The sequence below is a fragment of the Chryseobacterium sp. YIM B08800 genome (genome assembly GCF_026163565.1).
In the GTDB taxonomy this organism is placed as follows: domain Bacteria; phylum Bacteroidota; class Bacteroidia; order Flavobacteriales; family Weeksellaceae; genus Chryseobacterium.
Genome location: NZ_JAPDKN010000006.1, coordinates 1 through 57,671 on the forward strand (window position 1 = coordinate 1; position 57,671 = coordinate 57,671).

The following is a 57,671-nucleotide window of genomic DNA, read 5'->3' on the forward strand; positions in this document are numbered from 1 at the left end:
AAAGAGTAATTACTGGTTGCTCTTTTTTGACAGAATAAAAGTAAAGAAGCTCTTTAATGGTTTGGAAACAGATTACCTCGATGGCTTTCAGTATAAGTTTACCAATGCATGGGAAGATGAATCAGGAAGCATGATAAATGATGAAATGAGATTAAGAATCATCCCTACTTCAGAAGGTTATTTTGATGCATTACGTAACAGGTATTTTTATAACTATACCGATCATCTTGGAAATGTAAGAATAAGCTACAGCGATGCAGACGGAAATGGTGAAGTTACAGGAGATATTGTGGTGAACAATTGTTATGATACTCCCGATGGACAGGTTTGTAATAATTACATCATCACAGGTGAGGCTGAAGGTGTAACGAATTATTATCCTTTTGGTTTGATGCATAATGCACAGACTCATAGTTTTGATAATGCTTATCAGTACAAGTACAACGGAAAGGAACTTCAGGAAACAGGAATGTATGATTATGGCGCAAGGATGTATATGCCGGATATTGAAAGATGGGGTGTTGTAGATCCATTGGCGGAAATTTCCAGACGTTGGAGTTCCTATACTTACGCTTACAATAATCCAATCCGTTTTATAGATCCCGATGGTATGATGAATGAAGATATTGTACGTGGTTCAGATTCAAATTCAGCGGCGAAGGTTCATGAAGACTTTAATGATGTCTTTAGTGACAAAAAGTTTGATTCTTTCCGTGCTTTATTAACTAGAGGCAGCAAAAATGATAAAGCTTCGTTTGATAAGATTGATGAAGGAAAATTTAAAAAGGCAAGTGAAAATTTAAAAGATGATGACCTAGCTTTAGCAACAAGTGTTTACGATGCTATTAATTCAGATAAAGAATTTGTTTTTGAATATGTTGATGATGTAAACGCTAAGTTATCTCCTGCGGGTCAAAAAGTATTTGCAAAATATTCTAGTGATACATTTGGTTACACAGGACCCTCTACTGATATTAAAGGCCAAAGCATTGTTGATGCAGGTAAGGAGGGTTTTGCTTATTCTACAGAAAAAGGAGCTTATGCATTTATCATGAATACTGCTGATACCAATCATTTAGAAGGCAAAAGGTCGTTAACAACTTTCCATGAAGGTTTTGGACACGGTAAGGCATTTTCTAAGGGAACTACAGGAACTATAAATCAGAATAATGCTATAAGATATGAAAACATGGTTAGGCGTGTAATGGGAATTACAACAATGCGTGACGGGACAAATCCAATACATTCAAATGGACAAAAAGTTCCTGATTTCAATAAACAACCACTAATTAAATAATATGAAAACAATTTTTTTGTCAATATTTCTATTTTTAGGTATAATCTCTTATTCTCAAAATAATTCATCAGCTTATTTCAATCCCAAAATTGATAACATAGAAAAAGCATATAAATATTATTTAGCAAACAAAATTTATATTTTTTACGGGACACAATATAAACTACATTTAATTGTAAAGAATGGTGAAAAGTATTATGATCTGAAATTTACAGCTGACAATCCCGATAATAATTATGAATTACAAGATATAACTGTATTAAAGAATAAAGAATTAAGATTATTATTTGATATAGATAGTTATGTTAATCAAAGTATTAGTTTCGATTCTGAATTTTATAAAAAGAATGCAATAAAAACGACAACAGGTTTGCCGACGTATTTCTCATATAATACTCCAGCTAAAAAGCGTTATGGAGAATATTTTTTAACAGTAGGTATCAGTCCTGTACCAATGAGAAAGGAAGTTTATAACTTTCTTGGATTATTATTGTTAGATATGATTAAAAAATAAATTAGCTATAATTATAAGTACAACGGGAAGGAACTTCAGGAAACAGGAATGTATGATTATGGCGCAAGGATGTATATGCCGGATATTGGAAGATGGGGTGTTGTAGATCCACTGGCGGAAACTTCTAGACGTTGGTCACCTTATACTTATGCTTACAATAATCCAATCAGATTTATTGATCCAGATGGAATGCGAATAAGGTGGGCATCATGGGGCGATGTTCAAAATGATGAAGAATTGAGTAAAACATTTTCTTCAAGAAAAGAATATAGAGAAGCACGGAGAGAATTGAAAAAACAATATAGAGAAGTGGTTAATAATTCAGAAACAGCATCCTTGATTTATAATGATTTGGAAAAAGATAGTAAAACCCATACTATTTTTGCAACAAAAGAAAATGGTGGAAGCACTGTTAAAAATGATGATGGAGGTACAACAATAAAAATGGGAATAGGAAATGGCAGTGATAAATATTTAGATGGGGTTTCCAGTCTTGAAGCTAATATTCAAACTACCGTAGCACATGAAGGAGGTCATGCCTGGTTAAAGATGAAAGGTATTGAAGGAGAAATGTCAGCTCCTGATCTAAGCTCAATGCCGGAATTTAAGATATCAGCTTTCAATAGTTATGTGGAAAACAGAGAGCGTAGAGCATCACATATAGAAAATATTATCAGAGGAGAATTGATAAATAATGGAGTTAAAAATATGAAGTTATCTAATGAATATTCAGCACAACTCATGAGATATGATCCAAAATCATTTTTAAAAATGCAATTACAGACTGTTCCGTTAAAATTATTAGAAAATAATCCTTACAATGCCAATGACTACTTAAATAGAGTGTATAAAATAACCGATATAAAATAAGATGAAATATTTATTATTATTAACATTTTTTCTTGTCTCATGTAAAGGCCAGAATTTCGTAAGAAATTTAGATTGCAATGTGATAGAAACAAAAAAAATAGAAGAATTTGACAGAGTATATGAAAACATTACAATGCCGGATAATTATAAAAGTATACTTAATGGTAATGATACAAGTAATAATTATGAAGTTATTTTGTTTATCACAGGAGATAATAGTGATGGAAGAATTACTATTCTAAAAAACAGTGATAAGAAAAATGTTGGTTATAAGAATTATCTTCAAAAAAATCAAAGCTTAAGTTTTAAAAAGAAGGATTTTAAGACTATTTTAGAAAGCTTGGAACTTTTAGATTATGGTTTATATTATGAAAACTGTAACAAAGATACTTCTAAAAATATTTACCTATTGATTGTAAAAAAAAATGGAATTGTAATTTCAAAATATTTAGCATACCATTCATTAAATTTTGAAAAAAATAAGTCTAATAAAAATCTTAATTATTTAAAAAGTATTTTAGAAATAATGTACAGAAATTCTTGGTAGTTAATGCATTGCTTATCACTACAAGTACAACGGTAAAGAACTCCAAGAGACCGGAATGTATGATTATGGAGCGAGGTTCTATATGCCGGATATTGGAAGATGGGGCGTCGTAGATCCAAGAAGTCAATACACCCATGAAGCATACAGCTATGTTTGGAATAACCCTATTACTTTTACTGATCCAGATGGAAATGAATTAATTCTTTCGTTTGCTACGGCAACAGCGGAACAATCTTATAAAGATTTAGTTAAAAATACATTAGGTGGAAAATATGAAGCTGTTTATACCCAAATTACTGGTACAAGTAATTATAAGGTAACTCTCAATATGATTAATAAAGATGCCACTATAACAAAAGAACAGCAAGCTTTCTATGATAATTATAATGCTGTTGTTGGTGCAGATGAAAAAGTCAATCAAAAAGTTGTTGAAAGGAGTATTTATGCAGATATGGGAAATTGGCAAACGGGTGATATTGATATAGCAGATATAGTTGAGCTTGATAAAGCCGGTAAAGGCGGAACAAGTAGTGCTGGAGCTTTAATACACGAACATGTAGAACAGTATGAAAAAAGCAAAATGGGATTGGGTAATGGTGATTTAGGAAAGACTAAATCTGATTCATCAGTTGTAGGAGGAAAGATATACACTGATTATATGAAGGCACACGATAAAGCCTTAAAAGCCGAAGATAAAGTAAATGGAAATACTAGAACTGAAGCAATTAATACAAGCAATAGTAATATTGGGTAGTATTTCAGAGTTAGTGATATTAATTTTCAAAAAATTAAATCATTGATTTTCAATGTTCATTAAAATATAAATAATCAAATCAAGAGTAGGCATTCCCCTACTCTTGTTATTTTTGTAGAAAAAAACACATTTAAATGATTGAAGATCATTCCTCATGTATCAGAGTTAGTGATAGCAAAATTTGTAACAAATGTTATTCAAAAAACATCATTAAAAACGGTACTACAAAAACAGGAAAACAACAGTATTTCTGTAAAAATTGCAAAAACAGATTTATAGAATTTTATAGTTACAAAGCTTATAAAAAGAATATCAATTCGAAAATAATTCAATTGACCAAAGAAGGCTTAGGAATAAGAAGTACAGCAAGGATATTAAAAATCTCAACAACCACTTTACTTAGAAGAATTATTAAAATTGCTGATGCGATACATCCACCTAAAATTTCTTATAATCAATCTTATGAACTCGATGAAATGAGGCTTTTTCTCAGAAAAAAATCAAATCCGCAATGGCTGGTTTATGCAATCAATAAAGAAACAAAGTCAATCGCAGGATTTCATATTGGAAAAAGAACAAGTAAAACCCTAAATTCAGTTATTAAAACTTTACTCTATTCAAAACCCGAAAAGATTTATACCGATAAACTCAGAAACTATCAATATTTAATTCCAAAAGAAATTCATCAAACCAAAAGATTCGTAACAAATTCAATTGAACGAAAAAATTTGAGTATAAGAACTCATCTAAAAAGACTAAACAGAAAAACGATTTGCTTTAGTAAAAGTATTTCAATTTTAACATCTGTTCTAAAAATATACTTTTGAGCATAATGTTCACTTTAGATATCTGTTTTTTATATCTGAAAAAATTTGAGACCTTTTTTACAGATATAAAAAACAGACAGCTAATTTATTTACTCCAGATTTCTCAATTTCACCTCTTTTTTAAGGTAAGTTTTGTAATCTTCGGCAAACATTCCGATGTAGGTTCCTTTTTTAAGGTCTCGGTTAACTCCCGTTTTACCTAAAAGTACGGTTCCGCTTTCGATGGTATTCCCGGAAGCGATACCCACTTGTCCCCAAAGAGTTACCTCATCACCAATAATGCAGCATCCTGCAACGCCAACTTGTGAAGCAATCAAACATTTTTTTCCGATTACGGTATCGTGACCAATCTGGATCTGGTTATCTAAAACAGAACCTTCACCAATAATCGTAGAATCTGTAACTCCCCTATCGATGGTACAACCGTTCCCAATTTCTACGTTGTTTTCGATAATTAAGTTTCCTACAGAGATCAAGCGGTCGAAATTTCCGTTGAGTTTTCTGTAATAAAATGCATCACCTCCTAAAACGGTGTTCGATTGAATGACAACATTATCCCCAATGACAGTTCGGTCACCAATGACAACGTTTGGAAAAATTAAAGTGTTTTTTCCGATGGTAATATTATTTCCTAAAACTGCTGAAGGATGAATTTTTGTTCCCTCTCCTATTTCAACATCATGAAGCGTTTCGGTGAAGTTGTAAATTCTTGTGAAATGTGTATTTATTTTATTGAAATCTCTGAAAGGATCGTGTGAAACCAAAAGCGCTTTACCTTCCGGACATTCTACTTCTTTATCGATCAAGATAATGGTTGCTGCAGAGTTTAAAGCTTTATCGTAATATTTTGGGTGATTGACGAAAACAATTTCGCCAGATTTTACTCTGTGAATTTCGTTGGTTCCCAAAACTTCAAAATCTTCAGAGCCAATGAATTTTGCTCCGATAAGATCTGCAATTGTTTTGAGTTTTTGTGGCTGATGAAACGTCATATTTTTGAATGATGTTTTAGTTTAAATCAACCTTGTCAAGGTTTTGAACCTTGACAAGGTTACTTGATGTTTTGAATGAATTTCGTCAAGATCTGATGTTCTGACAAAATTTGTTTTTCTGTCTACATTGCAGCCCGACCTGAGTGAGATCCTTCGACAAGCTCAGGATAAACTAAAGGCGGAAATTGCTGCCATAAAAATAAAAAAGGCTCCTGAACATCGTCAAAAAGCTTTTATAATAAGAAAGCTGGAAAACTTCACGCTTCCAGCTTCCTGCAATATTTTTTACTTTACTCTTTCTAAGTAAGAACCGTCTTCTGTGCTCACTTTGATTTTGTCACCCGGCTCGATGAACAAAGGAACCATTACTCTTGCTCCTGTCTCAACGATTGCGTTTTTAAGGGCGTTGGTAGCAGTATTTCCTTTTACACCTGGATCTGCTTCTACAACTTCTAGATAAACTGATTGTGGCAATTCAGCAGAAAGTGGAGTTTCGTCTGCCTCTTTTAAAATGATGGTAACTTCTTCACCCGCTTTCATCAGGTTTGAGTTTTCGATCATTTCTTTGTTTAAATACAACTGAGAAAAATCTTCGTTATTCATAAAGTGGAAACCATTCTCGTCATCATAAAGATACTGGAATTTTCTAGTAATAACTTTTACTTCGTCAATTTTGTGACCTGCAGAGAAAGTATTATCGATTACTTTACCGTTGGTTACAGATTTTAATTTTGTTCTTACGAAAGCAGGACCTTTCCCTGGTTTTACGTGAAGAAATTCGATTACTTTAAAAATATCATTGCTGTATTCGATGCAAAGACCTTTTCTGATATCGTTACTTGTTGCCATTAATTTTTATGTATTATTTTCTTTATTTTGATTTGTAGACCTGAAGACTCAAAACTTTTCTTCCAAGCATATCCATTGCATCAACTCTCGGTTTATAAAATGTTCCTGCATCCGTAGAGGTTACAGAACGATTATTAATAACCGTATTGAAATTGATTGTGTTGATTAAAAGCTGGTCTAAATTTTTATTCACTTCTGATGAACTCTTTAGATCTGAATTTAAATTTGAAAAAGATTTTTTTGAATGGGTTAGAATAGAATTTACATTTTTTACCGCCAAAGAATCATTATCTGAAGATGAATTTCTCTTCTGCTGAGCAAAAACAAATGTTGATAAAACTGTAAAAATCAAAACTAAAGTCTTCATTATTTCAAGCTTAAAATTATTCTTTACCTGTTCCGTATCCTTTTACAATACCTCCCGGAGAGTTTTTGATGAATTCTAAGATCTCATCTCTTTCAGCCGTTGGAAGCATTTCTTTTTCGATGTAAACCAATGCCTGTGTAACATTCATTTTCATCTGAAAGATATATCTGTAAATTTTCTGAATTTCAAAGATCTTATCGTTGGTAAAACCTCTTCTTCTTAAACCTACAGAATTGATCCCGGCGTAAGAAATGGGTTCTCTTGCAACTTTAATGTAAGGCGGAATATCTTTTCTGATTAATGATCCACCGGAAACCATCGTATGTTTCCCGATCTTACCGAATTGCTGAACCGCAGAAAGACCACCCATTACCGTAAAATCACCTATTTCAACGTGACCCGCAATTCCACAACCGTTTGCAATAATTACATTGTTCCCGATGATGCAATCGTGGGCTACGTGAGAAGTTGCCATAATCAGACAGTTATCTCCCACTTTGGTGTATCCTAAAGCTTTTGTGCCTTTATTTACTGTCACACATTCTCTCAAAGTAGTGTTGTCTCCGATGATGGTTTGTGTATCTTCTCCATCAAACTTTAAATCCTGCGGAATTGCAGAAATTACCGTTCCCGGGAAAATTTTACAGTTTTTTCCGATTCTTGCACCATCCATAATGGTTACATTAGATCCTATCCATGTACCTTCACCAATCTCCACATCTGCAGCAATTGTTGTGAAAGGTTCTACTACTACATTTCTGCCAATTTTTGCACGTTTATCTACGGCCGCTAATTGATGAATCATTTAGTCAATTTTATTTTTTGCAACTTGAGCCATTAATTCTGCTTCTACCGCTACAGTATCACCAACATATCCGTAACCCTGCATGTGAACAATTCCTCTTCTGATAGGCTCGATTAATTCAATTTTGAAAATCATTGTATCACCCGGAACAACTTTTCTCTTAAATTTCACTTTATCAATTTTAATGAAATAAGTTGAATAATTTTCAGGATCAGGTACGCTTGCCAAAACCAAAATACCTCCGGTTTGTGCTAAAGCTTCTACTTGTAAAACTCCGGGCATTACTGGTTCTTTAGGGAAATGTCCAACGAAGAAAGGTTCATTCATTGTAACATTTTTCAAACCAACCACATGAGAATCAGAAAGTTCAAGTACTTTATCAATTAACAAAAACGGTGGTCTGTGAGGCATCAACTTCATAATTCCATTGATATCGAAAACAGGCTCTTTTGTTAAATCAAACTCAGGAACGTTTTTCTTTTTCTGTAATTTCCACTGACGGTTTAGCTTTTTAGCAAACTGAGTATTTACAAAATGCCCAGGTTTATTGGCAATAACTTTTCCTTTAATTTTAACACCCGTTAAAGCCAAATCACCAATTACGTCTAATAATTTGTGTCTTGCCGCTTCGTTTGGATAGTTTAGATTTAAATTATCTAAAATTCCGTTTGGTCTTATTGAAACGTTGTCTTTACCGAAAGCTTTTTTCAGTTTTTCAGTGGTTTCAGGAGTAAGATCTTTGTCAACGTAAACAATTGCGTTTGAAATATCTCCGCCTTTGATTAAACCGTGATCAAGAAGCATTTCTAATTCATGCAAAAAGCTGAATGTTCTTGCAGAAGAAATTTCTTCCTTAAATTCTGAAATATTTTTAAGGGTAGCATTCTGAGTTCCTAAAACTTTAGTCCCAAAATCTACCATAGTAGTCACTTCGTAATGATCTGAAGGGATAATTGTAATTTCTGAACCTGTTGCCGGGTCGCTGTAGCTCAATACTTCTTTTACTACAAGATATTCTCTTGCAACAGCCTGTTCTACAATACCAACACTTTCGATTGCTTCAACAAAAAACTTTGAAGAACCATCTAAAATTGGAGGTTCTGAAGCATCCATTTCCATAACAGCATTGTCGATGTCGCAACCAACCAAAGCAGCTAAAAGATGTTCGCAGGTATTGATTTTAACGCCAAGCTTTTCTAAAGTAGTTCCTCTTTCTGTAGCCACAACGTAATTTACGTCTGCTTCTACATGAGGTCTTCCTTCAAGATCTGTTCGTACGAAAACAAAACCTGTATTTTCTTTTGCAGGTTTAATGGTCAATTTTACTTCTTTACCAGTATGAAGACCGATTCCAGAAAGAGTAACCTCTTCCTGAAGGGTTTTTTGCATATCACTCATTAGTATGATCTTTTGAGTTATTCTCAAGATTATTTATTCTTTTCGCAAGCTCAGGAAGATTCCTGAAATGCACGTAGCTTCTAAGATAGTCGTTATAACTGATCGCAGGAGAACCATAAACGGTATCTTTATCATTAACACTGGAATTTACTCCACTTTGCGCCTGAATTTTTACCTGATTTCCTATTTTTATATGACCTACGATTCCCACCTGACCGCCAATTTGGTTCCAATCTCCAATCGTAGTAGAACCCGCAATTCCTGCTTGTGCAGCAATTACATTGTTGGCGCCGATTTTTACATTGTGTGCAATCTGAATCAAGTTATCGATTTTTGTGCCTTTTCCGATGGTTGTAGAACCAATTGTAGCTCTATCGATACTGCAATTAGAACCAATTTCCACATTATCTTCAATAATAACATTTCCTAACTGAGGAATTTTTTGGAAACCTTCCGGAGTAGGCTGAAAACCAAATCCGTCACCGCCAATAACGGTATTAGAATGTATCACACAGTTATCACCAATAATGCAGTAATCATAGATTCTTGCGCCACTATCGATTTTACAGTTTTTACCAATCTTCACTCCTTTACCAATGTACACTTGAGGAAAAATCTGTGTACCTTCACCAATTTTAGCCTTTTCTGAAACATAAGTAAAAGTTCCGATGTAAACTTTATCTCCTATAACAGCAGTATCGTGAATAGAAGATCCATCTTCAATACCTTCTTTTTTGCCCTGCATTTCCTGATACAGATTCATTAAAATCTGAAAAGAAAGATAAGCATCTTTTACAGCTATAATAGTAGGATTATATTGATCTTTATTGATAAGGGTCTCGGTAACAATAAGTACCGAACATTGCGAAGTCTCTAAGTGATGCGCAAAACGATCTTGCGCAACAAAAGAAAGATGGCCGGATTCTCCGCTCTCGATCGGTGAAACTCCGGTAATAAGTGCGTTTTCGTCACCTATAATTTTTCCGTCAATAAAACTTGCAATTTGCGAAGCTGTAAATTCCATATTCTGCAAAGATAAGAAATTCTCTTATTCGCAAACATTTTTTAGTTTATGGAATATCGATTTTAATAATATTTAAGAAAAATTAAGCATCACATTCTTGGAAATGCGAGAATATATCTCTTTGTTTTGTGTACGATCAATCCTGATAAAAGCTGATCTTCCGACTCATCCAGTTTCAAAACCTTTCCACTTTTCTGAAGAAGATAAATAGGTTGTTTTTCTGTATCATAAGGAAGTAAACTTCTTGTAATCTGATGAACTAATTCACCACCGTTATCGATTCCAAAAAATTCGTTAGTATTCTTTATTTTTTCTTCAATAAATTTATCATCAAAAGGATGCGATGAGATAATTGTTTTAGGAAAATTACGCTGAATCACACATTTACACCAATAAGCAAGAACAAAGTCTTCTGATTTCTGCCATAATTTCATCGCCTGAACAATATCATTATCGTCAAGTTGTGTAAAACGCTCAACATCTTCATCAGTTGCCGCACTTTTCCCTCTGTTTAAGAAATATTTTAAATTTTCAGTTGCGGGTAAATCGATTCCTTCTGAAACCAGATATTTTGCTCTTTCGAGGATTTTTACCAAAATAAATTCTGCTAAAGCTGCTGTTTTATGGTAATAAACCTGCCAATACATAAACATTCTTGCCGTCAAAAAGTTTTCGATAGAATAAACACCTTTTGCATCAATCACCAGTTCTTCTTCACAGACATTCATCATTGAAATAATCCTTTGTGTATTGATATTTCCTTCTGAAACTCCCGTGAAAAAGCTATCTCTGTTTAAATAATCTAAACGATCGACATCCAACTGCGAACTGATAAGTTGATTAAAAAATTTTCTGTGATATTTCCCCTGAAACATTTCTATCGCTGTTGATAACTGTCCGTCAAATTCATCATTCAGCCTGTTCATTAATAATAATGAAAGATTTTCGTGATGCCAATCATCCATCAACATACTTTCCAGAGCATGAGAAAACGGGCCGTGACCAATATCGTGCATCAAAATTGCCAACATCGCCCCTTTTTCCTCTTCCACAGAAATGGCAACTCCTTTTTGCTTTAAAGTTTCCAAAGCAGTAAACATCAAATGCATCGCGCCAATTGCATGATGAAATCTTGTATGCGTTGCTCCAGGAAAAATTAAATTTAAAAGCCCGGTTTGAGAAATCCTTCTTAATCTTTGGAAATAAGGATGTTCGATAACATCAAATAAGATTTCGTGAGGAATTTTGATGAAACCGTGTACCGGATCGTTGATGATTTTAAGCTTATTCTGCATGGAAATATTCTGAGACTATTGCAAAATTAGGTTTTTAAAGTCAATTCAAAGAAAACAGCTGATTATTATTTTAGAATATAAACATTAAAATTTGTTTACAAATCGCAGTATTTATCTTATCTTCATGCAATAATTTGAGATAAAAATCTTTAACTAAGATTTAACTTTTAGACCCCTTATTTTGTGAGGTTTTATAAAGTTTTGGTCGCAGTTTTGATACCATATTTCGCATAAAAAATAAACTTATATGTCAAACAAAATATTATGGATTGATGATGAAATAGATTTACTAAAACCCCATATCGTTTTTCTTGAAAAGAAAGGTTACGCTGTAACTCCGGTGAACAACGTGAATGAGGCTTTAGAACTTATTGATTCTGAAAAATTTGATTTAACGTTAATCGACGAAAATATGCCGGGAATTTCCGGTCTGGAAGCAATCCCGATGATTAAAGAAAAAGACAATTCTTTGAAAATCGTGATGGTAACCAAAAGCGAAGAAGAACATATCATGGAAGAAGCTATCGGCTCGCAGATTGCAGATTATATTTTAAAACCTGTAAACCCTAACCAGATTTTGCTTTCATTGAAAAAGAATCTTCAGGAAGAAAATTTGGTTGAGCAGAAAACAATTCTTCAATATCAGCAGGAATTCAGAAACCTATCAATGGAACTTTCTTATCTGAGAACGTACCAAGATTGGGCAGAATACTATAAAAAAATCGTGAATTGGGAGCTTAAATTTGATAAAGTTACCGATAATGAGTTTGCAGATCTTCTTCAGTCGCAAAAAGAGGAAGCCAATATTCAGTTTGCAAAATTTATCGAAAACAATTACGAAGACTGGTTGAATGGTTCAGAGAAACCAATGATGAGCCATACTTTATTTAAAGATAAAGTAAAACCAGAAGTTGAAAAAGAAAAAGTTCTTCTTTTGATGATCGATAATTTAAGATACGATCAATGGAGAGTAATCGAGCCTCTTTTCACCAAATATTACAATAAAGTTTCAGAAGATTATTATTACAGTATTCTTCCAACTGCGACACAATATGCAAGAAATTCTTTTTTTGCAGGACTTTTGCCTTCAGAAATTGAAAAACGTTTCCCAGAAAAATGGTTTAATGACAATGAAGAAGGAAACAAAAATGAGTTTGAGCGCGATTTCTTAGAAGATCAAATGAAAAGAGTTGGTTTAAGTTCTAAATCGATGAAATATCTAAAAGTCTTGAATGCCGATTTTGAAAGAAAAATCTATGACGACTTCAATCAGCACAAAAACAACGATCTTTTGGTAATTGTTTACAACTTTATCGATATTCTTTCGCATGCAAAAACCGATAATCACATTGTAGATCAATTAATAAGAGATGATAAAACTTTCAGATCATTGACTTCAAATTGGTTTGAAAACTCTTCATTAGTTAAAATCATTAAGCTTGCTGCAGAAAGCGGATTTAAATTGGTGATTACAACCGATCACGGAACCGTTTATGTAAAAAAACCAAGCCGAGTTGTTGGTGACAGAGAAACCTCAACCAACATCCGTTACAAAACAGGAAAAAGCTTAACGTATGATGATAAAGATGTTTGGGCAGTGAGCAATCCTGAAAAACTGTTTTTACCTAAAGGAAATCTGAGCTCAAAATATATTTTTGCCAAAAACAATACATTTTTAGCCTATCCTAAAAACTACAATCACTTTGTAAATTATTATAAAGAAACTTATCAGCACGGCGGAATTTCTTTGGAAGAATGTATTATTCCTATTAGTATTCTGGAGCCGAAACAATAGTTTTTATTCTATATTTTTTTCTCAGAAAAAATACAAAAGCCTCTTCAATATCTGAAGAGGCTTAATCATTAATATGGATTAGGTAATAATGATTTATGAAAAAAAAACTACTTCTTGATTATTTTGTAAACTTGGCTTTGTTGTTTTGAACTAACTTTTACCAAATAAACACCTTCTTTCAGCTGAGATATATTGAGTTCTGCATTTGCAGAATTGGGCTGAAAATTCATTAATGTCTGGCCTGTAACGTTTGTGATTTCTACTTTTTCGATTTCATTTTTAGCCTTGATTTTTAAAATTCCGCTTGTAGGGTTTGGTGATAAAGTCAATTCAGGAATGGCTACAATATCATTCACCCCCAAAGTTACCGATTGGCAAGAAGACGTTTGTGTACAACCTGCAAGTGTAATAACTACCGAATAATTTCCTGCTGTACTAGGCGTAAAAGACTGTGCAGTTGCTCCTACAATATTACTTCCGTTACCGCAGTTTACCCATTGATAAGTTGCTCCTGTTTGTGTAGCTGTAAGTGTAGCTCCGGAAACTGTAACTGTATTATTGATATTTGGTGTCTGAAGAGAAGTTGCTCCTGAAATAAAGTTGGAAGTTGTACCATTTAAAACAAAGTTGTTTAAAGTACCTGTATAAGATCCCGCAGTACTATTTATAGAAGTTACGGTAGTATTATTTGAATTTACGGTTCCTTCGTTCATTTTAAAATAAGCTACTAAATTTGCAGGTGCTGTACAAAACTGATAATTTATATTGGCTTGAATTTCTGCCAATGTAAGAGCTTTATCCCAAACACGAACTTCATCTATACTTCCATTGAAAAATCCTCCAAAACTTGGATTAATTCTTCTTCCGATAATCATATTGGTAAGAGACAATGTATTGGTTGCAGTACTAATATCACCTTGTGTATCTAGACTTCCGTCTACATACAATTTATATTTATTGGTAGACAAACTGTTGTCATAGGTTACAGCAATATGGTGCCAGTTTCCGTCGCTAAGAGTAACGGTACCGTTTATTCCACCTCCTTTGTTTTCAATTCTCAACTTATATAATCCGCTCACATTATTAATCCTTACAGTAAATCTTCCTCCGTTTACATTGTCAGATCCCCAAGTTGTCACCAAATTTTCACCCGACGTAGTTGTTGGCAATTTTATCCATGCTTCTACTGTACGAGGCGCATTTCCTAAAACTCCGGGATAAGTGGTTTGAATATAATCATCGGTTCCGTCAAAATGAAGAGCATTCTGCTGAGCATTTACTCCAGAAACTGATCCTAATAAAACGGTAAATAATGTTGCAAATTTCACTTTGCTCTTAAGTAGATTTTTATACATATTTAGAATAATTTTGTTTTGCCTAAATTACATTTCGATCCAAAAGCAGAAGTGTAATCTCGTTGCAAAAACTATCATTCTCGTTGCAACCCGCTTATTTAGTGGTATGTATTGGGTGTTTTGCCAAAATACTCTTTAAAACACTTGGTAAAATAAGAAGGTGTATTAAATCCGGTCATATAAGCTACTTCAGAAACACTATAATCTTGCTTTAAAAACTCTGCAGCTTTTTTGAGTCTGTAAATTTTAATAATTTCTCCTGTAGGAATATTGAACATCATCTTTACTTTTCGGTGAAGACTTGTTCTGCTCATAGATAATTCAGAAGCTAGCTCATCAACGCTGAAATTATTGTCATCTAAATTTTCATCAATGATTTCATAAATTCGATTAAGAAATTCCTGATGCAGATTCTCTGTTACATCGGGTTGTTTTGTTTCAGGTTCCACAATATTTGCTTCGGGTTGCAAAAAGTTTTTCTGAAAATATTCATATTGACGGTTCTGCAAATTCAACAGATTTTCTATTCTTAATTTAAGTTCATCTATACTGAAAGGTTTTACTATATAGTCGTTGGCTCCAAGAGAGAGACCTTCAAGTTTGCTTTCAGAGTCTGCTTTTGCCGTGAGCATAATGATAGGAATGTGATTGATATTAACATCTGTTTTTACAGCTTTACAAAACTCAAAACCATCCATTTCGCTCATTGCTACATCACTCAGAATAAGATTCGGCATTTTTTCAAGAGTAATTTCTAGTGCTTTTTTGCCATTTTCCGCAGTTAAAACATGATATGAATCTGCCAAATTTCCTGCAATAAACTGCGCCAACTCTTCGTGATCTTCCACAACGAGTATTGTCGCTTTGTCTTCTGAATTATTTTGTGAATCTATTTTTTTAACCGATTGATCTTTCTGAGATTCAAAAGGAAGCCAAATTGAAAACGTAGTTCCTGAAGGATCTTGAGTAGAACTTTTCATATTGATCGTTCCATGATGCAGATCAACAAGCTCTTTCACAAGCGAAAGTCCCAAACCATTTCCCTGCAACAGATCTTGGTTGGAGCCTTTAAAATATCTTTCAAAAATTTCCAGTTGTTCGTTTTCAGGAATCCCGGCTCCGGAATCGATAACCTGAATAGACAAACCATTCTTTTCTTGATGTACTTTTACTGTAATCGCATCCCCATTTTCACAAAATTTAATGGAATTTGAAATCAAATTATATAAAATGCGGTCTAAAGTATTGATCGAAAATAAGAATTCGGCTTTTTCCGGAGATTCTAAACTAAGTGTAATACCCTTTTCGTTAGCGGTTTCTAAAAAAGCATTCACAATATTGGAAATGACAGGAACCACATCGCCCCATACAAAATGAGGTTTTAAAACTCCTGCTTCAAGCTTAGCTACATCAATTAACTGATCGGTAAGATGGATCAAACTGTTTGTATTTTTCTTAATTGTACCAAATAGCTTTTCTTTTTCATCCTGAGAATCTACAGACTTCAGCTGTTCTGCAGGTCCTACAATCAAAGACAACGGAGTTCGGAATTCGTGAGCAATATTGGCAAAGAATTTTGTCTTTATTTTATCGAGTCTGCGCAGTTCCTGAGCTTCTTTTTGCTTTAGCTTTATTGAATTTTTAATAATTTCCTGATTAATTTTAAATCTTACAAACCAAAAAATACCGCCAATCAATGCAATTAAATAAAATATTATCGCCCACCAAGTTTTCCACCAAGGCGGCGTTACTTTTATTGTTAAAGATTTGATGAGGTTGCTCCAATTCCCTGTTGTGTTGGTAGCATTTACCTCGAAAATATACGTTCCGGGCGGAAGTTTTGTAAAAACAGCTTCTGTATTATTCCTTGCAAAAATCCATTCATCCTGATACCCTTTCAGGCGATAACGATACTGAATTTGTTGAGGTTGGTTGTATTGAAGAGCCGCAAAACTTATAGAAACCGTATTTTCGAAATACTCTACAGAAAGTTCTTTAATTTGGTTTACAGGATTCAGGTTTCTTTCGGCAAGATTGATTTTCTCATTATTAAGCGTAATTTGTGTAATTGCTGTAGGAGGAGAAAAATTATCTTTCTTAATATCTTCAGGATTGAAAACTACTCCACTTTTAGCACCACCAAAAGCCAATTTTCCATCGGGAAGCATCAATTGATGAAACCTGTTAAATTCAATATTTTCTAAACCATGAGAACGGGTAAAGATTCTTAGTTTATATGTTTTAGGATCAAATTTCAAAAGCCCTTTATTGGTTCCCATCCATAAATTCCCGGATTTATCAGGAAGAATAGAATAGATTACATTATCGGGAAAACCTTCTCTTCCGGAAAATATTTTAACCTTATTATCATTTTTATTAAATTGAATCAGTCCGTCGTTGCTCCCTATCCACAAAATATTATCATTTTTAGGATCAGGAGTAAGAGAAATCAAATGATTGACCGGAAAATCTTTCGTATTATTTTTTATATAATCAATTTTCTTTGTGCCAAAATTCACTTTAATGATACCGTGAGATTCTGTTGTAACCCAAAGGATTTTTGTTTTTTGGTCAAAATAAATATTCGTTGGAGTTATATTAGATTTAAATTGATTTGATGAAAATAAAAGTTTCCATTTTGGTTGATCGAAAATATAAATATTGTTAAGATCATCAATTACAATCGGTGACTCACCATAAAGACTGATTCCTTTTATAGGAGCAAAACTTTCACTTTTTAATTCAGGTAAACGGAAAATTTTCTTCTGCAGATGATCATAATAAGAAACAATGCGATTTAGGGCAATCCAGTTTTTATTTTGTGTTGTTACGGATCTAAGGAAATAGGAAGAAGGTAAAACTCCGTTCCTGTCCTGCCAATTATAAAAATTGGAAACGGAAACTCCATAATAATTTTTTAAGAGATCGGTGGTGAAATCTTTCTCAAAAGAAAAAGACTGAAAATCGAGTTTAGGGTCTATTGTATAAATTCCTTCCGCATCTCCGCCAATCCATAACAAACCAGAATTATCAACAAGAAAAGCTTGCGGCGGTCTGTTTTTTTCTAAATTGAGAGCAGCCGTTTTTCTAAAACCTAAAGCATGATCATAACTATAAATAGTATGATCTGCAACAAAATATTCTTTACCTTGAGAATCTGCACTGAGCAATTTAATATTATAAATAGGCAAAAACGGCAGTTTTTCGTTTCTGAAAGCTCTTTTCTTAGGATCAAAAAAATAAAACTTTTCTTTATCTGCCCACATTAATTCCCCATTTTTTCTTTGATGAAATAATGCAGCTTCTTTATTATTTTGCTGAAGTTTATCAGCAAACATAGTATAAGGAATAGGAATATTTGTAAATCTATTCGTTTTTTTAGTAAAAATCTTGAGGTTTTTCTGCGTTAATATCCAGATATTCTGTTTTTTGTCTTCTAATATATTATAAATGATCTCATCAGAATGAAGGTTTAGGTTTTGGCGTTTCAAAATTTTTCTTTGAATATCGAAGCTAAAAATTTCATTTGCTGAACTTTTAAACCACAAAAAGCCATCCTCCGTTACCAACCAAGATTTGCGATGAATAGCAATGTTATTTTTATCTAAAAAATCTGCATCAATAATATGATTAATCTTTCCGGAATTTATATCAAAATAGTCGATTCCTGCAGTTTCGTATTTTATCCAAAGACCATTTTCGCTGCTTTTTCTTAAATAATCTACCGTATTTGAAGCTAAAGAATTTTCGTTGTTAAAATGATGTTGAAAAGTTTTAAAATTTTTCCCATCATATCGGGAAAGCCCGTTTCGGGTTCCTATCCATACAAAACCTTCGTTATCTTGTTCCAAAGCTGAAACAAAAGACTGTGGCAAACCTTCATCCACAGACAAATGCCTTATATTTTGAGAGAAAAATATTTGTAAACTAAAAATAAAAAAGAGAAGAAAAAATTTAACTTTAAACATACAAGCCATTCATTATTTAAATTCGCAATATACTTATTAAAAAAATGTTTTTTCTACAGAGTAACTCAAATATCAATTCATATCTGTTAATTAATTTAATTCACAGGGTTTTGGTATTTAATTTGAAATAATTTTTTTACCCTAAATAAATATAATTATGACTAAAAGCATTTTGGCAGCTTCGTTTGTTGCGGTATTAACTTTAGCAGCGTGTAAAAAAGAAAACAAAACAGCAGAACCCGCTTTAGGCTCAGATTCTATCATGAGTTCTCCTACAGATTCTACCAATCAATCGACAAGTGATTCTTTGGCAAGTAATAAAACAGAATCTAACTCTGAAATTATTAAAACTACTCTTTCTGATAAAGATGGAAAAAAATTAGACGTAACATTTAACAACACAAAAAATACGGCTACTTTAGTATTTAATGGTGAAACGATAGAATTGGAAGGTCAAAAACCGGCATCAGGAATCTGGTATAAAAATGACCATTACGAATTACGAGGCAAAGGAAATGAAAACGAACTTCACAAAGACGGAAAGTTAATTTTTAAAAGCAAAAAATAAACAAGTTATGAATGTCGGTACAAAAACCGGCATTTGTTTTTATAACTTTGCTTTTATATTTATTTTATGAGATTAATTACCTACAACGTCAACGGTATCAGAGCCGCTTTTACCAAAGATTTTTTAGGATGGCTGAAAACTGCAGACCCGGATATTATCTGCATTCAGGAAAGTAAAGCAGGAAATGACCAAATTGACATCGAGAGTCTTGAAAAAGCAGGATATCACAGTTATTGGCATTCTGCACAGAGAAAAGGCTACAGTGGAGTCGGAATTGCATCTAAAACAAAACCCAATCATGTAGAATACGGTTGCGGAATTGAAAGCTATGATAACGAAGGAAGAATCATCCGTGCAGATTTTGACGGATTTTCAGTAATTTCTGTCTACGTTCCTTCTGCTTCTAATATTGAAAGACTGGAATTTAAAATGCAGTTTTGCCATGATTTTTTAGAGTATATTAAAAATTTAAAGAAAGAAATTCCGAATCTTATTATTTCAGGAGATTTTAATATTTGTCATCAGGCGATTGACATTCATAATCCTGTAGGTTTGAAAAATACTTCGGGCTTTTTGCCAATGGAAAGAGAATGGATGACCAATTTCATCGAAGAATGCGAATTGATTGACAGTTTCAGGTTTTTTAATAACGAACCGGACAATTATACCTGGTGGAGCTACAGACAAAATGCAAGAGCTAATAACAAAGGCTGGAGATTAGATTACAACTTTGCTTCTTATTCTTTAAAAGATAAACTCAGTAGAGCGGTTATCTTAAAAGAAGCCGTGCATTCTGATCATTGCCCTGCTTTGATCGAGTTTAACCTCTAAAAAAATAAAAGCCAGCTAAAATTTAGCTGGCTTTCTAATTTAAATCATAAATTAATCGACAATTTCATATTCCACCGGAATTGTACCTCTATCGGTATTTCCGATTTCATCGAACGCGGCTTTAGACATATCTAAAACTCTTGATGAATGGAAAGGCCCTCTATCATTAACCGTTACAATTACCTCTTTTCCATTATTCAGATTGGTTACTTTAATTTCAGTACCAAAAGGAAGCGTTCTGTGCGCTGCAGTAAGTTTTGAATTATCAAAAATCTCACCGCTTGCTGTTTTTCTACCGTTAAATTTATCGTGGTAGTACGATGCATAACTTGTTTTCTTCGCATCTACAGTATTATTCGTAAATGAATAAATACCTAGTGTTGAAATCATCATTATGATTACGAGAATGAATCTTTTCATCATTTTGAACTTTTACTTGTTTGACGAGGCAAAAGTATACGGAAACTTTTTAGCTACCTATTTTAAATGTTAACAAACGTTAAGTAAAACTTAAATAAAACTTAATTAATCTTATAACTGCCTATAAATAGGGACTTTAAATCATAGTGTTAAAAAATGTTAAAAAAAACACATAAATGTTAATATAATTAACTAATTGATGCATAATTCAGTATTTGTTAAATATCCATATATCTGCAAATCAATAACTTAAATGATTTTTAAAACTTATAAAAATCGTTGTAACTAATTAAAAAAACATTCTACTTATTTGTAAATCATAAAATGCTATGGAAAAATTAAAAAACAATAAAATCCTGCTTATTCTTGTTTTGACGGTGATTTTAATAGGAATATTTTCTGCTGGAAAAGAATTTGGACACTATCTTTTTCAAAAATTTAACTAAAAGCAAAACCTTAATTTTACCGAAAATAAAAAACCAATGAAAAAAATCATTGGTTTTTAGCTTTTTATCTTTAAGCTTACACAAGTTCTCCGTACAAATCAAATTCTTCTGCTGAAGTAATTTTCACATTGGCAAAGTCACCAATAGAAATGTAAGTGTCTTCTGCAGAAACCAAAACCGTATTGTCTACATCCGGAGAATCGTATTCTGTACGACCAACGAAATAGTTGCCTTCTTTTCTGTCGAAGATACATTTGTAAACCTCCCCGATTCTCGCCTGATTCTTATCCCAAGAAATTTGCGACTGCAGTTCCATAATTTCTTCTACTCTAGCTTCTTTTACTTCCTGCGGAATATCGTCTTCCAAAACGTAAGCTCCTGTATTTTCTTCATGCGAATAAGTGAAGCATCCTAATCTGTCGAATTTCTGCTCTCTTACCCATTCTTTCAATTCCTGGAATCTTTCTTCCGTTTCACCAGGATAACCTACAATTAGAGTCGTTCTGATTGCCATATCCGGAACTTTCTCTCTGAACTTGTCTAATAAAGCATTTGTTTTTTCGTGCGTTGTACCTCGCTTCATCGATTTCAACAAATCTGAATTGATGTGCTGAAGCGGAATATCTATATAATTACAAACTTTCGGCTCTTCACGGATAATATCTAAAACATCTTCCGGGAAACCGCTTGGAAAAGCATAATGAAGACGAATCCATTCGATTCCTTCTACTTTTACCAATTCTTTTAAAAGTTCACCTAAAGCTCTCTTTTTATAAATATCTAAACCGTAATACGTTAAATCCTGAGCAATTAAAATCAATTCTTTTACTCCTACTTTGGCTAATTTCTGAGCTTCTTTTACCAACTTCTCAATCGGCGTAGAAACGTGACCTCCTCTCATCAAAGGAATTGCACAGAACGAACAAGGTCTGTCGCACCCTTCAGAAATTTTAAGGTAAGCGTAATGTTTTGGGGTAGTTGTTAATCTTTCACCAACCAATTCATGTTTATAGTCTGCTCCTAAATGTTTCAACAAAATCGGAAGATCTCTCGTACCAAAATATTGGTCAACATCAGGAATTTCTTTCACCAAATCCGGTTTATATCTTTCTGAAAGACATCCTGTAACGAAAACCTTCTCAACTTCGCCTCTATTTTTGGCTTCAACAAAATCTAGAATAGTGTTAATCGATTCTTCTTTTGCATTATCGATAAAACCGCAAGTGTTGATTACTACGATATCTCCTCTATCTTCGTGCACAACTTCTTTTCCGTTGGCTTTCAGCTGGCTCATCAACACTTCAGAGTCGTAAACGTTTTTGGAGCATCCCAACGTGACGATATTTATCTTTTTCTTACCTACAGATTTTGTGCGCATTTTATATTGAATAATAAGTAATTAGTAATCAGTAATTTTTGTGGGTGCAAATTTAAGAATAAAAAAAAGAACCGATGATTCGGTTCTCTATTTATATTGATTATAAACAATTAAAAGTTTTTATCGGCAAAAGAAGGAGAATCTTTATCTTTTTCAGATAGAATCATATCTTTTTCATCCAGCTTCCAATCTATTTGTAAATCTTCATCATTATATTTAACGCTTCCCTCAGATTCTTTATTATAAAAATTATCGCATTTGTAAGCAAAAACTGCAGTTTCGCTTATGACGGAAAAACCATGCCCAAAACCTCTCGGTACATAAAGTTGAAGTTTATTTTCTGGAGTAAGCTCTATACCAAACCATTTTCCGAAAGTTGGAGAATCTTCTCTAAGATCAACTGCAACATCCCAAACTTTTCCTTCTAGGCAAGAAACTAGTTTCGCTTGTGCATGCTCACCTTTTTGTAAATGCAAACCTCTCAAAACACCATAAGATGATTTTGAAATATTATCCTGTACAAAATGACCATTCATTCCGGTTAAATCTTCAAACTTCTTTTCGTTAAATTTTTCAAAGAAATATCCTCTGTCGTCTTCGAAGATTGTTGGTTCTATAATGTAGCAGTCTTTTAAAGGGGTCGTTTTTATTTTCATTTTCTATACAGTCTTATTAATTTAAAGTAAATATTAATATATCTCCAGGTAAAATATTTGATTCATATCTTTTGGAAGATAATAAATTTTCTTTTTTACCTGTTGTATTATTTACTCTACTTAATTTCTTTTTAATCTTATAATCAAAATTTAAATTTTGAGTTAGAGATTTATTCTGAACAATTATAAATTTATTTTTACCATTTGACATGAAAGAAACAATTGCATCTTTTCCATTGGTGGAAAATGTTTGAAATTCTTTGGGAATTGATTTAAGCTTAACCGTGCCAAAAGGAATTTGGTTACCAATATGGTAAATTTGATTTACTTTGGAGTCTAAAAAAACCCAAGCCAATTTCTGTATTTGTTTATTAACTTTTTTTACTAAATTATATGTAGATGTTGGATTACCCAAACCATCCACAATGGAATAACCATACTTTTCTTTCACCCAATTATCTTCGTAAGTGAGTGTCCAATAGGTAAAATATTGTAAAACTTGAGCTCCATAAAGCAAATTGCTGAATTGCTGAAGTTTCAGACCTGATAAAGTAGGTTGTAGATAGTTATAATGAACTGTAGAACAGGCAAAAGCCCAAAAAGGTAAATTACTTTGATTACTAATATTTCTAATGATCTCAAGGTTTTCGTACCAATTTTCTCTAATCTCATTTTTGACAATCGGATAATGATCAAAAGAAATAAATTGCACCGGAACCTGCTCAACAAAATTTTTCACATATTTTTCATAAGACAAACCATCTATTACTTCTCTGGGAACATAATTTGGATGTAGGTTAATATAAATAGCATGCTTATTATCAAGTTTCCGTATATCTAAAATATTTTTTTGTAAACCAGCAAATAAATTTGGACTAGGTTCATCAGCAAGAGCATATCCATATAATGCGGGATGGTTTTTAAAAAGATTAACAACGTTTTCAATGCCAATATTTAAAGCTCTAATATTAATTATCAGTTTTGTACCAGCAGCCTGTGAAGCATTAAGTGCTTTGATAGCATCTTCTTTAGAAGTATACACAGTATAACATATATTAATACCTGCGCTTTTCATTCTAATAAATTGTTCTTTTGTAGAAAATCTTCCAGGTGGTACCCCATGAAATGCGAAAATAGGAATTTCTTTATTTTGGGAGAGCGATAGGTTGAAAAATAAAACAAAAAAAATAAAAGTAAAACGCATAAACATTATAAAATTATTTTGATAATTTGATATTGCAATCAATTACTATTAAAAGTAAACAATACTTTAACTGTTCTAAGTAAAATTTTAAGATCTAAAAGAGGGGTATAGCTTTTAATATAAAACAAATCATACTCTAATTTTTTAAGATTATCTTTTGGTGTTGCTTTAGGGAGGTTTACTTGGGCCCATCCCGTGATACCAGGTTTTACTAAGTGTCTTAAATCAAAAAAAGAATTTTCATCTACAGATTCTTTCACATATTTAGGTCTCTCAGGACGAGGACCTATAATGCTCATATTACCGTTCATGACATTAAATATCTGAGGTAATTCATCGATTTTAGTTTTTCTAAGAAATTTACCTACGGGAAATATTCTATCATCTTTTTCTTTTGTAAAATCTCCATTATGTTTTTTGGTCATTGTACGGAGTTTATAAATTTTAAATGTTTTAGAATTCTTTCCCACTCTTTCTTGAGTAAAGAAAACATTTCCGGGGGAACTAAGAAAAACACCGATACAACCTAATAAAGTAATGATTAACGCAAATGGTAAAACAAGAATACAGATAAAAATATCAATAAATCTTTTAAATGCAAAGTCATATCGATCCAAACCTATTGAAAAAACATCATCAGCTAAATACTGAAATGCATTGAGTTTCACCAAAGGAATTCTACCATTGATCCTTTCATAGAATTCATGTACCTCAAAAACTTTAATGCCTTTAAGTTTAGCTTCTATAATATCATCTGTTACTTTCTTCGGCAAATAATTTAAATCGGACGTTTCAATAACAATAGTTCTAACGTTTAATTTGGAGATATACTCTGAAATTTCTTTTTTATCAGTCTGAGAATTGAAAAAAACACATTTATAAGACTTACCAAAGTTAGCCTCAGTAAAAATTTTCTCCGAGATATTACTAACATTTACAAAGAGGTATCTTTCAGAAATTCTTGAAAGAGTTAAATAGTTTTTCATGCTTACGACCATCATCTGTGTAGAATACTTACAAATATAAATAATATATTATAAAAATTCTTTATTTTGTTAAATATTGCATCAATTTTGACAACCATCGTTTGTAAGGATAATAAAAAGGGATTGCTATATTGTGTTGTTTAAAAGCACTTATAATTTCATTTTTCCCTTTTTTTATGTTTTCAAAACTTTTATTAGACTCGCCTCCCAATCTCATTTTTACGATATAGTCTTTTAAATAAAATGAATTAACAGAATACTTTTCCAGGAACCTTAACATTATTTCAAAATCTGCAGCAATTCTATAATTTAAATCAAAAGTACCATATTTGTTATAAATCTCTTTTTTGACAAAAAAAGCAGGATGAGCGGGATGCCAACCACCGCTAAATGGTCGCATTTTTCCGGTTTTCCAACTTCTAACAATTTTATCAGTTTCCAGTTCTTTCACATAATAAAGATCAGCATACACAGAATCTACATTTTCCTTAATGAAAGTATCTGCAATTTTATCTAAGGAGGTATTGGTTGTATAAAAATCATCGGAGTTTAGTAACCCAACAATATCTCCAGTGGACATTCTTATACCTTTATTCATCGCATCATAGATTCCATTATCTTTTTCACTAACCCACCTCATTCTTCCCTTAAATAATAGCTCGTAATGTTTAATAATATCAAGAGTTCTATCAGTAGAGCCTCCATCAATAATGATGTACTCAATATCTTGATATGTCTGATTTAAAACTGATTCAATAGCGGTTTTAAGATATTTTTCACTATTCCAGCAAACTGTGATAATACTTATCTTCATAAAGTTTTGGTGCAATTATTAGATAGAAATAGTTTCTTGTCTTTTTAAGACCTGTTCAGAAACCCATTGATAAGTCTTTTCCATACCTACTCTTAGCGGCTGTGAAACTTCCCACCCAATTTGTTCTTTATATAGTTTATTATGAGAATTTCTTCCTTTCACTCCTAAAGGACATTTAAAGCCATATTTTGCATAAAACTCTTCGCCTTCCAAATTCTTTATAGATAAATTTTTCTGTGATATATCTATTGCTATTTGAGCTAATTCATTTATTGAAACCATCTCTTCGCTTCCAATATTAACTGGATCTCTAAAGTCTGAATCCATCAAACGTAAAACCGCTTCAATACATTCATCGATATACAAAAAAGATCTTGTTTGCTTTCCATTTCCCCAAACTTCTATTTTTCCACCATTTTTTTCTTCTGCTACTTTTCTGCACATTGCTGCCGGAGATTTTTCTTTTCCTCCCTCCCAAGTTCCTTGTGGTCCAAAAATATTATGGAATCTGGCAATTCTTACATCTAAATTATAGTTTCTATTATACGAAAGATAGAGCCTCTCAGAGAATAATTTTTCCCATCCATATTCAGAATCAGGATTTGCAGGATAAGCTGAGCTTTCTTCACAATTTGGATTGTTGGGATCTAGCTGATTGTGCTCAGGATACATACAAGCTGATGATGAATAAAAAACTTTTCCTACTTTTTTTATAACACATTCTCTCGCAACGTTTAAATTAATAGTTGCTGAATTATGCATAACATCTGCATCGTGTTCACCTGTAAAAATATATAAAGCACCTCCCATATCTGCAGCTAACTGATACACTTCGTCAACACCCTCTTCTATAACGAGTTTAACTACAGCTGGATCAGTAAGATCTCCTACAATAAATTCATCACATATTTCAGAATGGTCGAAGTATTCGTGCTTTTTAATATCACATATTCTTACATGATTTCCTTCACTTTTAAGCCTTTTCCCTAAATGACCACCAATAAAACCACCACCACCAAGTATAATAATTTTTTTCATAATTGTTGTTTGTAAAATAAATTTAACAAATTTAGTTATTTATTCTTTTTAATATATCTATTAATGCCTTACAAAAATAATATCTGGTTTTTATTTTTTTTATAAAACTCCTTTTTTTTAAGCTAGTATTATTTTGATGAACGTTATAAATTAAAGTATCATCAGATAAGTGATGTATTGATTTCAATATATTGGCGTTCATAGCAATCCATAAATCATGAGCCTCAATATACTTTGGAAAAGGCAAAATAGATTTTAAGAGTTGGCCGTCTAACATCATTGTACAACCATAATAAGCGGATTTCCCCAAGAAAATCCTTTTTATATTTCCAAAATAATGTTTAGAATTTTGAGTTTTTAATTTTAAAAAATTTACTTTATTATCAGATTTATTATCTACTTGAAAATTGGAAGCTACTAACATAGTTTTTTCATTTTTCATAGTTTTGTAAAGCTTATTTAACCGGTCTTCGATCCAGATATCATCCTGATCAGTAAGACATATAAAAGAGTTTTTTGATAAAGAAAGTGCTTTTTCGAATGTCTTTACATAACCGATATTTGTAGGATTCTCGTAAGTTTTTATATAATCACATTTAAATGCATTTATAATCTGAACAGTATTATCTTTGGAACCATCATCTACTATAATTAATTCATCCCCTGGAATTAATTGGCTAATTATGGAACTTATCTGTTCTTTTATAAACTCTTTCCCATTATATGATGCCATACATATTGATATGTTTTCTCTCATCATAAGAAACAAAATATTCGTTTAGTAAAAAATTTCAATGTTTTATATTTAGCTGAAAGCCTTATAAGATGAGGCAAATCTAAAAAGAAATTTATGGCTATATTATTGTTATTAATCTTTTTAAACACAAATAGATCATGTAAAAAAATATCATACCTGAAAAGTGCTTTATCTACTGAATTAGTTTCTGTAGAAAAAGTTTGATGTAACTGTATAGGAATTAAATTTATTTGAGCTACAACTTTTAAGATTCTGTTGATAAATTCATGATCACAAAAGTCTAAGCGCAATTTTTCATTATATCCTCCGACAAGAAAGAAAAGATCAGTTTTTATTAAAAGTCCAGAATTAATACATGTAATATTTTTAGAAAAAGAATTTTTTTCATTTATATTATCAAAATTTTTACATCTAAAGTTTGTATAAATGGAAGGAGAGAATATTTTATCTCCTGTCATTATTATCGGTACAGCAATCTCAAAATTCTTATTTTCAATATAATTTATATATGTTTCATAAAAATCTATAGGTAATTTAGTATCTTGATCCAAAAAAACAATATATTCATATCCATATTGTAAAGCATAATCTGCTATCTGATTGTAAGCATAAGAAATTCCTGGATTATTTTTGTTATGCTCATATTTAATATTTACACTTTCAAATTCATTTTCGTGTACGCTAACATCCCATTCATCTATATCTGTATTATCATAAATAAAAATATTCAGATTAGAGTTATCTATCTTATCTATTTTTTTTTCCTTATTGTTAAAAGAAAATATTAAATCTGTAAAAGTTTCAGTCTTTTTAAAATTTTCCCGAAAACATACTATACTAAAAAGAATTTTATGCTTGTTCATAGTATCAAATCTTTTTTCTTAAAATAAATTTTGCGAAAAATAATTTTAAAAAATCACTTTTCTTTGTTTGTAATGTTAATTTTACAGTTCTATTAATTGCATACAAAAAAAACAGTAAACAATCTATCTTTTGAAATTTTTCAAAACCTGATAAATCATTTAAGAAAATTTTATATCTAAATATTAATTTTTGAAAATCTTTTTCAAATAGTGATAAATCTTGATAAGCAATTAAATCCAAAACATAATATTCTGAGTATTTCCTTTTATAGCGTTCTATAAACTGAAAATCTGCACCATCAACTTTTACTTTATCATTATATCCATCTACAGCTAAAAAACTATTAAGTCCAATACAAAGACCACTATTAACAGGACCTGTTTTACTAAGTTTTTGCAAACCTGATTGAATGCTTTGGGTTCTTTTTCTTCTTTTTAAACTATATTTATAAGGAGATATAATTTCTCCTGTTTTTACTTTCAATATAGGTGCAAACAAAAAAATATTAGTATTTTCAGCAATAGCCTTTAAATATATTTGAATTGTAGTATTTGGAAATTCAGTATCCTGATCCAAAAGAAACAACCATTTTTTTTCTTTCTTTTTTGCAAATTCAGCCGCTGTATTATAAGCAATGCTTAATCCCGAATTATTTGAATCATGAAAATATTCATATTCCCAAATATTATTAATATTTATTTTTTGGGGTTCTTTACTATTATCATATATAAAAATTGAAACTTTACTTTCTAAATCCATCATATTAACTGATTTAGAAATATCTTTAAAACTAACACTATTTTCAAGCGTTTCATTATAAAGAACTATTACAAACTGAATATCATTTAAAATTGAATTTACCATAGATATATTAAATAATATTATGATTTACGCCACATTTTAATCAAATACATTTCTCGTTCTTTCGTATTTTTTTTATCTAATACACTTTCATAGGGAAAATACACTTTATAAAAAAAATATTTATTATCAATATTAGCTGTAAAAAACTTAATCCAAATAATACTAAAAAGAAATAAAAAGCAGCTTAGTATTACTGTTTTCTTTAAAAAATATGATTTAAATTTAAATGATTTCTCATATAAAAAATTAGATATAAAAACAATTAACGGTATATAAAGATAATTATTTAGTCTATCAAAACCAATCATTACCTGTGATAAGATCGAAATCCATAAAATTAAAATTAACATCCAATCATAAAGATTTTCTTCAACCTTATTTTTAGCATAATAAAATAAAAACGGAATAAACACTATTACTCTAACAAAGTAAAAAAAGATAGTTCCCAATATACTAAATTCTATTTCAGAATATCCTTCTCCTTTTTTTTGCATTGATTCGGTTACTAATAAAATTTTAATAAAATCTATAAAGATTACCCTCCCTATTAAAATAGGAATTGAGGCTATAAGTGAAAAAATAATTAGATTCTTAGTTAACTTTAAGAGTTTCGCAAAAGGTAGAAAAAAAAGAAATACAGCTGAGATATGAAAGCTAAAAGCAATTATGCAAAATAAATAATATGGTATCCACTTATTTTTTATAAAATATTTATATGAGAGTAAAAAACAACAAATAGAAAACATTTCTCTTTGTATTTCATAACCAAAATAAAAATATACTATAAAAATATACGCTATAAATATAGCTGTAAAAGGTTGTTTTGAGTACTTTTTAATAAACATAAAGAATACTACATTAAATATTATCGCATGTATAAACTGATAAAAATAATACCCTTTATCTATTATTTTACACAAAGCTACAAACAGTAAATAACTTGGTTGAAAGTTATTTTCATTATGATCACTAAAAGTATATTGAAAAAAATTATTAATATTGGGTAAGTATTTGTAAATATACTCATAAGTCAAAGAATCTCCACCAACTTTGTATCTTAATCCCATCATTAAAGTACAAACTATAAAAACAAAAAAATAATAAAAGTTTCTAAGGAATGTATTTTTTTTATAATCAAAATGAAATACTCCAAAAAGTAATAAGATAAAAATAATAGAATATATTAACATTTCTAACTTTTATTTTTAATTACATATCGACTAAACAGTTCTATAGTTATTTCTTCTTTACTTATTAAAAGAGTTAAAAAATAAACAATAAAAAACGAACTGGATGCTGCAAAAAACAGAAAAATATCGGATTGATTAAATGCAAAAAAATTCAAAATAAATAAAAATAATAGCAGCAAACCACTGTTAATTAAAAAAATTTTTTTCAAATTTTCACTCATAATTTTTTTTACTAATTTTCTTTTCTTTATATAATAAAGCATAACTATTATAGCTAAAATCTCAACAAACACTGCAGTGAATGCTGCACCATTATGTTTAAATAGTTTAATAATAAATAAATTAATTATTACACTAAAAACAGCAGAATATATTGTAGCCTTAGTATATAAAGATTCTTTTCCTTGTGGATATAATATTAAAAAACCTAAAAAATAGGCAAAACTGACAATAATACATAATGGTGACAAAATTTTAATTGTAAGAATTGTTTGCTCAAATTCAACTCCGCCCATAATATTAACTATTCCTTTTGAAAAAAGAAAAAAATAACTCGAAAATGGAAGTGATAAAATAAACAAAACATTTAGAGTTTTTAATAAATATTTATTATACTCTTCTATATTATTAGTATATAAATATGATAATCTTGGCAGTGTAACAGCTCCTATTATTGTAATTAAAACAATAGAATTTCTAATTAACTTATTTGCTAATGAATAATAACCTACGTACTTATCTCCGTAAAAAAAACCTATTAAAAAATTATCCAGCTGGACATAAATAGTTACTGATATTGTTGCTACAAATATTGTAAGTATTGGCTTTATATGCCTCTTTAATCTAATAGATCTAAAAGGGATTTTTTCTTTTAAAATTTTATTACCTACAAAAATAAAATTTAAAATATTAGCAGAAAAACTAAATACGGCTATTAAAAATCCATATGATTTATAATCTGTAGGAGCATTAATTAAGTGAAAAATCAAAAATATAGTCAAAGACCTGATTATCAAAGACCTAATAGTTACAAAACCTTGTTTTTCTATCCCTTGAAAATACCATTCTAATCCTACATTATTCAAAAATACCATGCCTGTCATCGTAATAATCAGATTTTTGTAATCATTAAAAAAACTTAGTTGTAAAATGACAGCAAAAATTATAAAATATGATATAATTGTTGTAATAAACAATATGATTAATAATTCTAAAACAATTTTATAAAGTTCTTTATTATTATGTCTGTTTTTGGACACTTCACGGATACCATACATTGGAATTCCCAAAGCAGAAAATAAAACAAAATAATTTATTATAGTATAAACATACTCTACTTTCCCAATATATTCTACTCCTAAAACACGATTAAGATAAGGCATCGTAACTATACCTAGTATTACGGCAGATAGAACCCTTAAGACATTTAAAATAAAATTGATTTTTATATTTGGCTCTTTGCTTATTTTACTATTTATCTGCATAAAATATATAGTTATCTGAAGAATTGCCACCACTTTTTCTCTTCAGCATGATAGCCATATCCGAATTTATTACCATATCCAAAGTTGGATTCTTTTACTCCATTTAAAATAATTCCAACATTTTTAAGCTTATTGCTTTCAATAGAATTATTTAAAAAATCTATATAACTTTTTTCAGTAACTTCAGATCTTGTAACGTATACAATTGCATCACTTTCATTTACAATAAGGAAAGAATCTGTAACTAATAAAAGCGGAGCAGAATCTAAAACAATATACTTGTATTTATTTTGTGATTTAATAATTGATAACAATTCATTTAACCTACCATTCTGCAAAAGATCTGTAGGATTAGGAGGAATTGACCCTGAATATATAAAATCACAGTTTTCATTATAACCACTTGGGTGAATAATGTTATTTACATTAGTTTCTTCTCCGCTCAAAAATTCTGTCAATCCTTTCGCTAATTTCATGGCAGGATTGTAACGCTGTAATTGCGGGTTTCTTATATCAGCTCCAATTACCAGAACTTTATCTCGAGATGAAGCTAAAACAATTGATAAATTGGTTGATATAAATGTTTTTCCTTCTCCCTTTACAGATGAAGTTACCAAAATTACATTTGAAGAATCTTTAACCGATAATAAAAATTTAAGATTTGTTACAAATATTCTAAATGCTTCCGCCATAGGCGAAACATCATTAAAGCTTACAAGCGAATTCTCTTGATTCCGAAATCTAGGAATCTCTGCGATTACCGGAATCTCAGTGAGCTTACTAAGATCATTCCTTTTAACTATTTTACTTTGTAAAAGCTCTTTTATATAAATAAATAAGAATGGTATTACGATACCTAATACAAGAGAAATTGCCAGAATAACCATCTTTTTTGGTGAAACAGGCTTCTTACCTACAAATGCTTTATCAATTACCCTCGCTTTTTCTGCTGTAATTTCCATTGTTATTGCTGCTTCCTCTCTTTTTTGCAAAAGTAGCAGATAAAGGTTTTCTTTTATCTGCTGCTGTCTTTCTATGCTTCTGAATAGTTTTTCTTGAGCAGGTATTTTACCAATCATTTGTTCAGAACCTCCCAGTTGAGTTTCAACTTTTCTTTTTGCTAATTCTAAGGAAGTCGCATTTTTTTGTAAAGATTCTGCCAAAGAAGACTTTAAATCAACAATTTGTTTATTTGCTTCTTTTATAAGTGGATTATCAGGAGTGGCATTTTCCAAATATTTATTCCTCTGTAAAACAAGCGTATTATATTCTTGTATAGATCTTACAGCTGCTTCATTTTCTAATCCAATATTAATAGGTAAAACATCTCCGTTACCTTTTTTATATAAAATGTTTTGAAGAATTTTATTAAGTTCAAGTTGAGTTCCTAATTCTAATATTTGAGCTTTACTTTGCTCTTTTAATTGAAGATTAATTTTTGCCTCAGTAGGTAAATCTACAATATTATTACTAGATTTATAATCTTCTTTCTGAGTTTCTACATCCCCTAATTCTTTTGATATTATTCTGATCCTGCTGTCAATAAAATCTTTTGTTTTTTTTGATTCAACATTTTTATCTAGAATTGCATATCCATTATACTGCCTTACAATACTATTTAGGAAGTCTTTTGCTTTGTCTTTATTTTGAAAATCTACCCCTAAACCAATAACTGTAGCATCCATATCAACCAAATCTACTTTTAAAGCTTCTTGAAAATCAATAATTGTAGTTTCCAAATTAGCATAAGTAAAATATACCTCGTCCATTTCCATCTTTTTAGGAATATGGAAATTAATATTTTTAGTAATAATTATATTTGCAAAAGGAAGACTTATAGTTCTATTAAAAGAACTTTTAATATCTTGTTCCCATTCTTTACTTGAAAGTATAATTTCATTTCCCTTAGAAGTAATTTTTATGGGCTTTTTTGGTCCTTCCTCATCTGGTTTCTCTCCAATTACATTAATAATATATGGACTGGTCTTACCGTATAATTCGACATCATGCCAAGTTTGTTTAGCATATACAGGAGTTTGAAAATTATATTGTTTTACAACATCTTCAATAATAGTTCTAGACTTAAATATTTCCAATTCATTTTCTATACTATTGGTCCCCATTCCTGTAAATGCGCCTAGACTTTGAAGAACACCAAAATCACCAGATGCTGAAGACATTTTTTTCGCATCTTTTATTAATACTGATGTTTGAGTTTTATAAACCGGAGTGGTAGATTTTATATTATAAATTGCCAAAATCAGCATTAGGAAGGTTATGCCTACAAAATATTTCCAATTTTTTATATAAGGAGCAATAATTTCTTTTACTTCAGTTTCTTCTTTTAAGTACTTTTTATCCATCTTTCCGGATTATCATTCAATTACGTTATTTCAATTACATTTGAAATCTGCAAATATATATTTATTTTTACAAATAAGCTTTTATTATTATTCTAACTTACTACTTTTTCATCTAAATATTCACATTTTTTTTATTTCATAGGTTTTATTATTCCAATTCTTGTATGATCACTTCTCCACTATTATTCAACTTTATACTCCGTCACACCGCTCTTTATATACTGGTCGTGTCGCCCTAATTCCAGCATAAATATCTAGTCTCAACTTTTTATTAAGCACCATTATCTTAAAGCTAAAAAAGTTTTAAGTAAAATATACATATCATTTTTAAAAGAAAGCCGATGATAATACTCAAGGTTCATTTTCACTTTTTCAGGAAAAAGAATTTCATCATTATATTGCAATGGATTTTCCTGTTGGTTTAAAATTTCTTCTTCGTTTCTATATTTAACTCCGGCTTCACTCGTTAGTCCCGGTTTTAAATTAAGTATCAATTGGTCTTCGTTCTTCAATTTATCATAATATCCGGAAATATCTGGTCTTGGTCCCACTAAAGACATATCTCCCTTGAGAATATTGAATAGCTGAGGTAATTCATCAAGCTTAGTTTTTCTCATCCATTTACCAAAAAAGGACTTTGTATGGTCTTTAACATGATAAGTTCTGAATTTATAAATAACGAAAATATTACCGAATCTGCCTACTCTTTCCTGCTTAAAAACCCCCGGAAACCCTGTATCTAAAGAAGCCAGAATTATTAAAACAAAAAAAACAGGTAGCAAAACAACAATACCTACGAAACTTAATCCGTAGTCCATAAAAGCTTTCCACCATGGGTATTTTTTCATCGGTAACTAAACTGAAGCGTAAATATAGGGAAAGAAGTTGATTTTTTGTAAATGCGAATTTTGGAATTAGAGCCCCGAGTGGATACTATGGGGTTAAATATTCGTTCATATTACATAAAAAACTGATAGTCAATAAGAAAAACTGCTTACTTTCATATGAAAATAAGCAGCATAGTTTTTTATTCTAGTATTAATTTTACTTAATTTTGGAAAAAGAGAGTTACCTCTATTAATTAAGAGAAAAATTTTCTAATTGCTTTTTCAATTCTTTCTCTATCATCATCAGTAAGGTTTGACCCAGAAGGAAGACACAAACCATCATCGAATAATTTCTCAGCCACATCCGTACCATAATATGGGGCATTTGCAAAAACTGGCTGTAAATGCATAGGTTTCCAAAGAGGCCTTGATTCTATATTATCTTCAAGAAAAGCCAATCTTAAACCCTCACGATTTTTCCCAACTATACTTTCATCAATTACAATTGCCGATAGCCAATGATTGGAATAATAATTTTCATTAGGTTCTGAGAAAACCTTTACGCCTTCAATATTTTTAAAAACCTCAACATAAAAATCATGCATTTTTCTTCGGGCTTCTACTCTATCGTTTAGAACTTCCATTTGACCACGACCAATTCCTGCAACAATATTGCTCATTCGGTAATTATATCCTATATGAGAATGTTGATAGTGAGGAGCATTATCTCTTGCCTGTGTTGATAAAAATACGGCTTTATCTTTATCTTCTTGAGTATGGCAAACCAAGGCTCCACCTCCAGAAGTTGTAATAATCTTGTTTCCGTTAAAAGACAAAATACCAAAACGACCAAATGCTCCACAAGCTTTTCCTTTATAAGTCGAACCTAATGCTTCTGCAGCATCTTCAATCACAGGAATTTCATATTTTTCAGCGATAGCAGTAATTTCATCCATTTTTGCAGGCATTCCGTACAAATGAACGACAACAATCGCTTTTGGCTTTTTGCCTTTTGAAATTCTATCTGAAATTGCTTCTTCTAAAGCAACCGGACACATATTCCAGGTATCTTTTTCTGAGTCTATGAAAAACGGAGTTGCCCCGCAGTAAGCAATGGGGTTTGCAGAGGCTGAAAATGTCATTGACTGACAAATTACTTCATCACCATATTCTACTCCACATTCTATTAAAGCTAAATGTAACGCCGCTGTACCTGCAGAAAGCGCAGCTACTTTTACATCTTGATTTAAAAATATTTCTAAATCTTTTTCGAAACCGTCTACATTAGGTCCTAAAGGCGCTACCCAGTTTGCATCGAATGCCTCGTTAACATATTTTTGCTCGTTTCCACCCATGTGTGGGGAAGAAAGCCATATTTTTGTGTTCATATATTTTTGTAAATTGTTTTAACTAAAATTCAGTTATATCCTTTGTTTTTAAAATTTTTCCCGGGTTACCTGCAACAACACATCCATCAGGAATATCTCTAATAATCACAGCGCCGGCACCTATAGTACACCATTTTCCAATTCTTATTCCTTGTATTACACATGCACCGATACCAATATGTGAGGCGAACCCCACAAAAACATCACCGGCTAATGAAACATTTGGTGAGATATGTACAAAATCTTCTAAAGTACAATCGTGATCAATTGATGAATTCGTGTTGACTATACAATGTTCTCCAATAATTGTGTGAGAATTTATTGTAGAACCTGCCATTACAACGGTACCCACGCCAATGCTTGCTCGTTTTGAAATGAATGCTTTTGGATGAAATAACTTTGTGTAACTAAAATTTTTATATTGTGCTACAATATTCCTTCTGACACGATTACTTCCTATAGAAATAATTGCTTCAATATTTTCGGTCGGTACTTTATGAATTACATTATAATCCAAAAGATGATTTTTAGATAAGTCAAAATCAATAAAAGCATCTATTTTTATGTTGCATTCTTCTGCAATTTCTGCAATTACTTTTCCATGTCCGCTCGCGCCGTATAAATACATACTATTTTTTAATTATTACCGTTAAACGCTTCTGTTGTCACTTGACCTTCTTGTGAAATCCCTTCACTTTTAAAAACTTTTTTAAAAGTCGTAAAAAAGACTTTTAAATCTGTTGTAAAAGAAATATGATCAACATACCAAATGTCTAATTCGAATTTTTTTGTCCATGAAATAGCATTTCTTCCGTTTACCTGTGCCCAACCCGTTATACCAGGTCGCACTAAATGGCGTCTTTTCTGAGCATCATTATACAAAGGTAAATATTGAGGTAATAAAGGACGAGGTCCTATCAAAGACATATCTCCTTTTAAAACATTGATAAGCTGAGGTATCTCATCTAAAGATGTTTTTCGTACAAAAGCTCCGATCGGGGTAAGTCTTTCTGCATCCGAAAGCAAATTTCCATCCGCATCTTTCTTATCATTCATTGTTTTGAATTTGATGATGCTAAAGATCTTTTCGTTTTTACCAGGACGACGCTGGAAAAAAAATGGCTTGCCCTGATTTGCAAAATACAAACCTATTGTTACAACAATAAAAACAGGGCTTAAAATCAATAAACCGGCAAAAGCTGCTACAAAATCAATCAATCTTTTTACAAAATTTTTGTACATCTTTATATTTTTTCAAAAATCAATTTATAAGATCTATCGACCAAATACTCGTTCTTTAATAATTTCTCGGCATTCTCCCCTAACTTTTGTAAATCATCATTCAGTAATGACTCCAACTTCTGTTGCATTTCGTTCTGATCTCCTGCCATTACCTTATAACCACATTTTGCTTCTTCGATAATATTACCAATATCTGTATTTGGGTCTGTAGCTACCATTACTGGGATTTTCATTTCTAAATATGATAATAACCTCGAAGGAAAATTTGGAATCTTAAAATTTTGATCTAAAAAAATCAAACCAACATCACAAGCAGCCAAAAGATGGTCATAATCTTCTTTTGGAAGTTTATGCAAAAGTTTTGCATTTTTAGGATTATTATCTTTAAACCATTTTTCAATTTTGGGGAATTCTGTTCCGTTCCCTACAATAAGGAAAAATACCTCATCATATTTAGTATTTTCAATAGTTTCCAATAAAAAATCTAATCCTTGTGGCTTACCCAAGTTTCCACCGTACACAAAAACTTTTTTATCAATAGCAATCTTATATTTTTCTCTAATTGCTTTTTTCTGCTCATCAGAATAGTTAAAAGCAACAGGTTCAATCGTATTAGGATTAACCTCAACTTTACTATTTCTGATTTCAGGATTATATTTCAAGACAAAATCTACATTTGCCGGAGACATACAGCCAATTGTATCTGATATCTGATATAATTTTTTTTCCTTTTTTAAAAACTGTTTATGTAAAAAACCTCCTTGTTTAAGCATATTCATATCAACAGCGTTTTGTGGAAATATATCTTTTAATAGAAGATAAGACTTTGCACCATCCCTTTTCTTTACAAACTCAATCACCTTTGCGAAGGTAATTGGTGGCGTAGAATACAGAACTAAATCAAATTTTTTGTTTGAAGTATATTTTTTAATTGCCGAAAGATATTGATATTCTATAGCAAGAGTCCCAATTCCTTTTTCTATAATATTTGTTTTCTGAATATTGAGTGTTTTTACCTGAAGAATGGAAACACCTTCTTTTTCACTAAAGTTAGTAGAGATTTTTCGTCGTCTTTCTACAGGAGTTACAATGGTAACATCATGACCTTCATTACGAAATTTTCGTAACAAATCCTGATAAATACCACGATCTTCAATAGAATTAATTTCAACTAAAGTCAAAAAAATAACGTTCATTCTATCTTAAATTTCCTCAGACCAAACAGTCCTTTTAATATAATCTGTGTAAGAAATAATAATCCTTACTACTTTCTCCGAAACATTTGGCATCGAATAATCCGCAACTTGTCTGAAATTCCTTTCTGCTCCTACTTTTTGCTGTAAAACCTGCGTTAACCCCTGTAAAATACGTTCAGGTGAAAGCCCCACCATCATTACACTCGCCTCTTCCATTGCTTCAGGTCTTTCGTGCGCTTGACGGATGTTTAACGCTCTGAAATTTAAAATTGATGATTCTTCTGAAATTGTCCCTGAATCTGAAAGTACAGCATATGCTCTTTTCTGCAAAGCATTATAGTCATGGAAACCAAGTGGTTTTAAAAACTGAATTTCAGGACGCATCTCGATCTGCATCTTGTCAATCATATTCTGTGTACGTGGATGCGTAGAAACAATAATCGGATATTGATATTTCTCGGCAATAGCATTCAAAGAAGCCATTAATCCTCTGAAATTTTTCTCAGAATTGATATTTTCTTCTCTGTGTGATGATACTACAAAAAATTTACCTTCTTCTAAGTTTAATTTATTTAAAACATCAGAAGCATCAATTTGTGGTAAATAATGATTCAAAACTTCAAACATTGGCGAACCTGTTTTGATAATTCTGTCCGCAGGAAGCCCTTCTCTTAAAAGATATTCTCTTGCAATATCTGAATACGTTAAATTAATATCTGAAGTATGATCTACAATTTTACGGTTGGTTTCTTCCGGAACTCTCTGGTCAAAACATCTGTTTCCAGCTTCCATATGGAAAATAGGAATGTGTCTTTTCTTCGCCGGAATTGCACACAAACATGAATTGGTGTCTCCTAAAACTAAAAACGCATCCGGTTTTAATTCTTCTAATAAAGGATCTATTTTAATCAAAATATTCCCTACGGTTTCTGTAGCTGTTTTTCCTGCAGCTTCTAAGAAATAATCCGGTTTACGAAGTCCTAAATCTTCAAAAAAGATTTGGTTTAATTCGTAATCATAATTTTGTCCGGTATGAACGATGATATGTTCTACAGCTTCAGAAGCATCCAATGCGTCTAAAACTCGTGATAATCTTATAATTTCGGGACGGGTTCCTACAACCGTCATTACTTTTAGTTTAGTAATTGGTGATTGGTGATTGGTGATTGGTGATTGGTGATTAGTTATTGGTTGTGAATTATTTGTCATTTTGATTTTAAATATTTTATTAATCCATTTAACAGTTTTCCTACTGTTTCTATTTTTAAAACAATTTCAGCATATTTTTCTTCCGATATATATTTCAGATTTTTAGCAATTAATAGCTGAGTATCTATCTCCTGCTGACTGCCTAGCGAAATATATAAGAACTGTATAAATTCCTTTGTAGAATTTCTTGCTGCACCTTCTGCTATATTACTCGGTATCGATACAGTAGCTCTTCTTATCTGATTGGTCAAACCAAAGATTTCATCTTTAGGAAAATCTTTTGTTAATTCATAAATTATAGTAACTAAATCAACACTAAACTTCCAAGCATCTAAATCTTTATGTGTTTTCATATCTCAAATTACATTTTACAAATTACTAATTACCAGTTACTAATTACAAATTACCAATCTACACTTCCAGAAAATAAGTATCTGCATTTTCGGGGTTGAATGCTTCATTAATCCAGAAAATGGTATATAATTCTTCTTCTCCTATATTTTTGATGTTGTGAGTGTACCAAATCGGCATATCTACATAAGCAGGCTCGTTTCCGTCAAGATAAAAATCTAAAACTTCATCGGTATCTATTTTTCTTAACTGAATTAAAGCTTTTCCTTTAATCACCGCAAAACGTTCAATTTTTCTTGTATGATAATGGTTTCCTCTAGTAATTCCCGGAACTGTGGTTGAAAATGAACATTGACCTCCTATTCCTAAACGAATGACCTCAACAAAAGCTCCGCGAGGATCTGTATGTTGGGTAAATTTTACAGGATAATGGGTTTTGTAATCGATATAAGAACGATAGGTATTAAACAAATTATGTTCAAATGTATCATTAATCACAGGAATTTCTCCACCGTCGAAATATTTAGTTTTATAATCATTTAATAATGCTAAAACTTCAGAAACTTTTTTGGCAGTAGTAGCTTCGACAAGAAATTCAGGTTTGCTATTTTCTTCTCTTATTTCATTAATAATAGTTTCAACCAATTCCTGAACGTAAATTAATTTCACTTCGCCGTCATTGGCAATGGTTGGCGTTTCGCCATGCGTTAATTGATGGCAGAATGTAGCAATAAATGAATTGTAGAATGGTTTACCGAAAGCTCCAAATACATTCGGAATAATTAATCCTGTAATTTTTCCACCGTTTTCATTTGCCCAATTTGCTAAAGTTTCTCTTCCTTCTTTTTTTGATTTTCCGTACAGATTATCTCTTTCTTCCTGAGTAGAAGAGGAAATCATAACGTGAGCTTTTGAATCGGTTCTTTTCAAAGAATCAACTAATTTTTGGGCCAAACCTACATTGGTTTCATAGATAAACTGTTCGCTTTCGTGACGGTTCATTGCCGCCAAATGGATAATAACATCGCATTGAGCTACAAATTCATCTAATTTGCTATCATTTTCAAAATATTCTTTCTGAAAATCTATTCTCTGAAATTCTTCAGGAAATAATCCTAAAGTGTTATATAAATGTTTTCCAACAAAACCATTCTGACCGGTAATTCCAATTTTCTTTAGTGATTGGGAACTGGTGATTGGTGACTGAGCCATATTCTTTATCCTTTTTATTAATTGTATTATTTTTTCATGTTTCTCTTTTACTAATAACTTGTTACAAATTACCAATTACTTGTTACTAATTACTAATTACAACTTTCAAAATAATTCAAGTCAAATCTATATTCATCATTGATTTCTCCCAATTCATAATCGGCTAAAACCAACAATTTACTTCCATCTTCTTTCGCTTGAATTGCTGTAATGCAACCCGACGGAATATGAAGGTAAGTTAAGACATCATCCGTCAAAAGATATTTCTGAATTATTAAATTTTTTGAAGGATTTGTGAAATCATCTACCACAATCACAGAAATCTCAAAACTTCCTTTCATACAGGCAAACCATCGTTGTTCTATTTTATGCCCTTGCCAACCTCGAATAAAATCCGTTGAATGATTTTCAATCGTGTAAATTCTTTTTATTTGTGAAGCATCAAAATCATTGTTGTAAGTGATGACTCCTCTTTCATCCTGATGTTTCTTTCCTTCCAGATATTTGGGATTAGGGGTTGGGTATTGGGAATTAGACATTAGAGTTTTGTTTTACGATATTTTATTAATCCATTCAGCATTTTTCCTATCTCTTCCATTTTGAGTTGAAGTTCTATTAGAGATTCTTCAGAAATAAAATTGATATTTTTTGCTATAATTAATTGGGTATCTAATTCCATTAAACTTCCAAGAGCTACATATAAAAATTGAATATATTCTTTATTTGACTGACGAGCTGCTCCTTCAGCAATATTACTAGGTATTGAAACAGCAGAACGTCTAAGCTGACTAACCAGACCATACATCTCCTCTTTAGGGAAGCTGGCTGTTTGATTATAAATATCGGTTACCAAAGCAATTGCTTTTTGCCAAACCTCTAAATCCTTATGCGTCATTATCCTATTTTCAATTTTCTAATTCCTAAATTCTAATCTCCAATCCCTAATAAGGATATTGCATTACATCTTCCCCGAAAACTTCTTTTCGGATAAGGGGTAAAGTAGAAATCAGTTTTTTTAAGCCTTCTACTCCTTGTTGTTCGGTATTATGAGAATGGTAATCTTCGATTTTTGAAACATCTTCTTCGCCTTCTGAGAAGTATTTTGCATAGTTCAAATCACGATTATCTGCAGGTACACGATAGAAATCTCCCATATCTTCCGCTTTAATCATTTCTTCACGGGTGCAAAGTGTTTCGTACAATTTTTCTCCATGACGGGTTCCGATTACTTTCACGGGAACTTCTTTACCAGTCAATTCAATTAAAGCTTGCGCCAAATCACCAATACTTCCTGCAGGAGCTTTGTTCACAAATAAATCTCCCGGGTTTGCATTTTCAAAAGCAAATAAAACCAAATCAACAGCATCATCCAACGACATGAAAAATCTTGACATATTGGGATCAGTTATTGTAATGGCTTCTCCTTTTTGAATCTGATTTAAAAATAATGGGATTACAGACCCTCTTGAAGCCATCACATTTCCGTAACGTGTAAGACAAACAACAGTATCTGTAAGATTTCTAGCTTCTGCAACTGCTACTTTCTCCATCATCGCTTTGGAGATTCCCATTGCATTGATAGGATATGCTGCTTTATCGGTTGATAAGCAAATTACTTTTTTCACTTTATTTGCTGCCGCTGCACGAATAACATTTTGAGTTCCTTCTACATTCGTTTTCACAGCCTGCATCGGGAAAAATTCACAAGAAGGTACTTGTTTCAGGGCAGCTGCGTGAAAAATATAATCTACACCTCTTGTTGCAGGTTCTACACTTGTAAAATCTCTTACATCACCGATATAATATTTTATTTTATCGTTTTTGTATAAGTTTCTCATATCGTCCTGTTTTTTCTCATCTCGTGAGAATATACGGATTTCTTTAAAGTGGTCTGTTTGTAAAAAACGGTTGAGAACAGCTGTGCCGAATGAGCCGGTACCACCTGTAATTAAAAGGGTTTTATTTTTTATTTTCATTTATGATTGTTTGCTATTGTAGATAAAAAATAGAAAGTCTTATCAGAGCATTCTTTCCAAGTATATGAAATTGAATTATTGTATGAAATTAACGATTTTTGTTGACGAAGTTTCTCATTATCTAACATTTCTTTTAATGCCAAATAAATGGAATCAACATCTAAAGGATCAAAATAGAATCCTCCATCTTTTAGTACTTCTGGCATGGGTCCCATATTAGATGACGAAATAGGTAAACCGGCTGTCATAGCTTCAATTAGAATTATAGGCATATTTTCACATGAAGACGCAAAAATAAAACCGTCCGCATTCTTATAAATAGATGCAAGTTCCTCATAAGGAATTAAGCCTTTATAATTAATACAATTGTATTTATCTGTACTTTTAATTTTGTTTACTTTTTCTAAGGAATCATTTATAAAATCACCCACTAAATCCAACTCCAAAGGATATCCCTCTTTACTTAACCTAATTACAGCTTCAGCGACATTCCATTGATGTTTATAAACAGTAACAATCGAAACATATAATAATTTAAAAGGTTGTGTTTTTGAATAAAAACTTAAAGGATTCTGTGTTTTTGGCTCATTAAGAAAGTTCAGATTAATACCATGAGGAATAATTTCGTTTCTGTTCTTTAATTTGATTTTTTTAATTATGTAGTTTTTTGCATAGCTCGTTAAAAAAATAACTGCTTTTGATTTTTTTAAGGTTATTGATTGAGTGAAATAAAGTACTTGAAATCTTAATCTTGTTTTCCAATCTGTAAATCTGTTTTGTTCCAACTTTTCAAATGGCAACATGTTCTGACTCATTGATACAATCTTTCTAAATGTACCTAAAAAGGTTCCACCAGGTACGAAAAGAAGATTACAATTTTCTTTTTTTGCTTTATTTGAGAGAATAAAAATTTGAAATACGAAAGACCAAAATGATGATTTGTTGAGATAAGGGTGAGTTCTTTTCACTAACCAAGTATTATCAGGTATTGATTTTAAAGTATTATCATTTGACCAAACAATTACTTTATTAATACCAAATTTTTCTGGGTTTCCACATTTAATAATTTCTTTTAGATGTGTTAAACCACCACCTGCTCTAATATTCGAAGCATCTATTCCTAAAATCATTTTCAATAATTTATAATATTATAAGTATGTAAATAAAAAAATCTAAATCACAGAAATAAATGATGCAGCAACTAATTTTGGAGAAATTACAGTAGACTTCTCCAAAGCATTTTTAGCTAAATCTACAAGTTTCTCTTCTTCAAGATTTATAATATAATTTATTTTATTTTTTAATTCTTCAATATTATTAGGATTGATCAGAAAACCATTGAAATTATTTGTAATAAATACTGGCGCAGCACCACATACATTAGATGCAATTACAGGGAGTCCAGATGCCATAGCCTCTTGTATAACTAATGCCCAAGGCTCCTCTAAACTAGGTAAGATTAAAATTCCGTAATTTTTTAATAAGATTGATAATTTTTCTGGAGAAAGAAAATCAATAACTTCTATATTATGCGACAAAATAGTATTTTTCAAACTACCATTGCCTACAAAAGTTAGGGTTGAATCTTTTTTATCACTAATTGCCTTCCAAGCATCAAGTAATATTTCGACTCCTTTAATTTGTTCTAATCTTCCAACAAAAATAAATTTTTTGGGAACTATTTTTTTTGGAGATTGAAGACTGAATAAAGTGATATCTGCCGATAGACAATTAAAAATAATTTCATTTTTAGTGAAACCTAATTTTCTTGCATACTCATATTGATAAGGTCCAGCGACCCAAATATAACTAAAGTATTTTTTCAAAAACAGCTTAAAATAAATAACACCAAGTTTTTGTTTTAATGTTTTTTTTACTTGGGTATCACTTCCTGCTACAATTGGAATTCCTCTTAATTTTAGAATTTTGCAAATTCTTAGATATCCTTTATCCATCCAACCAGAGACGTAAACAATATCCGGCTTAATCTCCGATATCAATTCCTCAAGCGCTATATGTTCATATTTAGATCTTGCATAATAAAATACATCATCAATTTTTGGAGGTTGATACGGTGTTAATTTATTTTTATCCCAGTGAACTACATGAACCTTCGCTTTATATTGTTCGACATATTCTTTAAAAACAGGAATTTGGTATCCCATTAGCTCTGCGTAAAGATATAAAATGGTCATACAACTTTTGTTTTTAAAAAGTTTAAATATTTATCAATCATTATTTTTTTACTAAACATTGATTCATAAGAATTTATAGAATTAATGCTTATTTCATTTCTTATTTCTGACTTGTTAATTAATTCTTCGATTTTACCTACAATATTATTTTTGTCAGTACTTGTAAGAAAGCCATTTACATTATTGATAATAATATCATTAAGCCCACCTGATTGTTTTAAGCCCACGCACGGAATTCCAAACCCCATAGCCTCTGCAACTACACGCCCAAAACCTTCTGAGAGAGAACATGACAATAAAATGTCTGTATTTTCATAAATATTCTTTACATCAGACTCAAATCCTTTGAAATTAATTCTATTAGCCAGCTCAAGTTCTTTAATTTTTAGTAATAATTTATTCTTATATTTTTTATCTGAGTCTGCTACAGCAAGACCATAAATATTCAATTCCACATCATATTCTTTTTTGATAAGTGTTTTTAAAACTTCTACCGCCAAAATCTGATTTTTATTTTCACTTATATAGCCTACAATTGATAATCTTATCCTATTTTTTCTTTGAAACTGATAATGGTATCCTAAACTTCTATTAATATCAATGCCATTATTAATAATTGTTATTTTACTTTTAGTAATACCTATATTTTCGAGGATATTTGACTGATGTTTTGATGTTGCAACAAAATGTTTGATGCTGCTAAATCCTTTTTTAATAAAATAGCCCGTTTTCCCTTCATAACATCCACCTCTTGAAACAAAAATCCTATTTAAAGGTATTGCTGGTAAAAATCCAAATCCTGAAAATATTAATTCACTTCCTACATTATTTGTAAAGACAATAGTATTTTTTTTATTAAAGGTTTTTAAAAGTTGTCTCACCTTATAATATGTTTTGAGTGTCTTTATTGGTTTATTTATTGAAATTGACCAATTTGTTTTTAAAACCAAAGGTTTTATTTTATTATTAAATTTCAATACTTCAGCTTCTTTATTTGCTAATATATATACATTATAATTTTCAGTTAACGCTTCTGCTAAATCCATTACAGAGTGTATCATTCCTCCTGAAAAATGATTAAATTCAATAGGAAATATTATATTTTTAATATTGCTTTCTCTCAACTCCATACATTTTTATTTTATTAATATCTGCAATAATATATGCCATTATAATAGAAGATAAATATGCCGCAAATGGTAAATATGCAGAAACATTGGTAACAAAATCATTTATTAAAATAATAATAACTAACAGTAATAGCATTTTTGCTTTTTTAATTTGCAACTTTTTTTTAATACTTGAATATAAATATTTTATTATATAAATATATCTTTTTATATATATAACAAACCCAACAATTCCTGTAACAATAAGTGTATGGGAAAAAAAGCTATGCTGAACTGAGACACCGTCCCCAATAAACGCCTGAATAGGATTGAATTTTTCGTAGTTTTCAATAAGAGGCTCAATATTAATTATATAAAATCTAGTGTTAATAAGATCATCTCCATAATTACCTGATTTTTTATCAATAAAATCTAATGCCGCATCAGAAGTTTTAAGATCTAGTGTTTCCCATAACAAATATATTATACTTATAAAAAGTATAGGAATAATGATATTCTTCATGTTTTTTTTGTTTACGAAAAGAAATGTCCATACAATTGATAAAATAGAAAGACTGTATGCTGTTCTGCTGTAACTAAAAAATATAAAGATTAAAATTACAGCACTAAACATTAGGCTAAATTTTGTATAAATATTATTAATTAAACAGTAAAACGTAAATACCAAAAATAAAACTAAGATATAACCCCAAGTATTTAGATTCAATGAAGATTCAAATAAATCAACGTTTGTAAAGCCAGTATCTATGTTGCTGAGTTTACTTTGCATCTCTCCCCATGTTTTTACTAAAAAAAAACTACACAGAATAATAGTATATATACAGAATGTTTTTATTTTTATTTTATTTTTCAGTCTGTATGAATAGACCATGATATATAATATTAAGCTAAAGAAATAGGTTTTAAATATATTCAAAAACCTTCCTTCTAAAAATGTAAAATTAATTAAACCTGAGATTACTAAAATAGCTAAATAAAAAGTCCATAATTTTGAAAATTTATCAAATGATAAGCCTTTCTTAAAAAAATCGTTAACAAAAATAATGAATAAAACAAGAAATATAACATCACTATAAGTTACAGTTAATGAAACGTTATCAACTTTATATAACGTTAAAAAAATACATACAAAAATTAACAGTAATTTCAAAACATTACATTTTAATTAATAATTTATCAAATAAAACAGGAAACATTAAATAGTACTTATTATATTTTTTTATTCCTTTGTTTTCAAATGCTTTAATTTTTGTAGTCATATCACGTTTTTCTTCATTTTTATCGTTGACAATAAGCAATAATTTTTTTGCATTTTTATACCAGTTTAAATTTTCAACAGCATATTCTCTACTTTGTTTTTTAATTTTAGTAATATTTTGTTTATTTTTAATAAAATAAGACATTTTATCTGACAAATCGGATATATCCACTTCATTTTGAGGCCAATAATAACCATCATGACGACTGAAGTATTTCTCTACTCTTACCACGTCGCTAATTCCTTTTTTTACAAACTCGTTCATTGGTCCACAGTCAGGAGTTATTATTGGTAAGCCACAAGCAATAGCTTCTGCTACAGTTAATCCTATACCTTCTAATCGAGAGGGATATACATAAACATCTCCCAGATGATATAATCCCGGAGCATTAATTGTTTGTTGTATAATTTCAAGTTTTTTTGAATTTAATAAATTATCAATGAGACTGTGTAGATCAGGAAAAAATATTCGCAAATCAGTTTGGGTATGAATAATTACTTTAAATGTATCATTTTGTATTAATGGAATACATTTTAACAACAAATCTGTTCCTTTTCTTAAAGGATTCATTCCACAAGAGTGGAAAAATGTAATATCTTTTTTTGGTTCTGTATAATCTGATTTTGGCTTAAATAAGTTTAGATCTGTTCCCCAAGGTATATACCTAGCACCTTTATGCCATTTAAAAGCCTCAAAATGTTTTTTTGTATTACAGATTAATAAATCATAACTATTAAATAAGGGGAGCGTTTCTTCGGTATAATAATCAATATATGCAATAGTTTTTATACCTAGCTCTTTACACCATATTAATGGAGGCCACCAATGTTGCTCATTAAATAAAATAATTTCTATTTTATTTCTTTTTATCCATTTGACAAATTCTTTCTTATCGATTACTGTAACGACGAATGGAGAATTTATTTTTTTAGACCAATAGACATTAGGTAAATCCCAAGCAGGATCTCCTATGGCATAAGATTCGCCGGACCGTGCATATATAAAAACATTATGTTCTTGTTGCAATATTTCCATATATTGTTTGGAAACGTAAGCTGCTCCTCTTTCAAACCAAGTTGTGACAATACCTATATTTTTCTTATCCATAATATCTAATTATTTTTAGGGTTAAATTTTGATTTCCATTTTAAAAATGGAGATTCAAAGTAACTATAACTCAAGAAACTCAATAAGTATGTAATACAAAGAACTGCAATTATTTGTATTATAAAGTTTAAAGAAAATATATTATTTAAATATGATATAAAATAGATAGCTATCATATGTAAAAGATATATTGCGTAACTTAATTTTCCTGTAAAGCTCAGTAGCTTTATCTTTCCTAATTTTATAAAAGAATTTTCACCAAAAACTTGATCCAATATTATATAAGAAAAAAATAATACTGAGAAAACTTTACTTAATACTATCCAATAATGAAAAAAGTTGACCAATTGATTGGTAAAAAAAAGAATTAGTATACCAAAGATATAAATTAATAAATTAGCTCTAACTTTTATCAAGTTTAAGGAATTTAGGAGTATATCGTGGTAATAAAAACTAATAAAAGCTAAAATGCCTCCAAAAGATAAAAATAAAACAGCTGAGAAAGTATGATAATATAAGACATCTTTATTATCAACATTTACCAACATAAATAATAATGAAAAAAAGAAAAAGGATAATAGTATACAAAATAATACTCGCTGGTTTTTTATAAAAAAAAGCAAGGGCCAAACCAAATAAAATTGTTCTTCAATAGCTACAGACCATCCTGTTCCTAAAATTTTATTAACAGGATAAGCATTATAGATCGCATCAAAATTAGACAAAAATAAAAAATACATAATTGGATTTGCATTTTCAGAATAGTTAATATCTAACAAATTACAGATAAGGGGAGAAACTATAAATCCTATTATTAAAACTAAAAAATATAATGGCCAAATTCTTAAAACTCTTCTTATATAAAAATTTTTCAAATTAATCCTCGATTGCAGATAATTTTCAGAAAGCAATAAATAAGTAATTAAAAATCCACTTAAAGTAAAAAAGAAAAACACCCCCAATTTTCCTCCTTGACCATTAAATCCTAGCATAATGCTTATTATAGAATTATTACCATTCAAAAAAGCTGGTAAATGAAAAAAAACTACAGATAAGCAGGCTATACCTCGTAATGCATCAAGATTTTCAAAATATTTTATTGGTTTTATAGACTTCATTATATGAATATGCTTATAACATTTTTATTTTTCTCTTTAATTTGTACATTAGTTTGTACAAAAAAGAATTATATTTTTTTGAATCTGATTAAATGTTCAATTTCTTCAATATCCGTTTTTCTTATTATAAACGACTTTACCAGATTTATAGAAATTACTTTTTTTGTCACAATTAATAAATGTATTGCATTATAAATAGCTCCTATCAAAACAGAAAATGCGGCTCCTTCAATACCGTATATGGGAATTAATATTAATGAAAATAAAAATGTAATAATTAATGATATTGTAAAGGTCAATAAAGTTACCATAGGCTTACCAATACTAGAAAATAAATTAGTTAATACTAAAATAATTGATGTAAAAACAATACTTCCACACAAGATTAATAAAGCACCTTTTGCCATTATAAATTCTTTTCCGTATAAAAAAGTAATAAAAAACTCCCCGCCCAACAGTACAATTATAAAACAAATAAATGACAGAAAAGTCAATATTCTTATTGTTTTTTCTACTTGAATATGCAAAACATCAATTTTGGATGAAGCCCATTTAGAATAAATTAAAGGTCCAATACTGCTTGGTAGCATCGTAAAAATATTTATGATAGCAGTCGCTCGAGAATATAATCCGATATCTTCAAATCCATTCGCATTATAATGTTTTAATAAGAAAACAACAACATTTGACGAAAAAATAAAAACTAAATTTGTAGATGATATTTTTATACCATAAATAAAAATTTTCCTTAATAAAACAAAGTCTAATTTTATTTCTAATCTTATTTGCTTTCTAATAAAATAAATTAATAATAACAATGAGACGATGTTGCTAATTCCTACCAAAAACAAAACTAATTCAATATTTAAACTTCCTAAAAAATAGTATAAAACTAGGCCTGTTAAAAGCAAAAAAGAAGATAAAATTGATAGAATTTGCAATTTTATTACGTCTAAATCAATATACAATATTGGTAAAAGTATATTATATAATAGTAAGGAACCAGCTCCTAAGGAAAATATGAGAAGAGGAAAATAAGAATAATTACCAAAATAATCAGTATTAATGTATAAAATATAAAAAAATACAAACGTAAAAATAACACTAATTACAGAATAGAACTTAAATGTATTAGAAACTACTTTACTTTTATTTTCTTTCAAATTATTTACAATATATATTGTAGCATTCCCAAAACCCATTGCCAAAAAAGTTATAGCCATAGTTTGGGAAGTAACCATAAGCTGATATTTACCAACATCTGCCACTCCTAAGATTCGTGCTAGTAAGATACTTGTAAGCAATGTTAAAAATGCTCCTAAAAACTTTCCTACAACAGTTACAAAAGATTTTTGTAAAAAATTCATTATTTAAACACTATTGTTTTCTTAACTTTTGCCGGAATCCCTAGGATTAATGACTCTTCTTCCATTTGAGATAAAACAGTAGAATTAGCTCCCACTATTGAATTTTTTTGAATAACACTTCCTCTAAGAATTTGCACTTGGGAACCAATCCAAACATTTTCTCTTATTATAGTCTCACCAAATAAACTTCCTTGTGAAGCAATTGGAACATCTTTTAACTCTAACCTATGATCTACATCCGTAATAAAGACATGGGGACCAATCATTGTATAATTTCCTATTTCTATATAATTTCCACTATCAATAACTGTGGCATAACCTATAAAAACATTAGAATTGATATTTATTACTTTATCACGTTTACTATGGTTTTGGATTGCTTTTATTCTTACATATGGCTCAACTATACAATTGTCACCTATTTTAATACTTCTATAAAGGCACCTTATTGAAGATTTTCTAGAAATCCTACAATTCTTACCGATTTGTACCCCAAAAATAAATTTTAAATAAATTTCAAAAATTTTATCTAAGTAGTAATCTAATTTATTGTATATTTTATTTAAAATAATCATCTCAAATTTATTATTTTAAAATCCTCAAACTCTAAGAAATATTTCAATATTTTTTTATTTTTCATATTTGATTGACCATGATAAACACACCTTAAAAGAGCTTTTAAACACTTTTAATAAAATTTACTATCCTTTCGCTGGCTTTTCCGTCTCCATATGGATTGTGTAAACTACTCATTTTCTGATATTTTTCGTTGCTTTCCAATAAATTAAAACATTCTGAAATAATTTTATTTGTATTAGTTCCTACTAAAATAACAGTTCCAGTATCTACTGCTTCCGGTCGTTCGGTTGTATCCCTCATTAATAAAACCGGTTTTCCCAAACTCGGAGCTTCTTCCTGTACTCCTCCGCTGTCAGTAATTATTAAATAAGATTGATTCATCAACCAAACAAAAGCTGGATAAGCCAGTGGATCTACCAGTTTTATATTTTCAATACCTGAAAGAATTTCGTAAACCGGATCCTGTACATTCGGGTTCAAATGAACTGGATATATAATCTGCACATCAGACTTTTTTGTTGCAATTTCTTTTAATGCTTTACAAATATTTATAAATCCTTGACCATGATTTTCACGCCGATGTCCCGTCACTAAAATTAATTTTTTAGTTGAATCCAAAATCTTTTTCATCCGGGTGATTTCCTCATTATCCAAATGTTTAACTCTTTCTGAACTATCTAATAAAGCATCAATAACAGTATTTCCTGTAATAAATATATTTTCTTTTTGCACATTTTCATTCAAGAGATTTTGGGCTGATGCCTTGGTAGGTGCAAAATGATAATCAGAAATCCTTCCTGTCACCTGGCGGTTTATCTCTTCCGGGAAAGGGGAAATCTTATTATTCGTTCTCAATCCTGCTTCCACATGACAAACTTTTGCTCCAGAATAAAATGCTGCTATACTTGCTGCCATTGTGGTGGTAGTATCACCATGCACATACACAAAATCTGGTTGAAAATCTTCTAAAACAGATTTCATTCCCATAATAATATCTGCTGTAAGTGTATAAAGATTTTGGTTTGGCTTCATTAAATTGAGATCGTAATCTGGCACAATTTCAAAAAAATTTAATACTTGATCCAACATTTCACGATGTTGGGCTGTTACACAAACCTTTGTTTCAAATTCTCTATTTTTCTTAAACTCCTTTACTAAAGGAGCCATTTTTATAGCTTCCGGTCTTGTACCAAATATAATTAAGTTCTTCTTCAAAACTAAAATTTCTTTATTTATAATCTTCCGTCAAACCTCTCCAAAATCCCTTTTACATCATATATGACACCATTACCATTTAAATATTGTGTCCAATCGATGTTTAAAAATTCTTGATGTGCCACTGTTAAAATAATAGCATCAAATCGAGAATTTTCAATATTTTCTGCAGTTGAATGAAAATTTATATCATATTCATATTTAACCTCGGAGTGATTTGCCCAAGGATCATAAGTCAATACTTCAGTTCCATATTCTTCGAGAGCTTTGATAACTTCTACGGCTTTTGTATTACGAACATCCGGACAGTTTTCTTTAAAAGTAATTCCAAGATTTAGAACTTTTGCTCCTTTTATTTTAATATCATTCTTAATCATTAACTTGATTACTTGGGAGGCAACAAAAGATCCCATTGAATCATTCAATCTCCGAGCTGCCAAAATCAATTCAGAATAATAGCCTACTTCTTGAGCTTTCTGTGCTAAATAAAAAGGGTCTACACCAATACAATGTCCGCCTACTAATCCTGGTTTAAATTTCAGGAAATTCCATTTAGTTCCAGCAGCTTCAAGAACATCATGGGTATCAATACCCATTAATGAGAAAATTTTTGCTAACTCATTAATAAATGCAATATTAATATCACGTTGCGAATTTTCAATCACCTTTGACGCTTCGGCAACTTTAATAGTTGGTGCTAAATGTGTTCCCGCAGTTATTACTGAACGATAAAGATCATCTACAGTTTTGCCAGTTTCTGGTGTTGAACCAGAAGTTACTTTTAGTATTTTATCAACGGTATGTTCTTTATCTCCAGGATTAATACGTTCCGGAGAATAGCCTACAAAGAAATCTACGTTAAACTTCAATTCAGAAAACCGTTCTAAAACTGGAACACATTCTTCTTCTGTTACTCCCGGATAAACTGTAGATTCGTAGATAACAATATCATTAGCTTTTAATACTTTGGCTACTGTTTCACTTGATTTATATAAGGGAGTAAGATCTGGACGGTTGTTTCTGTCTACTGGTGTAGGCACAGTAATAATGTAGATATTTGCCTCTTGAATGTCTTCCAAATTTTTAGAACAATACAAACCGCTTTCTAAATTATTTTTTACAGGATTTTCGGATAATGTAACTTTTTGTAAAATATCATTATCTACCTCTAAAGTTGAATCTATTCCCAGTTTTAACTCTTCAATTCTTTTATGATTTATATCAAAGCCTACTACCGGATATTTTGTTGCAAATAATCTTGCTAACGGTAAGCCTACATACCCTAAACCAATAATGGCAATTTTTTGTATTTCTTTCATGTTTCTATATGAAAAAGCAGTTAGTATACTATGATTTAATTATTCTTTTCCACCATGGTTCATTAGACTCAGCATTATAGCCATATCCGTATTTGTAGCCATACCCATAGCCACTGTTCATTTTATTTACATCATTCAGTACCACTCCTACATTTTTAATTTTTTTATCCTTGATCTGTTTATTGATAAAGCCTATTAATTCTTTTTCCGTATAACCTGACCGGGTAACATATACCGTAATATCTGCTACATCAGCAATTAAGAATGAATCTGTTACCAACATTAACGGAGCGGTATCTAATAATATATAATCATACATTGGTTTTAATGCCTCAATCAATTCCTCATATCTTCCATTAGATAAAAGTTCTGTCGGATTGGGTGTAATAGCACCAGAATAAATCACATCACAATATGGGTTAAATGAAGTTGGATGAATAATTTCGGAAACATCCATTTGCTCATCATACATAAATTCTGAAAGACCAATTAATCCTCTTCGGCTTTCGTTGTATCTCTGCAACTGTGGATTCCTGATATCTGAACCAATAATGATTACTTTTTTTCTTGGAGACGCCAATGTAAGCGCTAAATTAACCGAAGTAAATGTTTTACCTTCTCCTTTAACGGTTGAGGTTACAAAAATTACATTGCCTTTTTTATTTTTAGGCAGCATAAAATTAATATTGGTAATCAAGATTCTGAATGCTTCAGCTAAAGGAGATAAATCATTTAGCTGAACGATTTCAGGTTCACCTTTTTCTAGCGAAGGCAGCTCTCCTACTACCGCTTCTCCATCAAGCAGTCTTTCTAACTCTTGTTTTGTTTTCACTTTGTTATTAAACAGTTCTAAAAGATAAATAACTGCAAAAGGAATTAATAACCCTATAATTAATGCTCCAAGATAAATAATCATTTTTTTTGGAGAAACAGGAATCGAACTTGTTAAAGCATCGTCAACAATTCTAGCTTTTGGAGCGGCAATTGCTAATGATATCGCTGCTTCTTCTCTTTTTTGAAGTAATAATAAATAAAGCTGTTCTTTAATGTTTTGTTGTCTTTCAATACTACGGAACATTTTTTCCTGAACAGGAATTTTTGAGATTCTACCCGACAATTTATTTTGTTCTCCAGCAATTGTTCCTATTGAGATCTGAAGTGCAGATTGTGTTTTCTGCAAACTTTGAATAACAGAAGTACGCATACTGTTGATCTGACTGGTGATATTCTGAACAACAGGGTTAACAGTAGTAGAGTTTTCCAGTAATCTGTTTCTATCAATTACCAACTGATTATATAACGCAATATTAGATGCAATATTCTGGTCTGTAAGCCCCACATTTAAAGGCAAAACCTGATAAGTGCCTTGTCGTTTAACTGAATTGAGAAGACTGTTGATCAATTCTAATTGAGACTCATTTTCAAGTTGTTGTTGACGACTTTTCATTGCAGTTTCTAAAGAAAGTTGTGCTTCCGTCTGAATATCAGCAATATTATTACGAAGTTTGAAATCTTCTTTCTGAGATTCTACATTTCCTAATTCTTTACTGATCAAATTAATACGCTCATCAATAAAGCTGGCTGTTTTCTGTGCTTCAGAGTTTTTATCTAAAATAGCTTCACGGTTATAATTTACAGCAAGCTTATTTAAAATATCTACCGACTTATCAGGAATAGGATCTGTGATTGAAAGCTTAAGAACTGTAGCTTCTTTCTGTACCAAACTTACGTTTAATTTAGATAGATAATACCTTGCTCTGTTCATCCCAGACATAAACTGTAATAGATAAGTGTCAGTTGATTTTGGGTTCAGCTTAAATTTAGGATTTTTCTGAAACATTACCACACCAAAAGGCATCGTTACCGATTTATTAAAATCTGCATGGATTTCTTTTTTGAAACTTTCCGATTCAATGATAATTTTGTCACCTTTTATTTTAGCAGTGACTTCTTTGCTGGGATATTTAGCTGGTTTTGCTTCGCTGATAATTCTTACTAAAAAGGGAGAGCTTTCTTTATATAATTCGGTCTCCTTTATTTTTCCTTTAGAATAAATATTGGTTTCCAATGCAAGTTCTCTTACCACGGAAAGCATCAGCTTTTTAGATTTTAAGATCTCAATTTCGTTATCTACCGAGTTAGTACCCATTCCTCCGATACCGCTCAACTCTGAAATCACAGACATATCTGGCTGACCGGCTGAAGATTTTTTAACTTCTTTGATCAATAATGTTGACTCAGTATTGTATACAGGGATACTATATCTTAAAAAGAACCATGCAACAACAACTGCTGCAATTGCCCCTATAATAAACCAATACCAACGATGAATGTAAGGTTTTAAAATTTCTCTGATATTGAACGTTTCTTTATGAAACTCTTCTTGTGTTTGATTATAATCCACTATAAAGAATAATTCTTATATTAATTTTTTGTAAGTGCTAAAACTCCAATTACTAAA

The 57,671-nt window shown here is 30.7% G+C and carries 53 protein-coding genes and 1 pseudogene (1 of these 54 running past the window's edge); 9 read left to right on the forward strand and 45 right to left on the reverse strand.

The genetic code is table 11. From position 1 onward, the window contains the following. The 6 genes and pseudogenes from OEW74_RS03090 to OEW74_RS03115 all read left to right on the forward strand — a co-directional run. A partial coding sequence (locus tag OEW74_RS03090; protein WP_265427102.1) for an RHS repeat-associated core domain-containing protein occupies positions 1-1,297 on the forward strand: 1,297 nt, incomplete at its 5' end. A 1-nt stretch (position 1,298) separates the two neighbouring features. Continuing rightward, positions 1,299-1,811: a hypothetical protein gene (locus tag OEW74_RS03095; RefSeq protein WP_265427103.1), complete on the forward strand. Its 513-nt coding sequence runs from the start codon at positions 1,299-1,301 to the stop codon at positions 1,809-1,811. Between the two features lie 3 nt (positions 1,812-1,814). After that, positions 1,815-2,004, forward strand: a pseudogene (locus OEW74_RS03100) (RHS repeat-associated core domain-containing protein); the annotation flags it as partial. Positions 2,005-2,682: 678 nt separating this feature from the next. Continuing rightward, positions 2,683-3,228 carry a hypothetical protein gene (locus tag OEW74_RS03105; protein WP_265427104.1) on the forward strand — a complete coding sequence of 182 codons (546 nt, stop codon included), beginning with the start codon at positions 2,683-2,685 and terminating at the stop codon, positions 3,226-3,228. A gap of 7 nt (positions 3,229-3,235) precedes the next feature. Continuing rightward, on the forward strand, positions 3,236-3,982 hold the full coding sequence (locus OEW74_RS19630) for an RHS repeat-associated core domain-containing protein (protein WP_322645504.1): 747 nt from the start codon (positions 3,236-3,238) through the stop codon (positions 3,980-3,982). Positions 3,983-4,116: 134 nt separating this feature from the next. After that, positions 4,117-4,809 carry an IS1 family transposase gene (locus OEW74_RS03115; protein ID WP_265427105.1) on the forward strand — a complete coding sequence of 231 codons (693 nt, stop codon included), beginning with the start codon at positions 4,117-4,119 and terminating at the stop codon, positions 4,807-4,809. An 89-nt stretch (positions 4,810-4,898) separates the two neighbouring features. Here the strand turns inward: OEW74_RS03115 and OEW74_RS03120 are convergent, their stop codons facing one another. From OEW74_RS03120 to OEW74_RS03150, 7 genes are all read right to left on the reverse strand, one after another. After that, complete coding sequence (locus OEW74_RS03120; RefSeq protein ID WP_265427106.1) at positions 4,899-5,801, reverse strand: LpxD N-terminal domain-containing protein; 903 nt, start codon at positions 5,799-5,801, stop codon at positions 4,899-4,901. 285 nt (positions 5,802-6,086) lie between these two features. Then, complete coding sequence (efp, locus tag OEW74_RS03125) at positions 6,087-6,650, reverse strand: elongation factor P (RefSeq protein ID WP_143883968.1); 564 nt, start codon at positions 6,648-6,650, stop codon at positions 6,087-6,089. Positions 6,651-6,672: 22 nt separating this feature from the next. Then, positions 6,673-7,017 (reverse strand): hypothetical protein, encoded by a 345-nt coding sequence (locus OEW74_RS03130; protein WP_265427107.1) that lies wholly within the window; start codon positions 7,015-7,017, stop codon positions 6,673-6,675. Between the two features lie 16 nt (positions 7,018-7,033). Then, entirely contained in the window at positions 7,034-7,822 is a 789-nt protein-coding gene (gene lpxA, locus OEW74_RS03135; RefSeq protein WP_219242615.1) for an acyl-ACP--UDP-N-acetylglucosamine O-acyltransferase, read from the reverse strand. Beyond that, positions 7,823-9,220, reverse strand: a complete 1,398-nt coding sequence (locus OEW74_RS03140; RefSeq protein WP_265427108.1) for a bifunctional UDP-3-O-[3-hydroxymyristoyl] N-acetylglucosamine deacetylase/3-hydroxyacyl-ACP dehydratase — start codon at positions 9,218-9,220, stop codon at positions 7,823-7,825. It abuts the gene before it with no gap. After that, a complete protein-coding gene (gene lpxD, locus OEW74_RS03145) occupies positions 9,213-10,244 on the reverse strand; it encodes a UDP-3-O-(3-hydroxymyristoyl)glucosamine N-acyltransferase (protein WP_265427109.1) in 1,032 nt (343 codons plus the stop codon). Before lpxD ends, OEW74_RS03140 begins: the two co-directional genes overlap by 8 nt. Before the next feature lie 89 nt (positions 10,245-10,333). Continuing rightward, positions 10,334-11,539 (reverse strand): HD domain-containing protein, encoded by a 1,206-nt coding sequence (locus OEW74_RS03150; protein ID WP_265427110.1) that lies wholly within the window; start codon positions 11,537-11,539, stop codon positions 10,334-10,336. 247 nt (positions 11,540-11,786) lie between these two features. Between OEW74_RS03150 and OEW74_RS03155 the strand changes: the two genes are divergently transcribed. Continuing rightward, positions 11,787-13,334 (forward strand): bifunctional response regulator/alkaline phosphatase family protein, encoded by a 1,548-nt coding sequence (locus tag OEW74_RS03155; protein ID WP_265427111.1) that lies wholly within the window; start codon positions 11,787-11,789, stop codon positions 13,332-13,334. A 107-nt stretch (positions 13,335-13,441) separates the two neighbouring features. On the opposite strand, the gene OEW74_RS03160 is transcribed toward OEW74_RS03155, so the two are convergent. Together OEW74_RS03160 and OEW74_RS03165 are read right to left on the reverse strand one after the other, a co-directional pair. Further along, positions 13,442-14,689, reverse strand: coding sequence for a LamG-like jellyroll fold domain-containing protein (locus tag OEW74_RS03160; RefSeq protein WP_265427112.1), 1,248 nt, complete (start codon positions 14,687-14,689; stop codon positions 13,442-13,444). A gap of 98 nt (positions 14,690-14,787) precedes the next feature. Then, positions 14,788-18,576 carry a hybrid sensor histidine kinase/response regulator transcription factor gene (locus tag OEW74_RS03165; protein ID WP_265427179.1) on the reverse strand — a complete coding sequence of 1,263 codons (3,789 nt, stop codon included), beginning with the start codon at positions 18,574-18,576 and terminating at the stop codon, positions 14,788-14,790. 238 nt (positions 18,577-18,814) lie between these two features. Here OEW74_RS03165 and OEW74_RS03170 point away from each other — a divergent pair, with 238 nt between their 5' ends. Continuing rightward, on the forward strand, positions 18,815-19,225 hold the full coding sequence (locus tag OEW74_RS03170; RefSeq protein WP_265427113.1) for an MliC family protein: 411 nt from the start codon (positions 18,815-18,817) through the stop codon (positions 19,223-19,225). Between the two features lie 66 nt (positions 19,226-19,291). Continuing rightward, positions 19,292-20,056: an exodeoxyribonuclease III gene (locus OEW74_RS03175; RefSeq protein WP_074231443.1), complete on the forward strand. Its 765-nt coding sequence runs from the start codon at positions 19,292-19,294 to the stop codon at positions 20,054-20,056. 51 nt (positions 20,057-20,107) lie between these two features. Here OEW74_RS03175 and OEW74_RS03180 read toward each other — a convergent pair whose 3' ends face one another. The 36 genes from OEW74_RS03180 to OEW74_RS03355 all read right to left on the reverse strand — a co-directional run. Then, positions 20,108-20,479 (reverse strand): septal ring lytic transglycosylase RlpA family protein, encoded by a 372-nt coding sequence (locus tag OEW74_RS03180; RefSeq protein ID WP_265427114.1) that lies wholly within the window; start codon positions 20,477-20,479, stop codon positions 20,108-20,110. 519 nt (positions 20,480-20,998) lie between these two features. Next, positions 20,999-22,300, reverse strand: a complete 1,302-nt coding sequence (gene rimO, locus OEW74_RS03185; protein ID WP_265427115.1) for a 30S ribosomal protein S12 methylthiotransferase RimO — start codon at positions 22,298-22,300, stop codon at positions 20,999-21,001. Positions 22,301-22,410: 110 nt separating this feature from the next. Beyond that, a complete protein-coding gene (gene rfbC, locus OEW74_RS03190; protein ID WP_265427116.1) occupies positions 22,411-22,956 on the reverse strand; it encodes a dTDP-4-dehydrorhamnose 3,5-epimerase in 546 nt (181 codons plus the stop codon). 16 nt (positions 22,957-22,972) lie between these two features. Continuing rightward, positions 22,973-24,166, reverse strand: coding sequence for a hypothetical protein (locus OEW74_RS03195; protein ID WP_265427117.1), 1,194 nt, complete (start codon positions 24,164-24,166; stop codon positions 22,973-22,975). Positions 24,167-24,198: 32 nt separating this feature from the next. Further along, a complete protein-coding gene (locus OEW74_RS03200; protein WP_265427118.1) occupies positions 24,199-25,146 on the reverse strand; it encodes a sugar transferase in 948 nt (315 codons plus the stop codon). A 61-nt stretch (positions 25,147-25,207) separates the two neighbouring features. Further along, a complete protein-coding gene (locus OEW74_RS03205; RefSeq protein WP_265427119.1) occupies positions 25,208-25,960 on the reverse strand; it encodes a glycosyltransferase family 2 protein in 753 nt (250 codons plus the stop codon). An 18-nt stretch (positions 25,961-25,978) separates the two neighbouring features. Beyond that, complete coding sequence (locus OEW74_RS03210) at positions 25,979-26,998, reverse strand: NAD-dependent epimerase/dehydratase family protein (protein WP_265427120.1); 1,020 nt, start codon at positions 26,996-26,998, stop codon at positions 25,979-25,981. Between the two features lie 31 nt (positions 26,999-27,029). Continuing rightward, the gene (locus OEW74_RS03215; RefSeq protein WP_265427121.1) at positions 27,030-27,731 is read right to left on the reverse strand and encodes a glycosyltransferase; all 702 of its coding nucleotides are present in this window, start codon (positions 27,729-27,731) and stop codon (positions 27,030-27,032) included. 23 nt (positions 27,732-27,754) lie between these two features. Beyond that, positions 27,755-28,618 (reverse strand): glycosyltransferase, encoded by an 864-nt coding sequence (locus tag OEW74_RS03220; RefSeq protein ID WP_265427122.1) that lies wholly within the window; start codon positions 28,616-28,618, stop codon positions 27,755-27,757. A gap of 4 nt (positions 28,619-28,622) precedes the next feature. Continuing rightward, the gene (locus OEW74_RS03225; protein ID WP_265427123.1) at positions 28,623-29,483 is read right to left on the reverse strand and encodes a glycosyltransferase; all 861 of its coding nucleotides are present in this window, start codon (positions 29,481-29,483) and stop codon (positions 28,623-28,625) included. A 17-nt stretch (positions 29,484-29,500) separates the two neighbouring features. Further along, positions 29,501-30,673: an EpsG family protein gene (locus OEW74_RS03230; RefSeq protein ID WP_265427124.1), complete on the reverse strand. Its 1,173-nt coding sequence runs from the start codon at positions 30,671-30,673 to the stop codon at positions 29,501-29,503. A gap of 2 nt (positions 30,674-30,675) precedes the next feature. Next, positions 30,676-32,157, reverse strand: a complete 1,482-nt coding sequence (locus OEW74_RS03235; protein ID WP_265427125.1) for a flippase — start codon at positions 32,155-32,157, stop codon at positions 30,676-30,678. A gap of 11 nt (positions 32,158-32,168) precedes the next feature. After that, positions 32,169-34,520, reverse strand: a complete 2,352-nt coding sequence (locus OEW74_RS03240; RefSeq protein ID WP_265427126.1) for a GumC family protein — start codon at positions 34,518-34,520, stop codon at positions 32,169-32,171. Between the two features lie 281 nt (positions 34,521-34,801). Further along, positions 34,802-35,368 (reverse strand): sugar transferase, encoded by a 567-nt coding sequence (locus tag OEW74_RS03245; protein ID WP_265427127.1) that lies wholly within the window; start codon positions 35,366-35,368, stop codon positions 34,802-34,804. A gap of 233 nt (positions 35,369-35,601) precedes the next feature. After that, a complete protein-coding gene (locus tag OEW74_RS03250; protein WP_265427128.1) occupies positions 35,602-36,735 on the reverse strand; it encodes an aminotransferase class I/II-fold pyridoxal phosphate-dependent enzyme in 1,134 nt (377 codons plus the stop codon). Positions 36,736-36,757: 22 nt separating this feature from the next. Beyond that, complete coding sequence (locus OEW74_RS03255) at positions 36,758-37,363, reverse strand: acetyltransferase (RefSeq protein WP_265427129.1); 606 nt, start codon at positions 37,361-37,363, stop codon at positions 36,758-36,760. A gap of 8 nt (positions 37,364-37,371) precedes the next feature. Beyond that, positions 37,372-37,977: a sugar transferase gene (locus OEW74_RS03260; protein WP_265427130.1), complete on the reverse strand. Its 606-nt coding sequence runs from the start codon at positions 37,975-37,977 to the stop codon at positions 37,372-37,374. A 2-nt stretch (positions 37,978-37,979) separates the two neighbouring features. After that, positions 37,980-39,173, reverse strand: a complete 1,194-nt coding sequence (locus tag OEW74_RS03265; RefSeq protein ID WP_265427131.1) for a glycosyltransferase family 4 protein — start codon at positions 39,171-39,173, stop codon at positions 37,980-37,982. Between the two features lie 6 nt (positions 39,174-39,179). Then, positions 39,180-40,319 (reverse strand): non-hydrolyzing UDP-N-acetylglucosamine 2-epimerase, encoded by a 1,140-nt coding sequence (gene wecB, locus OEW74_RS03270; protein ID WP_265427180.1) that lies wholly within the window; start codon positions 40,317-40,319, stop codon positions 39,180-39,182. A gap of 59 nt (positions 40,320-40,378) precedes the next feature. Further along, positions 40,379-40,735 carry a four helix bundle protein gene (locus OEW74_RS03275; protein WP_265427132.1) on the reverse strand — a complete coding sequence of 119 codons (357 nt, stop codon included), beginning with the start codon at positions 40,733-40,735 and terminating at the stop codon, positions 40,379-40,381. A 58-nt stretch (positions 40,736-40,793) separates the two neighbouring features. Further along, positions 40,794-41,945, reverse strand: coding sequence for an NAD-dependent epimerase/dehydratase family protein (locus OEW74_RS03280; protein ID WP_265427133.1), 1,152 nt, complete (start codon positions 41,943-41,945; stop codon positions 40,794-40,796). 92 nt (positions 41,946-42,037) lie between these two features. Beyond that, positions 42,038-42,484: a WxcM-like domain-containing protein gene (locus tag OEW74_RS03285; protein ID WP_265427134.1), complete on the reverse strand. Its 447-nt coding sequence runs from the start codon at positions 42,482-42,484 to the stop codon at positions 42,038-42,040. Next, positions 42,484-42,840 carry a four helix bundle protein gene (locus OEW74_RS03290; protein WP_416207896.1) on the reverse strand — a complete coding sequence of 119 codons (357 nt, stop codon included), beginning with the start codon at positions 42,838-42,840 and terminating at the stop codon, positions 42,484-42,486. Before OEW74_RS03290 ends, OEW74_RS03285 begins: the two co-directional genes overlap by 1 nt. 46 nt (positions 42,841-42,886) lie before the next feature. Continuing rightward, on the reverse strand, positions 42,887-43,921 hold the full coding sequence (locus OEW74_RS03295; RefSeq protein ID WP_265427135.1) for a polysaccharide biosynthesis protein: 1,035 nt from the start codon (positions 43,919-43,921) through the stop codon (positions 42,887-42,889). Further along, complete coding sequence (locus tag OEW74_RS03300) at positions 43,918-45,051, reverse strand: glycosyltransferase family 4 protein (RefSeq protein ID WP_265427136.1); 1,134 nt, start codon at positions 45,049-45,051, stop codon at positions 43,918-43,920. The genes OEW74_RS03295 and OEW74_RS03300 overlap by 4 nt, the downstream gene beginning before the upstream one ends. Before the next feature lie 42 nt (positions 45,052-45,093). Next, positions 45,094-46,116: a glycosyltransferase family 4 protein gene (locus tag OEW74_RS03305; protein WP_265427137.1), complete on the reverse strand. Its 1,023-nt coding sequence runs from the start codon at positions 46,114-46,116 to the stop codon at positions 45,094-45,096. Further along, positions 46,113-47,246 carry a glycosyltransferase family 4 protein gene (locus OEW74_RS03310; RefSeq protein WP_265427138.1) on the reverse strand — a complete coding sequence of 378 codons (1,134 nt, stop codon included), beginning with the start codon at positions 47,244-47,246 and terminating at the stop codon, positions 46,113-46,115. The genes OEW74_RS03305 and OEW74_RS03310 overlap by 4 nt, the downstream gene beginning before the upstream one ends. Next, the gene (locus OEW74_RS03315) at positions 47,221-48,396 is read right to left on the reverse strand and encodes a hypothetical protein (protein ID WP_265427139.1); all 1,176 of its coding nucleotides are present in this window, start codon (positions 48,394-48,396) and stop codon (positions 47,221-47,223) included. Before OEW74_RS03315 ends, OEW74_RS03310 begins: the two co-directional genes overlap by 26 nt. A 4-nt stretch (positions 48,397-48,400) precedes the next feature. After that, a complete protein-coding gene (locus tag OEW74_RS03320) occupies positions 48,401-49,612 on the reverse strand; it encodes a glycosyltransferase family 4 protein (protein WP_265427140.1) in 1,212 nt (403 codons plus the stop codon). 5 nt (positions 49,613-49,617) lie between these two features. Then, positions 49,618-50,730 (reverse strand): acyltransferase family protein, encoded by a 1,113-nt coding sequence (locus OEW74_RS03325; RefSeq protein WP_265427141.1) that lies wholly within the window; start codon positions 50,728-50,730, stop codon positions 49,618-49,620. A 68-nt stretch (positions 50,731-50,798) separates the two neighbouring features. After that, a complete protein-coding gene (locus OEW74_RS03330) occupies positions 50,799-52,097 on the reverse strand; it encodes an oligosaccharide flippase family protein (protein ID WP_265427142.1) in 1,299 nt (432 codons plus the stop codon). Then, the gene (locus OEW74_RS03335) at positions 52,097-52,672 is read right to left on the reverse strand and encodes an acyltransferase (protein ID WP_265427143.1); all 576 of its coding nucleotides are present in this window, start codon (positions 52,670-52,672) and stop codon (positions 52,097-52,099) included. Before OEW74_RS03335 ends, OEW74_RS03330 begins: the two co-directional genes overlap by 1 nt. 103 nt (positions 52,673-52,775) lie before the next feature. Then, positions 52,776-53,891: a non-hydrolyzing UDP-N-acetylglucosamine 2-epimerase gene (gene wecB, locus OEW74_RS03340; RefSeq protein ID WP_265427144.1), complete on the reverse strand. Its 1,116-nt coding sequence runs from the start codon at positions 53,889-53,891 to the stop codon at positions 52,776-52,778. A 17-nt stretch (positions 53,892-53,908) separates the two neighbouring features. Beyond that, the gene (locus tag OEW74_RS03345; protein WP_265427145.1) at positions 53,909-55,210 is read right to left on the reverse strand and encodes a nucleotide sugar dehydrogenase; all 1,302 of its coding nucleotides are present in this window, start codon (positions 55,208-55,210) and stop codon (positions 53,909-53,911) included. Between the two features lie 28 nt (positions 55,211-55,238). Beyond that, entirely contained in the window at positions 55,239-57,614 is a 2,376-nt protein-coding gene (locus OEW74_RS03350; RefSeq protein WP_265427146.1) for a GumC family protein, read from the reverse strand. A gap of 20 nt (positions 57,615-57,634) precedes the next feature. Beyond that, positions 57,635-57,671, reverse strand: the 3' end of a protein-coding gene (locus tag OEW74_RS03355) for a polysaccharide biosynthesis/export family protein (protein ID WP_265427147.1). The gene runs 773 nt beyond the window's last position; only the last 37 of its 810 coding nucleotides appear in the window; its start codon lies beyond the right edge, outside the window — the gene reads right to left on this strand; it ends in the stop codon at positions 57,635-57,637.

Coding starts and splice junctions, on each gene's coding strand:
- OEW74_RS03225 (WP_265427123.1), bottom strand. CDS start 29,483: ATGGTAAATTCAATTTTAAATGATATTCAGTTTGTAATAGTTCTTTAT.
- OEW74_RS03140 (WP_265427108.1), bottom strand. CDS start 9,220: ATGAGTGATATGCAAAAAACCCTTCAGGAAGAGGTTACTCTTTCTGGA.
- OEW74_RS03230 (WP_265427124.1), bottom strand. CDS start 30,673: ATGTTAATATATTCTATTATTTTTATCTTATTACTTTTTGGAGTATTT.
- OEW74_RS03200 (WP_265427118.1), bottom strand. CDS start 25,146: ATGAAAAACTATTTAACTCTTTCAAGAATTTCTGAAAGATACCTCTTT.
- OEW74_RS03205 (WP_265427119.1), bottom strand. CDS start 25,960: ATGAAGATAAGTATTATCACAGTTTGCTGGAATAGTGAAAAATATCTT.
- OEW74_RS03265 (WP_265427131.1), bottom strand. CDS start 39,173: ATGAACGTTATTTTTTTGACTTTAGTTGAAATTAATTCTATTGAAGAT.
- OEW74_RS03150 (WP_265427110.1), bottom strand. CDS start 11,539: ATGCAGAATAAGCTTAAAATCATCAACGATCCGGTACACGGTTTCATC.
- OEW74_RS03195 (WP_265427117.1), bottom strand. CDS start 24,166: ATGTTTATGCGTTTTACTTTTATTTTTTTTGTTTTATTTTTCAACCTA.
- OEW74_RS03220 (WP_265427122.1), bottom strand. CDS start 28,618: ATGAACAAGCATAAAATTCTTTTTAGTATAGTATGTTTTCGGGAAAAT.
- OEW74_RS03305 (WP_265427137.1), bottom strand. CDS start 46,116: ATGACCATTTTATATCTTTACGCAGAGCTAATGGGATACCAAATTCCT.
- OEW74_RS03310 (WP_265427138.1), bottom strand. CDS start 47,246: ATGGAGTTGAGAGAAAGCAATATTAAAAATATAATATTTCCTATTGAA.
- OEW74_RS03180 (WP_265427114.1), bottom strand. CDS start 20,479: ATGATGAAAAGATTCATTCTCGTAATCATAATGATGATTTCAACACTA.
- OEW74_RS03330 (WP_265427142.1), bottom strand. CDS start 52,097: ATGAATTTTTTACAAAAATCTTTTGTAACTGTTGTAGGAAAGTTTTTA.
- OEW74_RS03170 (WP_265427113.1), top strand. CDS start 18,815: ATGACTAAAAGCATTTTGGCAGCTTCGTTTGTTGCGGTATTAACTTTA.
- OEW74_RS03325 (WP_265427141.1), bottom strand. CDS start 50,730: ATGAAGTCTATAAAACCAATAAAATATTTTGAAAATCTTGATGCATTA.
- OEW74_RS03295 (WP_265427135.1), bottom strand. CDS start 43,921: ATGAAAATAAAAAATAAAACCCTTTTAATTACAGGTGGTACCGGCTCA.
- OEW74_RS03175 (WP_074231443.1), top strand. CDS start 19,292: ATGAGATTAATTACCTACAACGTCAACGGTATCAGAGCCGCTTTTACC.
- OEW74_RS03115 (WP_265427105.1), top strand. CDS start 4,117: ATGATTGAAGATCATTCCTCATGTATCAGAGTTAGTGATAGCAAAATT.
- OEW74_RS03155 (WP_265427111.1), top strand. CDS start 11,787: ATGTCAAACAAAATATTATGGATTGATGATGAAATAGATTTACTAAAA.
- OEW74_RS03285 (WP_265427134.1), bottom strand. CDS start 42,484: ATGTCTAATTCCCAATACCCAACCCCTAATCCCAAATATCTGGAAGGA.
- OEW74_RS03345 (WP_265427145.1), bottom strand. CDS start 55,210: ATGAAAGAAATACAAAAAATTGCCATTATTGGTTTAGGGTATGTAGGC.
- OEW74_RS03245 (WP_265427127.1), bottom strand. CDS start 35,368: ATGAAAAAATACCCATGGTGGAAAGCTTTTATGGACTACGGATTAAGT.
- OEW74_RS03335 (WP_265427143.1), bottom strand. CDS start 52,672: ATGATTATTTTAAATAAAATATACAATAAATTAGATTACTACTTAGAT.
- OEW74_RS03290 (WP_416207896.1), bottom strand. CDS start 42,840: ATGACGCATAAGGATTTAGAGGTTTGGCAAAAAGCAATTGCTTTGGTA.
- OEW74_RS03240 (WP_265427126.1), bottom strand. CDS start 34,520: ATGGATAAAAAGTACTTAAAAGAAGAAACTGAAGTAAAAGAAATTATT.
- lpxA (WP_219242615.1), bottom strand. CDS start 7,822: ATGATTCATCAATTAGCGGCCGTAGATAAACGTGCAAAAATTGGCAGA.
- OEW74_RS03105 (WP_265427104.1), top strand. CDS start 2,683: ATGAAATATTTATTATTATTAACATTTTTTCTTGTCTCATGTAAAGGC.
- OEW74_RS03120 (WP_265427106.1), bottom strand. CDS start 5,801: ATGACGTTTCATCAGCCACAAAAACTCAAAACAATTGCAGATCTTATC.
- rfbC (WP_265427116.1), bottom strand. CDS start 22,956: ATGAAAATAAAAACGACCCCTTTAAAAGACTGCTACATTATAGAACCA.
- OEW74_RS03160 (WP_265427112.1), bottom strand. CDS start 14,689: ATGTATAAAAATCTACTTAAGAGCAAAGTGAAATTTGCAACATTATTT.
- rimO (WP_265427115.1), bottom strand. CDS start 22,300: ATGCGCACAAAATCTGTAGGTAAGAAAAAGATAAATATCGTCACGTTG.
- OEW74_RS03210 (WP_265427120.1), bottom strand. CDS start 26,998: ATGAAAAAAATTATTATACTTGGTGGTGGTGGTTTTATTGGTGGTCAT.
- OEW74_RS03255 (WP_265427129.1), bottom strand. CDS start 37,363: ATGTATTTATACGGCGCGAGCGGACATGGAAAAGTAATTGCAGAAATT.
- OEW74_RS03280 (WP_265427133.1), bottom strand. CDS start 41,945: ATGGCTCAGTCACCAATCACCAGTTCCCAATCACTAAAGAAAATTGGA.
- lpxD (WP_265427109.1), bottom strand. CDS start 10,244: ATGGAATTTACAGCTTCGCAAATTGCAAGTTTTATTGACGGAAAAATT.
- OEW74_RS03250 (WP_265427128.1), bottom strand. CDS start 36,735: ATGAACACAAAAATATGGCTTTCTTCCCCACACATGGGTGGAAACGAG.
- efp (WP_143883968.1), bottom strand. CDS start 6,650: ATGGCAACAAGTAACGATATCAGAAAAGGTCTTTGCATCGAATACAGC.
- OEW74_RS03215 (WP_265427121.1), bottom strand. CDS start 27,731: ATGGCATCATATAATGGGAAAGAGTTTATAAAAGAACAGATAAGTTCC.
- OEW74_RS03130 (WP_265427107.1), bottom strand. CDS start 7,017: ATGAAGACTTTAGTTTTGATTTTTACAGTTTTATCAACATTTGTTTTT.
- OEW74_RS03275 (WP_265427132.1), bottom strand. CDS start 40,735: ATGAAAACACATAAAGATTTAGATGCTTGGAAGTTTAGTGTTGATTTA.
- OEW74_RS03095 (WP_265427103.1), top strand. CDS start 1,299: ATGAAAACAATTTTTTTGTCAATATTTCTATTTTTAGGTATAATCTCT.
- OEW74_RS03235 (WP_265427125.1), bottom strand. CDS start 32,157: ATGCAGATAAATAGTAAAATAAGCAAAGAGCCAAATATAAAAATCAAT.
- OEW74_RS03320 (WP_265427140.1), bottom strand. CDS start 49,612: ATGGATAAGAAAAATATAGGTATTGTCACAACTTGGTTTGAAAGAGGA.
- OEW74_RS03300 (WP_265427136.1), bottom strand. CDS start 45,051: ATGATTTTAGGAATAGATGCTTCGAATATTAGAGCAGGTGGTGGTTTA.
- OEW74_RS03260 (WP_265427130.1), bottom strand. CDS start 37,977: ATGTACAAAAATTTTGTAAAAAGATTGATTGATTTTGTAGCAGCTTTT.